This is a genomic window from Bacillus sp. FSL P2-0069 (assembly GCF_038593315.1).
Taxonomy (GTDB): Bacteria; Bacillota; Bacilli; order Bacillales; family Bacillaceae; genus Bacillus; species Bacillus safensis.
Genome location: NZ_CP151984.1, coordinates 2,128,253 through 2,185,535, shown reverse-complemented (window position 1 = coordinate 2,185,535; position 57,283 = coordinate 2,128,253). Strand labels below are relative to the sequence as shown.

The following is a 57,283-nucleotide window of genomic DNA, read 5'->3' as shown; positions in this document are numbered from 1 at the left end:
GCTAGGTATGGAAGTACATGAAGCGCCAGGCCTTTCCTCACGATCAGAGGTCGTTTTAGAAGAGGGAATGGTCGTCACAGTTGAGCCGGGGATTTACTTGCCAGATGTCGGCGGCGTGAGAATTGAGGATGATATTGTCCTGACAGCTGACGGCAATAAACGATTGACCCACTCACCGAAAGAACTTATCATATTATGATGGTGAAATGTAGGAGGATGACAAAATGATTTCAGTAAACGATTTTCGTACTGGCCTGACAATTGAAGTGGACGGCGGTATTTGGCGAGTAGTGGATTTTCAGCACGTAAAACCAGGGAAAGGCGCAGCGTTTGTTCGTTCGAAACTGCGTAACCTGCGTACAGGTGCCATTCAAGAAAAAACATTCCGCGCAGGCGAAAAAGTAGCGAAAGCACAAATCGAAACAAAAACAATGCAATACTTGTATGCAAATGGCGATCAGCATGTTTTCATGGATACAAGTTCTTATGAGCAGCTTGAACTAAGTGAAGCACAAATTAAAGATGAGCTGAAATATTTGCTTGAAAATATGTCTGTTCAAATCGTGATGTACGGTGCTGAAACTCTTGGAGTAGAACTTCCAAACACAGTAGAACTAGAAGTAGTAGAAACAGAGCCTGGTATTAAAGGTGACACAACATCAGGCGGCTCAAAACCTGCAAAAACTGAAACTGGTTTAATCGTCAACGTTCCTTTCTTTGTGAACCAAGGAGATAAACTAGTGATTAATACATCTGACGGCTCATACGTTTCAAGAGCGTAATGAACGAAAAAAGACTGTAAACCTCGTGTTTACAGTCTTTTTTTATTGGAAAAATGACTCCTCAAGGCAGGTCTTCTCTCAATTCTCTCATTCATCTCTCTTCCTTCCTGAAAAACAAGACTACTTCCAGCTGGTCAAGCATATAGTGTAAAAAAAGCTGGAGGTTCTATATGAAACAATTTCTCCCAGGTCTACACCCGTCAGTCGCTGCAATGGCAGGCATGAGGTTCTTATCTGCCGCCATTGAACTGACGGCAGCCATCCTTATTTTAATCACAAATGATGTACGGAAAGCGGTAGTCATCAATAGTATATTGGCAATCATCGGGCCGCTCATTTTTATTATCACGATGACGATTGGAATCTATCAAATTGCCGGGCAGCTATCCTATGCAAAGCTCGTGTTCATTTTCATTGGTGTCGTGTTTATTCTTGTTGGGATCTATAAGTGAAACGGCTTGGCATAATTAACGGCTCACATCATACATTTTAGAGAAGAAAAAAAGGAGGGGAATTCGTTGCGGAGTTTGTTGGATATTCTCCCGCACTCGATTGGACAAGAACTCAGGCTGCTGAAAGAGGCAGAATGGGCGCAAATAGAAGAAATCCGCATTCGCACGGATCGTCCTATTGAATTAATGCAGGGAGGAAAACCACGTTTCCTTTCTTATCGCACCACCTGGGAAGATGCGTCTCAGCTATTAGGCAGGCTGAGCAATTACAGCATGTACACACTTGAGGAAGAGCTAAAACAGGGCTATATCACGATATCTGGCGGACACCGGGTAGGACTTGCTGGGAAGGTGATCGTTGAAAACGGATTTGTCAAAGGGTTAAGAGATATCTCTTCATTTAATATCCGCATTGCCAAAGAAAAAATCGGGATTGCGCTTCCTTTTCTTCCTTATTTATATGAAGAGCACTGGCACAATACACTCATCATCGGCCCCCCGCAAACGGGGAAAACCACATTGCTCCGGGATATAGCACGTCTTGCTAGTACAGGCACAAAAACCATTCCTCCTAGAAAAACAGGCATTATTGATGAGCGTTCTGAAATTGCCGGATGTATAAGAGGGGTGCCGCAGCACCATTTTGGCCACCGGATTGATGTACTCGATGCATGTCCAAAGGCTGAAGGGTTGATGATGATGATTCGGTCTATGAGCCCAGAGGTCATGATTGTCGATGAAATCGGAAAAAGTGAGGATGTCGAGGCACTTTTAGAAGCGATTCATGCCGGAGTCAACATCATCGTCTCAGCTCATGGCTATTCACTTGAAGATGTATATAAACGACCTTCTTTTAAACCGTTATGGGAGCTTCGTGTGTTTGAACGATATGTTGAATTAAATCGAAACAATGGGCCTGGCACGATCGGGCGAATGTACGGCGGGGACGGCCAAGAGATGAAATGGAGGCGGGGAGTGGACGTATGTTAAAGCTCATTGGCGCTATTTTCATTGTCGCGGCCACGACTTGGGGAGGCTTCGAGTTTGCCAAACGATATAGCGACAGACCTAAACAAATTCGGCAGCTCCGGTTTGCTCTCCAGTCTCTTGAAGCTGAAATTATGTATGGTCAAACCCCTTTAGCACGGGCGGCAGAGCAAATTGCAGCGCAGGTAGGTCCACCTGTGAATCAGCTGTTTGAACAATTTGCAGAAAAGCTGAAAGTGGGGACCTTTTCTGCACGCCATGCATGGAACGAAAGTCTTGAAGATGTTTGGAAAAAAACCGTATTGAAAAAAGGCGAATATGAGGCGTTGAAGCACTTTGGAGAAACACTTGGCCAGCATGATGTCACTTCTCAGCAAAAGTATATCAAGCTTGCTTTAGGCCATTTGGAATCAGAGGAGAAAGAAGCTGAAATCGCCCAAGCGAAAAATGAAAAAATGGTCAGAAGCCTCGGATTTTTAAGCGGATTACTACTGATTCTTTTATTGATGTGAGAGGAAGGGAGTCGAGAGCATGGGCGTTGATGTAAACGTCATTTTTCAAATTGCCGGAGTAGGCATCGTCGTGGCCTTTCTCCATACGATTTTAGACCAAATGGGGAAGAAAGAGTACGCTCAGTGGGTGACGCTGCTTGGGTTTATCTACATTTTGTTTATGGTGGCAACCATTGTAGACGATTTGTTTAAAAAGATTAAAGCCGTATTTCTATTTCAAGGATAGGGGAGGGCTTACAAATCGAAATCATACAAATTGTTGGACTTGGTTTAATCGCTACTTTTTTAGCATTAATCGTCAAAGAACAAAAGCCAACCTTCGCCTTTATGCTTGTTGTTTTTACCGGATGTGTCATTTTTCTTTATTTAATTGATCAAATCTATGCCATTATCTCGATGATTGAAAAAATTGCAGCAAGTGCCGGCGTCAATATGAAGTATGTTGAAACCATATTGAAGATCATTGGCATTGCCTATATTGCGGAATTTGGCGCTCAGCTAACGAAGGATGCTGGACAAGGCGCCATTGCATCCAAAATAGAGCTAGGCGGCAAGATTCTCATCTTGGTGATGGCAGTCCCGATTTTAACAGTCATCATTGAGACGATCTTAGGAATGATCCCGTCCATGACGTAAATGAAAAGAGGTGATGACAATGAAACGGGTGACCGCTGTAATGGGATTGATGCTTTTCTTTTGGCTGATTGCTCCGCATGCAGGGGCAGAAGAAAAAGAACCTTTATCTAATGAACAGCCAGCAGCACAGGAAGTGGCGAATGGACAGGCTGATGCACTTGAGCTTCATTCCATCAGTGACTTTTGGGAAACCATTTTGGACGAGTATGGCGGCTTTTTGCCAGAAAGCCAAAAGGGCACAGTGAAGGAAATGATTGACGGCGATAAAGAGCTGTCTCCCCAAACATGGCTGAAAGCCTTTGTACATTATCTGTTTCACGAGGTCATTGCAAACGGAAAGCTCCTAGGTACTCTGATTTTACTCACCATCTTTTGTTCGCTTTTGCAGCTTTTACAAAATGCCTTTGAACAAAGCACCGTCAGCAAAGTCGCATATGCTCTTGTTTATATGGTGCTGATTATTATTGCACTTAACAGCTTTCATGTGGCGATTTCCTATGCCACAGAAGCCATTCAAACGATGACCAGTTTTATTCTTGCTCTTATTCCTCTTTTACTAGCGCTTATTGCTTCATCAGGCGGGCTTGTCTCAGCCGGATTCTTTCATCCCGTTATTATATTTTTAATGAACACGAGCGGTGTTTTCATTCAGTATGTCGTTCTCCCGCTCATCTTTTTATCTGCAATATTGAGCATTATCAGTACGCTGACCGAACAATACAAGGTCACCCAGCTTGCCCAGCTGTTAAGAAATGTGGCAATTGGCGGGCTTGCCGTTTTTTTAACCGTTTTTCTCGGCGTCATTTCCGTTCAGGGTGCATCTGCGGCCGTTACGGATGGAATCGCTCTTCGTACAGCCAAATTCATTACCGGAAACTTCATCCCTGTCCTAGGCAGAATGTTTACAGATGCGACCGATACCGTGATCAGCGCCTCTGTTTTACTCAAAAATACAGTCGGACTAGTTGGGGTCGCCATTTTGATTTCAATTGCCGCTTTCCCGGCGATTAAAGTGCTTTCGTTAGCCCTTATCTATAAGCTTGCTGCTGCCATCCTTCAGCCGTTAGGGGGCGGACCCATCATCAGCTGTCTTGATGTCATTTCAAAAAGTGTGCTGTATATATTTGCCGCACTTGCTGTTGTGTCGCTCATGTTCTTTTTAAGCATTACCGTCATCATCACTGCTGGTAACCTGACCATGATGATGAAGTAAGGAGGGGACACCTTTTGAGTTTTCTCACGGAATGGATCACAAGTATTATTCTTTTTATCTTATTTGCGATTGTTATTGATCTTCTGCTTCCCAATTCGAGCATGCAAAAGTATGCAAAAATGGTCGTCAGCCTGCTGCTAATCGTGGTGATGCTCAATCCGATTTTTGCTTTATTTCGAGCTGATCCTGATCAAATTTTTTCAGAATTGATGAAAGGGAAGGAAGAAGCGCAGTCAGAAGAAATAAAAAATCAGATGAATTTAGAAAAAAAAGAAATACAAGCCTCTCAGCGTGCATATATTTTAAAGCAAATGGCTGTCCAACTAGAAAAAAGCGCAAAGGAGCCACTGGAGAAGGAGAGCTATGTAATGAAACACGTAGAAGTGCTGGCTGATGAGGAGCATCTGGATCAGAATATGGAGGCGGATCAATTTCGCATCAAAGCAGTTCTTTCCCCGCTCACAGGTGATTCTGTAGAAACGGTGGCAAAGGTGGACATTGATCTCTCCAAGCAAAAGGAGGAAAGCGCTGGATCTTCTAGCAAAGAGATCACGAGGGTGAAAGAGACACTTGCTGATGTTTGGAATACGAGTCCTGAGCACATCGCGCTGAACATTGAGGGAGGTGACGCAGCAGATCATGAATAACAAGGACTGGAAACAAAAGCTGAAATCATTCTTCCAGCCGCCTGAAAAAGGTGAAGGGAAACCCAAATTAACGAAGCACCATTACTTGCTGCTTGTATTCATTATCGGCGTATCTTTCATGTTAGTCAGTCAGATCTTGTCACCGCCATCAAGCAAACAACAAGCTGCGGTTCCTGCTTCTAAAAAAACATCCTCAGAAGAGCAGGAGGTATTCAAACCGGCATCCTCAGGTAAACCAAAAAATTCAATTGAGGATGTGGAGCAAGAATACGAAAATCAGCTGAAAGAAATTTTAGAGACCATCATCGGCGTTGAGGATGTATCCATTGTAGTCAATGTAGATGCAACGTCTTTAAAAGTGTTTGAAAAAAACAAATCCAATAAAAGTACAACGACCGAGGAAACAGATAAAGAAGGCGGCGTGCGAAGTGTCACCGATCAAACAAAAGAAGAAGAAGTCGTCATCATCAAAAATGGCAATGAAGAAACACCAGTCGTTGTTCAAACGAAAAAACCAGAAATCCGAGGTGTCCTCGTTGTTGCTCAAGGAGTAGACAACGTTCAAATAAAGAAAACCATCATTGAAGCGGTTACACGAGTGCTTGATGTACCGAGCCATAGAGTGGCTGTTGCCCCTAAAAAAATCAAGGAGGATTCGGAATGATGTTAAAAAAACAAACGGTTTGGCTATTAACGATGCTAAGTTTAGTTGTCGTATTAAGTGTGTACTATATCATGTCTCCACAGGGTGAAAATGCAGTGACAGTAGAAGATACGAAATCAAAAGGCACTGAAGAGAAAAAGGTTGAAACAGAAAAAGGGACGGATAAAGGAACGGAAAAAGGTACTGATAAGAAATCCACTGACAAAGAAACAAACGGCAAACAAGAGGATATCGAAACAAGCGGTGAAGAAGGAAAGGCTGTGTCAGAGCAAACAGACGATGAGCTTTTTACAACATACAGACTAGAGCTTGAAGATAAACGAAGCAAGCAGCGCGAAGAATACAACGAAATTGTCTCCAGTGACGATGCAACAGCCCAAGAAAAAAGTGAAGCATACGATCAAATGACAGCGCTCAGTGAAGCAGAAGGAACTGAGCGTCAGCTTGAGACCTTGATCAAAACAAAAGGCTATAAAGACGCGCTCGTAAGTGCTGAAGGAGATAAAGTGAGTATCACGGTTCGTTCTGATAAAAAATCAAAATCTCAAGCGGCCGATATTATTGATATGGTCACAAAAGAAATGAGAGGTCTTGATAACGTAGCTGTCACTTTCGAGCCCACTAATCAATAAAAAAGAACTGGCGCCCTTTGCGGAAAAGGGCGTTTTTTGATGCGGCTTGACGCCCCCTCCAAGGTGCTTTCGCGAGGCGCTTTGCCACAATAGTAGTTGAATTCATCGAAATCCTCCTGTAAGATGGTTATAGTATGTACTTTTAGTACTAGCCTATAATAAAAAGATAAATCCATACATAGGGGTGCAAATCCATGTTAAAAATCGAAGAAATTCATGAACTGATTAAATTAATTGACGACTCTACTATCGATGAGTTTACGTACGAAAACGAAGGTGCAAAAATCAAACTGAAGAAAAATAAAGAAGTCGTTCAGCAAGTTGCGGCACAAGCACCAGTGGCTCCTGTCCAAGCAGCTCCAGCTCAACAAGCTCCTACAGCACAAGCTCCAGCTCAGACCGAAGCCCCTGCACAAGAGGCAGCTGCGTCTGAAAATCTGCATAAAATCACATCCCCAATGGTTGGCACATTTTATGCTTCCTCTTCACCAGAAGCAGATCCATACGTGACAACAGGTTCCAAGGTGAAGGAAAACACTGTTGTATGTATCGTGGAAGCGATGAAACTGTTTAATGAAATCGAAGCAGAAGTAAAAGGTGAAATCGTCGAAGTATTAGCTGAAAACGGTCAGCTTGTAGAATTCGGACAACCCCTCTTTCTAGTGAAAGCAGAGTAAGGAGTACGATCATGATTAAAAAGCTATTAATTGCAAACAGAGGAGAAATCGCAGTTAGAATTATCCGCGCTTGTAAAGAGCTTGGAATTGAAACTGTTGCGGTATTTTCTGAAGCGGATCGTGATGCGCTGCATGTACAAATGGCTGATGAAGCATATTGCATCGGACCGACTGCTTCTAAAGATAGTTATTTAAATGTCACAAATATTGTCAGCGTAGCAAAATTAACAGGAACAGATGCCATCCATCCAGGGTACGGCTTTTTAGCAGAAAATGCAGACTTTGCAGAGCTTTGCGAGGAATGTAATGTGATCTTTGTTGGACCAACTGCGTCAGCGATTTCCAAAATGGGAACGAAAGATGTCGCGCGAGAAACAATGAAGAATGCAGGCGTTCCGATCGTCCCTGGTTCTCAAGGAATTGTAAAAGATCTTGATGATGCTGTTTCAACAGCAGCTAGTATTGGGTATCCTGTGATTATTAAAGCAACTGCAGGCGGAGGCGGTAAAGGAATCCGCGTGGCTCGTACAGAAGAAGAGCTTATTAACGGAGTCACCATCACGCAGCAGGAAGCGGCGCAAAACTTTGGGAACCCTGGTGTCTATTTAGAAAAGTTCATTGAAGACTTTAGACATGTGGAAATTCAAGTGCTTGCAGATCAGCATGGCAATACGATTCATTTAGGAGAGCGTGATTGCTCGATCCAAAGAAGAATGCAAAAGCTTCTTGAAGAAACGCCATCACCAGCACTAAATGCAGACATCCGTGAGCAAATGGGTGAAGCAGCCGTAAAAGCAGCAGAAGCTGTTGAATATACAGGTGCTGGAACAGTCGAATTCATTTATGATTATAATGAAGAGAAGTTCTACTTCATGGAAATGAATACTCGTATTCAAGTAGAGCATCCTGTGACAGAAATGGTCACAGGTGTAGACTTGATCAAAGAACAGATCAAGGTTGCATCAGGTGAGAAGCTTTCACTTACACAAGAAGATGTCGTATATGAAGGCTGGGCGATCGAATGCCGCATCAATGCAGAGAACCCAGAGAAAAACTTCATGCCTTCAGCTGGTGAAATTAAAATGTATCTTCCGCCAGGCGGTTTAGGTGTACGAGTTGATTCTGCCGCTTATCCGGGCTATGTGATTCCGCCATATTATGACAGCATGATTGCCAAAGTGATCACATATGGTAAGACAAGAGAAGAAGCGATTGCAAAAATGAAACGGGCGCTTCAAGAATTCGTCATTGAAGGAGTCTACACAACGATTCCATTCCACCTTAGATTGCTCGAGCATGAAACATTTGTGAGCGGTAACTTTAATACGAAGTTTTTAGAAACATACCAAATCATGAAATAATCACAGCTTTCGGAGGTGAATGATCGTGTCAGAAAACAATTTGCTTGAAATGAACCTTGATGAAGATCAATTGGGAAAAGTGCAAATTGCACCAGAAGTGATTGAAGTCATTGCTGGGATCGCCGCTTCAGAAGTCGAAGGCATTGCCGAAATGCGCGGCAATTTCGCTGCTGATGTAGCAGAACGCTTTGGTAAGAAAAATCACCGTAAAGGTGTAAAAGTAGATGTCTCTGATGAAGGCATCACAATCGATGTGTATTGTGTGGTTGAATTTGGCCTATCCATTCCAAAGGTATCCACTGCTGTACAAGAAAATATCCGTCAAACCCTTTTGAACATGACTGCCTTAACAATTAATGAAATTAACATTCATGTCGTTGGCATTCAATTTGATACAAAAGCACCTGAGGCTGAAGTAGATCAAGAAATGTAAAAAGGGTTCAAGTGAAACCAAGGAGGCATTGCCTCTTTGGTTTTTTAAAGCCCATTTTTGAGTAATTTCCGAATATTGATAATCACACGTTGATTGATTCGTTTTTCGTCACAGCTCGCATGGATCTTGGTGCGACCACGGTCAAAATATGTTATGATCTCTGTATGGCTTAACGACAAGCGGATAAAGTGGTTAAAGGAGTAAATAATGAAAAGAAGAACTGCAAGAGAAAAGGCGCTACAAACATTATTTCAAATTGATGTGAGCAATATTGATCCGAAAGAGGCCATTACACATGCGCTGGATGAACAAGAATCAGATCCTTTTTTCGAGGAACTGGTTTTCGGTGTGCTTGAACAAAAGGACAAGCTTGATGACATGATCTCACAGCATCTAGTGAATTGGAAACTCGACCGTATTGCAAACGTAGACAGAGCCATTTTAAGGCTGTCTGTGTACGAGATGGTGTATCAAGAAGACATCCCAGTTAGTGTCTCAATGAATGAAGCGATTGAACTCGCCAAATTATTCGGCGATGATAAAGCACCGAAATTTGTAAATGGTGTACTTTCGAACATTAAAAACGACCTAAAGCAGCAATAGGAGGATTCGACATGACAGCAACAATCATCGATGGGAAAGAAACAGCAAAAGAAAAACGTGAACAATTAGCAAAAGAAGTAGAAGAACTAAAACAAAAAGGAGTCACACCTGGTCTTGCCGTTATTCTAATCGGTGATGATCCGGCTTCACTTTCTTACGTACGCGGGAAGAAAAAAGCAGCAGAAGCAATGGGCATGCACTTTCAGCTTGATCATTTAGATGCTTCTTTAACAGAAGAAGAATTGCTTCAGCTGATTGATCAGTACAATGCGAACGATCAATTCCACGGGATTCTTGTTCAACTTCCACTGCCAAAACATATTTCTGAAAAAGCCGTCATTGAACGTATTTCACCTGAGAAAGATGTAGATGGTTTCCATCCATTAAATATCGGGAAAATGCTGCTTGGAGAAGATACATTCCTACCTTGTACACCAGCAGGCATTGTTGAATTACTGAACAAAACGGGTGTTAGTCTTTCTGGAAAAGAAGTGGTTGTTGTAGGGCGCAGCAATATTGTCGGCAAACCAGTGGGACAATTGCTGTTAAACGAAAATGCAACGGTTACTTACTGCCATTCAAGAACGGCGAATATTTCAGAACATACGTTAAAAGCGGACATTTTAGTTGTTGCCGTCGGTCGAGCAAACTTTATAAAAGCTGACCAAATCAAAGAAGGCGCAATTGTCATCGATGTAGGAGTCAATCGTTTAGATACTGGGAAGCTTGTTGGGGATGTTGATTTTGAAGAAGCGAAAGAAAAAGCTTCTTACATCACACCAGTCCCTGGCGGAGTCGGTCCAATGACGATTACTATGCTTGCACATAATACGGTTAAATCAGCAAAACGTACATTAGCATAAGCTTTATCCATTCATCCACCCGCATGCTGCCGGTGGATGAATGTGCGTTTTTGAAGAGGAGGAATACGTCATGAGTGAAAAAGCCTTTGTGACGGTCACAGCCCTTACAAAATACATAAAAAGAAAATTTGATGTTGATCCGCATTTAGAAGATATTTGGATCAAAGGTGAGTTATCCAATGTGAAGATTCATTCAAGAGGTCATGTGTACTTCACCTTAAAAGACGAAAACGCACGCATGCAAGCCGTCATGTTCCAGCGTTCCGCAGCAAAGCTGCCTTTTTCACCAAAAAGCGGAATGAAAGTGTTTGTACGCGGCGGGATTCAAGTATATGAACCAAGCGGCAACTATCAATTATATGCAAAAGAAATGCAGCCTGATGGTGTTGGTGCTCTTCATCTCGCTTATGAAGAGCTGAAGAAAAAGCTGGCAAGTGAAGGCTTATTTGATGCGCGCTATAAAAAACCAATTCCTGAATATCCAGAGGTTGTTGGTGTCATTACATCCCCAACAGGAGCGGCTGTTCGAGATGTCATCACAACGATTAACCGGCGTTATCAGCAGGCGAAAATCATTGTGCTTCCGGCGCTTGTCCAAGGTGAAAATGCCGTCCGTTCAATCGTAGAGCGGATCAAAGAAGCAAATGAAAAACAGATCTGTGATGTCTTGATTGTCGGAAGAGGAGGCGGTTCGATCGAAGAACTTTGGGCCTTTAATGAAGAAGCTGTCGCAAGAGCAATCTTCGCATCAGACATTCCAATCATTTCTGCAGTGGGGCATGAAACGGACTTTACGATCAGTGATTTCACTGCAGACATGAGAGCACCCACACCAACAGGAGCAGCCGAGCTCGCTGTTCCAAGCACAGCCGATTTAATAGAACGAATCAAATCCATCGACATTCGGCTTACAAGGGCCGTGAAGAACCGAACATCACAAGCGAAAGACCGTCTTGTGGCGCTGCAATCCTCTTATGCCTTCCGTTTTCCAAAACGATTGCAGGAGCAAAAAGAGCAGCAATTCGATTTGGTATTTGACCGTTTTCAAAAACAGCTGACGAGACAAATTGAACAAAAACGCAGTCAACTAGACCGCCAGACATACAGGCTGAAGCCGCTTCATCCAAAAGAGCAGCTGCTTCAGGCGAAAAAACGCCACACCAATGAAACAGAACAGCTCATCCGCAGCATGAATGTGCAAATGAAAACAATTCATTCGCAGTTCCAATCTGTTCTTGGTAAACTAAATGCATTAAATCCACTTCAAGTGATGGAAAGAGGCTACAGTTTAGCCTATAAAGACAATGAACTGATTAAAAGTGTAAACCAAGTCGATACGAAAGATCAGCTGGCTATCACCATGAAGGATGGACGTCTGATTTGTGAGGTTATTGAGAAGGAGGGGCAATCATCATGACAGAATCAAATAAACAAAAAGAAGAACAAATGACATTTGAAGAAGCGATGAAAGGTCTTGAGGAGATCGTTGGGAAGCTCGAAGAAGGAGATGTACCACTTGAGCAAGCCATTCATTATTTCCAAGAAGGCATGACACTTTCAAAGCTTTGTCATGAAAAATTACAGCACGTTGAAAAGCAGATGGATTTCATTTTAAAAGAGGACGGTGAACTGGCTCCTTTCTCGGTGAAGGAGGCAGATGCTGGTGACAAGTAATTTGCAGGATTTTTTAACAACACGAAAACAGGCCATTGAAGAGTATTTATTTACATATGTTCAGGAATTGAAGATTCCAGAAGAACTAAAATCTTCGATGCTTTACTCTCTTGAAGCTGGAGGGAAAAGACTTCGCCCTGTTCTCGTTCTTGCTTTATTACATGCTTACGGAAAAAACGAAGAAGATGGCATACCGGTTGGCTGTGCTGTAGAAATGATTCATACGTATTCATTGATACATGACGACCTTCCTTGCATGGACGATGATGACCTTCGCAGAGGAAAGCCGACTAACCATAAAGTATATGGGGAAGCAACAGCGGTTCTCGCTGGTGATGCACTTTTAACGGAAAGCTTTCGTCTGATTACATCGCAGCTATCTAGCAGCGTCACTTCTGACCAAAAGCTTAGAATCGTAGATGAGCTTGTGCGGTCAGCAGGTGCACTAGGGATGGTTGGCGGTCAATTTGATGACATGGAAGCAGAGCAAAAACAAGTCCCGCTTGCTGAACTAGAATCCATTCATGCCCGGAAAACAGGAAAGCTTCTTACATTCAGCGTCACAGCAGGTGCAATGCTGGCAGGAGCATCAGATGAGGATATCGAAAAACTAAGAGAATTCAGCTATCATATTGGCATTGCTTTTCAAATCCGTGATGACATTTTAGACCTCGAAGGAAGCGAAGAAAAAATAGGAAAACGAGTCGGCTCTGATACAGCGAATGAAAAGTCGACATATCCTTCTTTATTAACGCTTTCAGGAGCAAAAGAAAAGCTGCACGAGCACATCACACGTGCAAAAGAAATTGTCTCAAATCTTGAATTAGAGCAGCAATTGCTGCATGAGTTATGTGATCTGATCGCCTCAAGAGATCATTAAAAACAGCCTAGATTTGAGGGTCTTCGAGCAATTGTGGTAAACTGTAAACAGTTTATCATGATAAGACAACTCTTATTCCCGCTTGGTTTTCATAGGAATAAGACATTATATATGTAGATAGAAATTTTGTTGAAAGCGAGTTGATCCTGATTGGATCTTTTATCAATAAAAAATCCAACGTTTCTAAAAGGAATGTCAAATGCAGAATTAGAGGAGCTTAGTGCTGACATTCGCATGTTTTTAATTGAGTCCTTGGCTAACTCTGGCGGGCATATCGGTCCAAACCTGGGTGTCGTTGAACTCACGGTTGCCCTTCATAAAGTATTTGACAGCCCGAAAGACAAATTCCTTTGGGATGTTGGACATCAGTCTTATGTTCACAAGCTGTTAACTGGAAGAGGGGCGGAGTTTGATACACTTCGTCAATATAAAGGACTTTGCGGTTTTCCTAAACGAAATGAAAGTGAGCATGATGTTTGGGAAACAGGCCACAGCTCAACGTCATTATCTGGCGCGATGGGTATGGCGGCGGCGCGGGATATTAAAGGGACAGATGAATATATCCTGCCGATTATCGGAGATGGTGCATTAACCGGAGGTATGGCGCTTGAAGCTCTGAATCATATCGGTGATGAAAAGAAAGACATGATCGTTATCTTAAACGATAATGAAATGAGTATTGCACCAAACGTCGGTGCAATTCACACCATGCTTGGCAGACTGCGCACAGCAGGCAAGTACCAATGGGTAAAGGACGAGCTCGAGTATTTATTTAAGCGGATCCCAGCTGTAGGCGGAAAGCTTGCTGCCACAGCAGAGCGTATTAAAGACAGCCTCAAGTATTTACTAGTGTCTGGCATGTTCTTTGAGGAAATGGGATTCACTTACTTAGGTCCTGTTGATGGACATTCTTATGAAGATCTTTTTGAAAACCTTGAATATGCAAAGAAAACAAAAGGTCCTGTCCTGCTGCATGTCATCACGAAAAAAGGAAAAGGCTATCAGCCGGCAGAATCCGATAAAATCGGGACTTGGCACGGCACAGGTCCATACAAAATTGATACAGGTGATTTTGTAAAACCAGCAGCTGCTGCACCGTCATGGAGTGGTCTTGTCAGTGAAACAGTCAGAAAGCTTGCGCGGAAAGATGAGCGAATTGTGGCCATCACGCCTGCGATGCCTGTTGGCTCAAAACTTGAAGGCTTTGCAAAGGAATTTCCAGAGCGAATGTTTGATGTAGGAATTGCTGAGCAGCATGCAGCAACAATGGCAGCTGGGCTTGCGACGCAGAATATGAAGCCATTTTTAGCGATCTATTCAACATTCCTGCAAAGAGCTTATGATCAAGTGCTGCATGATATTTGCCGCCAAAACCTCAATGTATTTATCGGAATTGACCGGGCGGGTCTTGTCGGTGCAGATGGAGAAACGCATCAAGGTGTGTTTGATATTGCCTTCATGCGTCATATGCCGAATATGGTGCTCATGATGCCGAAGGATGAAAATGAAGGCCAGCACATGGTCAATACAGCCATTCAGTATGATGACGGTCCTATTGCCATGCGTTTCCCACGCGGAAATGGTCTTGGCGTGAAAATGGATGAACAGCTGAAAACCATTCCGATTGGGTCCTGGGAGGTTCTTCGTCCAGGGAAGGATGCCGTCATCTTAACATTCGGAACGACGATTAAAATGGCGCTGCAAGCAGCTGAGGAACTTCAAAAAGAAGGGAAATCAATTCGTGTCGTCAACGCTCGGTTTATTAAGCCGCTTGATGAAGCGATGCTACATGACATTCTTTCTGAAGGGATTCCGATTTTAACGATTGAAGAAGCTGTGCTTCAAGGCGGGTTTGGCAGTAGCGTATTAGAATATTTACACGACAAGAAAGCATCACATATCAAAGTAGAACGTATGGGTATCCCAGATCAATTTATTGAGCATGGAAGTGTTGATGCCCTGCTTGAAGAAATTGGACTGACGAAAGCACAGGTTGCTGAGACTTTACGTGACCTGCTTCCAGCAGCACCAAGAAAAGGAATTGGATCATGACATCAAAGAAAGAACGACTTGACGTTTTATTAGTCGAACAAGGACTAATGGAAACAAGAGAGAAAGCAAAGCGTGCCATCATGGCAGGGATCGTTTACTCAAATGAAACCCGTTTGGATAAACCAGGCGAGAAAATTGCTCGTGATACGCCGCTTACAGTGAAGGGGAACCCTCTCAAATACGTAAGCCGCGGCGGGTTAAAGCTTGAAAAAGCGCTTAAAGAATTTGATCTGACAGTTGAAGGGAAATTGCTGATTGATATTGGCTCATCAACAGGCGGATTTACAGATTGTGCTCTTCAAAATGGAGCAGTCAAATCATATGCTGTAGACGTTGGCTACAATCAGCTTGCGTGGAAATTAAGGCAGGATGACAGGGTCATCGTCATGGAGCGCACCAATTTCCGCCATTCCGTTCCAGCTGATTTTACTGAAGGATTGCCAGAAGTGGCATCGATTGATGTATCTTTTATCTCACTCAAACTCATTCTGCCGGCTTTAAAGCATATTCTTGTTCCGGGTGGTGACTGTATTGCGCTCGTCAAGCCTCAATTTGAAGCAGGCAGAGAGCTTGTTGGGAAAAAAGGCATCGTACGTGAGCCGTCTGTCCACCTTGGTGTACTAGAAGAGATGAATCAATTTGCTGCAAAAGAAGGCTATGATGTAAAGGATGTATCATTTTCGCCTATCACTGGTGGAGATGGAAATATTGAATTTCTGCTTCATTTAGTGCTTCATCCTGATCAAGAAGAAAATGCGGCACTCCCTGCTTCAGAACTTGAGAAGGTCGTCAAGGAAGCCCATTCCGTATTGAAAGAAAAGAAAAACAGCCCTGAGCCGGCTGACACATGAAATCATTGAAACAAAAGGAATAATAGCTCGCTATTATTCCTTTTTACATGGTCAAAAGACAAGAATTGGCCGTATCTCACGTAATGCTTGTTTTTTGAAGTGTGCATCATATAACATAGAACGTAAAGACAAACTGAGAATGAAACGCCTAGGGGGGTCAAATATGAATAAAGGTCAAAGGCATATTAAAATAAGAGAAATCATTGCAAGCCAAGAAATTGAAACACAAGATGAATTGGTCGATATTTTGAAAGCCGATGGATATAACATCACACAAGCGACCGTTTCTAGAGATATTAAAGAATTACATTTAGTGAAAGTTCCGACGAACAATGGAACATATAAATACAGTCTTCCTGCGGATCAGCGGTTTAACCCGCTGTCAAAGCTGAAGCGGTCCCTAATGGATGCATTTATTAAAATGGATGCTGCCAGTCATTTAATTGTTCTGAAAACAATGCCGGGTAATGCTCAGGCGATTGGTGCTTTAATGGATAATTTAGATTGGGAAGAAATTATGGGAACGATTTGCGGGGATGATACGATTTTAATCATTTGCCGCACCCCAGATGATACAGAGACAGTTTCGAGCAAAATTTTAGAGCTTCTATAAAGAATCAGGTTTACTAAAAGAGGTGTCAAATGAGTGTTAGCAGAACTAACCATTAAAAACTTTGCAATCATTGAAGAGTTAACGGTTTCATTTGAAAAAGGACTCACGGTTCTAACGGGGGAAACAGGTGCCGGAAAATCCATCATGATTGACGCTGTCTCACTTCTCGTGGGAGGAAGAGGATCCTCTGAATTTGTCCGCTACGGTGAAAAAAAGGCAGAGCTGGAAGGGCTTTTTCTTGTACCAGCCGATCACCCTGTATTTGCTCTATGCGAAGAGCAGGGAATTGACGCATCAGATGAAATGATGATCCTCCGCCGTGATATTAATAACAGCGGGAAAAGCATTTGCCGGATTAATGGAAAGCTTGTCACCATCTCACTTTTACGGGAAGTAGGACGGCTTTTGCTTGATATACATGGACAGCACGATAACCAGCTGCTCATGGAAGATGAAAATCATCTGCATTTGCTCGATCAATTTGGAGCAGAAGACATTGCACCGGCTCTCTTGCAGTATCAAGAAGCATATGATCAATATATGAAGACGGCTCAAAAGCTCAGGCAGCTGTCTGAGAATGAGCAGGAAATGGTGCACCGGTTAGATTTACTGCAATTTCAGCTAGAGGAGATTGAGGCGGCACAATTAGAGCCGGGAGAAGATGAGAAGCTTCAGGAAGAACGTCATCAAATCAGCAACTACGAAAAAATCTATTCCTCACTCCAAAACGCATATAACGCCTTGCGTAATGAGCAAGGAGGGCTAGATTGGGTTGGTATGTCTTCAAGCGAGCTTGATCAGGTGTCTGAGATCAACGATGATTTGAAAAAGCTATCTGAACAAGTGTCGAACTCCTACTACTTATTAGAGGATTCAACCTTCCAAATGCGGAGCATGCTGGATCAATTAGAATTCGATCCGGCTCGTCTTGATTTTATTGAATCCAGGCTGAATGAAATGAAGCAGCTAAAACGAAAATACGGCACAACCGTTGAAGAAATTTTGGAGTATGCCGCGAAGATTGAAGAAGAAATAGATCAAATCCAAAATCGAGACAGCCATCTGCAGACGCTCAAAAATAAATTAGATGCGATGAGCCGTGACGCCCTGCTCGAAGCACTTAACGTTTCGGAGCTGCGTAAAAAATGGGCCAAAAAGCTAGCGAAGCAAATCCAAACAGAGCTCAAGGATTTGTATATGGAGAAGTCATCATTTGACACAGCTTTTTCTGTTCGATATGCGCCATTTGGCAGCACTGATTGTCCGCTATTAGACGGAAAACCTGTCCAGCTCGGGAAAAATGGAATCGACCAAGCACAATTTGTCATTTCTACAAATACAGGCGAACCGATGAAATCTTTATCGAAAGTAGCCTCAGGTGGAGAAATTTCACGTGTCATGCTCGCTGTGAAGAGTATTTTCTCAGCTAAACAAGACGTCACATCCATTATTTTCGATGAAGTTGATACAGGTGTCAGCGGCAGAGTGGCACAAGCCATTGCTGAGAAAATTTACAAAGTTGCGTCTGGATCACAAGTGCTCTGTATTACACACCTGCCTCAAGTAGCCGCAATGGCTGACACGCATCTCTTCATTTCTAAACGCTCGAAAGCGGGCAGAACACTGACGAGTGTCAAACCATTAAGTCATGAAGAAAAAGTGAGTGAAATTGGCCGGATGATTGCTGGTGTGGAAGTGACTGAGCTGACAAAACAGCATGCAAAAGAACTATTGCACCAAGCAAATGATGTCAAAACAACAGGGTAGCTGAATCATCAGCTGCCTTTTTTATATGTTGTGTAAAAGCCGGCGTATATACCCATAAAATCGTCTTTTTCTTTTATCAATTTATCCAATCATTTTCTAAAGCTGCCGGTTATAAATCCTCTCGAAGAAGGCAAAAGTAAAGATGTAGCCAAAACATGAGTGTTCTGGTGTGGGTAAGGAGCGAGGAGAGTGAAAAATGAATGCCCGAAAAGATGAGAAAAGCCATTGGTGTGATTCTCCTTGTTTCTTTAATAAGTACAGGGTTTATGAGCATAGTGAAGGAATACATCAGCATTCCAACAAATGTTGCTGTATTTGAAAAACAGAAGCACTCAATTGACACATCGATTGAAGCGTCAGCCAATGCTTCTTCACCAGCCTTTAGCCTTTCAGAGAAAAAGAATCAGCTGGATATTACAGGACAAAAGGCGGGAAAAGCCGAAATTGTTTATGATTTTAAAGGATTTCCTATTAAGAAAACAAAAGTTGACGTTCTCCCTGAATTAAAAGTCATTCCTGGAGGTCAATCCATTGGCGTCAAGCTCCACTCTGTAGGAGTTCTCGTTGTAGGTTTTCATCAAATCACAACAGCAGACGGCAAAAAATCACCAGGTGAAGCCGCAGGCATTCAATCAGGGGATATGATCATTGAAATCAATGGTCAAAAAATGGAGAAAATGAATGACCTCACCCCATTTATTCAGAAAGCAGGGAAAACGGGTGAAACGCTTCGTTTGCTCATAAAGAGAGATCATAAAACCTTTCAAACAACATTAACACCCGCAAAAGATGCAAGTGAAGGCATCTATCGAATTGGTCTTTACATTCGTGATTCTGCAGCAGGAATCGGCACGATGACCTTTTTTGAACCTTCATCTAAAAAATATGGTGCCCTTGGGCATGTGATTTCTGACATGGATACAAAAAAACCAATTGTTGTCGACAATGGTGAAATTGTTAGATCAACCGTGACATCGATTGAAAAAGGCACAGGAGGCAATCCTGGAGAAAAATTGGCGAGATTCTCTTCCGAAAGAAAAACAATAGGAGATATCTCCCGCAACAGCCCTTTTGGTATCTTTGGTACGTTAACCGAAAAGCTTGAAAATCATGTAGCAGATAAACCACTTCCAGTCGCTTTATCTAATGAAGTAAAAGAAGGCCCAGCAGAAATTTTAACCGTTGTGGATCATGATAAAGTGGAGAAGTTTAATATTAAAATTGTCAGCACAACACCGCAGAAATTCCCAGCAACTAAAGGAATGGTATTAAAGGTAACAGATGAGCGGCTCTTAAGCAAAACGGGCGGAATCGTCCAAGGAATGAGCGGAAGCCCCATCATCCAAAATGGCAAAGTCATTGGAGCTGTCACACACGTATTCGTCAATGATCCGACTAGCGGGTACGGCGTACACATTGAATGGATGCTGTCAGAAGCAGGAATCGACCTTTATCAAAAAAACAAAAAAGCAAGCTGATCATCAAACTGCCGCGAATTTTCCGGCAGTTTTTTTCTACCCTTTCTTTCTCTTCCATCATGTTATAAAATAAGGAAAAAGAGATTTTTCGACAAAATGGAAAAAAGCTTGTTGTCAAATTGCAATAATCGTCGATTCGTTAAGAAAAACGTAGAAAAAGCTAGATAATGCTCTATTATTCGGAAAATTAAAGTTTTTTAAAGGTGATAGCATGGTTTTGTCGAATTGAACACTCAGAAGAGAAATGCAAAAGACTAAAGGAATCGACATTGGGGAGGAAAGAACGTGGAGAAAATTAAAGTGTGTGTAGCTGATGACAATCGAGAGCTTGTTGGCCTTTTGACAGAGTACATTGAGGGACAGGAAGATATGGAAGTACTTGGCGTGGCGTATAATGGTCAGGAATGCCTGACATTATTTAAAGATAAAGAGCCCGACGTTCTCCTCTTAGACATTATTATGCCTCATTTAGACGGTCTTGCTGTACTAGAACGCCTCCGTGAAAACAATGAAATGACAAAACAGCCAAGTGTGATTATGCTAACGGCATTTGGACAAGAAGATGTCACGAAAAAAGCAGTTGATTTGGGCGCATCCTATTTCATTTTAAAGCCATTTGATATGGAAAACCTAGTAGGTCATATTCGTCAAGTCAGTGGAAACGGCACACAAGTTACCCATCGCTCTTCATCAATCCAAAACAGTGTTCTTCGTAACAAACCTGAACCGAAACGTAAAAACTTAGATGCGAGCATTACGACCATTATTCATGAGATTGGCGTGCCCGCTCATATTAAAGGCTATTTATACTTAAGAGAAGCAATTTCTATGGTGTACAATGACATTGAGCTTCTCGGAAGCATCACTAAAGTGTTGTACCCAGACATTGCAAAGAAATTTAACACGACTGCCAGCAGGGTAGAACGAGCGATTCGTCATGCCATTGAAGTCGCATGGAGTAGAGGAAACATTGATTCCATTTCCTCACTCTTTGGTTATACTGTCAGCATGTCAAAAGCGAAACCAACCAATTCAGAATTTATTGCCATGGTAGCTGATCGTCTGCGTTTAGAGCATAGAGCAAGCTAGTATCTTTTTCATGAAAAAACGTTTCTTCATTGAGACGTTTTTTTATTTTGAAAGATGTTGTCAAAAATTGGTTAGGTTGATAAAATCATCTTAATGTTTAAATTGGACAAACGGGCTGCTTTATTTTCAGAATAAAATGAAAAATAAAGCATGAAAAAAATAAAAAAGACATAAAGTAGTGGTAATCAGCTGCGCCAATCGATCATGAAGTCTTCAAAATAGAAGAAGAAAACGCTCATTCGTAAGAAAAAGGATGAGAGGAAAAGGTCTCATGGATTTGGTAATTAAAGCAAACGAGATCGAAAGTTCTATTTCTATTGACCTGATTGGTTGGCGTTTTAAAGTCACTGGCTTCTTAGAGATTGTGCCATTTGAACTGAATATTCCCAATGTCGAATTTAATAATTTTCACATTCTTTTACTATGCTATAATAATGAAAAGAAGAGGGTGAGGTTATGGGAAAGCTGAAAATCCACTCTGCTGAGGTAGCGAACGAAATTAGCAAGTGGACGAGGGTCATTTCTCAGAATGACTTAGAAAAATCTGCTGTCTATAAAGAGAAAATTCAGAATTTGCTAAAAAATACAGATGAAGACCGTGAAGTTCTCCTTTATTATCAGCTTGTTGACGGCAGACATGAAATGTTACTTGGAAATATTGAAAAAGCCAATCAAATTATGAAAAGTGTCGGAACGCTCGATGAGAAGGCAGATGACATTATTAATTTTTATTTTTACTTTTACAAAGGCCAATATGCTGCATATGTGAAAAAGTATGATGAAGCCATTAGCTTTTACAAAATTGCAGAACAGCGGCTAAAACGTGTGAATGAAGACCTGGAAGTAGGAACTTTTCACCATAAGGTTGCTTCGATCTATTACGAACTGAAACAAAATTTCATATCCATTAATCATATTAAAAAAGCCATCGATACATTCAAAGCGCATGAAGAGTACACAGCGCAGGCGATTGACAGCTTAATTTTACATGCAAGTAATTGTATTGATTTGTTCCAATTCGATGAAGCAGAGAAAAAGTATAAAGAAGCACTTGAGAAAAGTAAGCGCATTAACAATGAAGTGCTCATTGGGAAATGCTATCACAATTTAGCGGTTCTTTATTATGCAAAGCATGATTATGAAAAAAGTGCACATTATGCCAAAAAAGGGATGGGCATTCAAATTCACCGTGACAATAGCCATTATTACATCCAATCTTTATATGTTCTGGCAAATGCCTTGGTTCATTTAGGAGATCAAGAGGCGAGGGAATATATTAAAGAGGGTATTTTGTATAGTTGTGATATCCAAAATAATGAATATATAGTAAAATTTGAAATTTTGGATTTGATGTGCGAGAATAGTGAGGCAGCAGACGTATTCTCAGAAAAATTAGACTACATAGAAAAAAATAGATTATATGTGGAGCTTGAGGATTTGTCTGAACAAATATCGAAATACTTCAAGGAACGAAATGATTATCAAAATGCCATTCGTTTTCTTGAAAAGAAATTCGATGCACAAATACTTCAAAAGAAAGTGGAGGTTATCTTATGAAAAAGTTGTTGTTAGGTGTAACCGTTGTTACAGCAGTCGCAGTTGTTTCTTCCCTTTTTGCTCTTGACGCAGAGACGACAGAGCAAGCCATCAGAGCGATTACGTGATCGAATTTATCTGTCAACCTCTTCGTATGAATCAGAAGAGGTTTTTTTATGCGCTCAAAACTGGAAAAACGAAAAAAGACACGTCATAATGTAAGGAAGCATCATATTTAGAGGTGACCTATGACGAAAATTTTTGCACACAGAGGCTTTAAAGGCATTTATCCTGAAAACACCATGATAGCCTTCGAGCATGCACTCCATTCGGGAGCTGACGGAATTGAGCTGGATGTTCAGCTGACGAAAGACGGCAGACTTGCTGTCATACACGATGAGAAACTGAACAGAACAACGAACATGAAAGGTTTAGTGAAAGACCATACATATGAAGAATTAAAAGCGGGAGATGCGAGTCATTCTTTCTACGAAGAAACCGGTGCTGTATCCATTCCTCTTTTGGAGGAAGTATTAGAGCTAGTGACGCAACAATCATCATTGATCATCAATATTGAACTAAAAAACTCCATTTATCGATATCCGGGTATCGAAGAGAAAGTAAAAAAACAAATCGAGCATTTTCAAATAGAAGACCGTGTACTTGTTTCATCGTTTCATCACGGCAGTTTAGCTCTTTTTCACAAACTGATGCCGCATGTTGAACTTGCGGTTCTCACAATGGATGTGATTCATCAGCCGGAGATGTATATAAAAACAGTACCAGCAAGGGGCTACCATCCAAATATCAAGGGCGCCGGCGTGACCAAAGAGGTGGTGGCAGCTCTCCATGCATCTCAGCAAGTGATCAGGCCGTTTACAGTAAATAGTGAAAAGCAAATGAAAAACATGTTTTCCTTAGGTGTCGATGGCATTTTTACTGATTTTCCTGACCGAGCCGTGAAAATAAGAGAAGAAATGAAATAAAGACCTGCTCTAAATCAGCGGGTCTTTTTTCACGTTTTATCTCTGTTTAAAGCGGGCAGTCACTTTATTTCGTTTACGGTCTCTATATAAAATAAAGCCAGCCACTACATAAAGACCTCCCCCTAAAAATAACAACCCTGCAATTCCTTGCAGCCATAAATATGGAAATGGTGCAATGATGATGCCGAAAACAGTGTCACGCAGCAGCTTAATCCCAAGTGCTGCAAGCGCGCCAGGTATTAAAATAATCACTAGTGCAAGTATTCTCCCCATCAAATGTCCCCTTAAACGTCATTTACTTCCATTGTCTAATTCAAAAAATATTTTGTCAAGAAAGGAAAACGTGGTAATATAAGAGTTGTGCAATTTTTTGCAACGGAAAAATATGGTGTGCAAATTTTTTCATATAAAGGGGTAACGGGATGCAGAGAGTCTTGATTGTCGGTGCAGGACAGGGTGGATCAGCATTGCTTGAAACATTGCTGAAAACAAATATGATTCAAATCATTGCGATCGCCGACCTTGATCTTGAGGCACCGGGGATGGTAGAAGCGAAAAAGAATGGAATTGATACGACAACGGATTGGAAAGAATACATAAAAGATGACATTGATATCATCATAGAAACAACAGGCAGTTCAGCAGTGCTGAAAGAACTGATTGAAAAAAAGCCAGAGCACGCAGTCATTGTTCCAAGTTCAATGGCTTACGTTATATCAGAATTAATGTCAGAAAAACAGCAGCTGATCCAAATATTAAAGGAACAAACCTATAAGCATGACCGCATTTTTAATGCAACGAACGACGGGATGATTTTTATAAACATGGATGAAGAAGTCGTCCTGTTTAATCGATCAGCGGCCAAAATGGTTGGATGCTCGCAAAAAGATGCGATTGGCCGTCATATACGAGAAGTGATCCCAAATACAAAGCTTCCCGACATTTTAAGATCGAGAGAGCCAGAATTTAATCAAAAACAATTTCTGAATCAGCAAATACAAATTGTGACAACGCGTTTGCCAATTATTGATGACGCGGGGAGAATGCTAGGTGCTTTATCCATTTTTAAAGATATTACAGATGCCGTTGAACTTGCGGAGGAAGTGACCAATCTTAAAGAAGTACGAACGATGCTGGAGGCGATCATTCAATCGTCGGATGAAGCCATATCGGTTGTTGATGAGCAGGGAAAAGGGATCTTAATCAACCGGGCATACACGAAAATGACTGGATTAACAGATAAAGAAGTTGTGGGGAAACCAGCAGGTGCAGATATTTCTGAAGGAGAAAGCATGCATTTGAAGGTACTGGAAACAAGGAGACCAGTTCGAGGCGTCAGAATGAAAGTCGGACCGAATAAAAAAGATGTGATTGTCAACGTAGCTCCAGTCATCGTTGATGGCATTTTAAAAGGCAGTGTCGGGGTCATTCATGACGTATCAGAAATTCAATCACTCACGAATGAATTAAATAAAGCAAGGCAGCTCATCCGGACACTTGAAGCAAAGTACACTTTTGAAGACATCATTGGAGAAAGTGAGCAAATGCTTGTGGCACTTGAGCAGGCAAAGCTAGGCGCGAAAACGCCAGCCACGATTTTACTCCGGGGAGAATCAGGTACTGGAAAAGAGCTGTTTGCGCACGCCATTCACAATGAAAGTGACCGGAAATATAATCGCTTTGTACGGGTCAACTGTGCGGCCTTATCTGAGACCCTTTTAGAGTCAGAGCTTTTTGGCTATGAAGAAGGAGCGTTCTCTGGTGCAAGGCGGGGCGGGAAAAAAGGGCTGTTTGAAGAGGCAAACCAAGGCAGCATTTTTTTAGATGAAATTGGTGAAATGACGCCAAGTACACAGGCGAAACTGCTTCGTGTGATGCAGGAGAAAGAAATTGTAAGAGTAGGCGGAACAAAGGCCATACCAGTCGATGTTCGTGTGATCACGGCGACAAATGTCAATATTGAAAAAGCGATGGCGGAAGGAAAGTTCAGAGAAGATTTATATTATCGAATGAACAGATACCCGATCTCCATCCCGCCTCTAAGGCAGCGTCTTGAGGATATTGACTCGTTAAGCAAACGTCTCATCCAAAAGATCAATTTAGACTATGGACGGAACGTGAGCGGGTTAACGGAACAGGCACTCAAAAGACTGCGATCATATAAGTGGCCTGGAAACGTAAGAGAGCTTGAAAATGTACTTGGACGAGCCATGATCTTTTTGAACCCGCAAGAAGAATGGATTGATGAAGGGCATATTTCTTTCATGGAGTCTGAAGATCAGGAAGAAAAAGAGCAGCAGGAACTGGCTGTCAGTCAATTTGAGGGAGAGACGCTTTCTGATGCTGTTGAGGCATTTGAAGCGCAGCTGATTAAACAAACCCTTGAAAAGCATCAATTCAATCGCACGAAAACAGCGAAAACATTAGGGATCAGCATTCGGAACCTTTACTATAAAATGGATAAATATCAACTTGCAAAAGATAGCATGCAATAAAATGCATGTAACCTGCAAAAGATTGCACTAATGTCATGCAAATTGCCTCATTTTCACTGCATTTCAAACTGGCACGGAACTTGCATATAAAACATGAACCGAGCACAAGGAAAGGTGGGCATATATGAAGCTTGACGATCTGATTATGAAAGCCGCCCAGCTGCAGAATAAAACGGCGGCTGTGGCTCATGCAGAAGACGAAGAAGTGCTTCATGCCATCAAGATGGCAATTAAGCGAAAGGTCGCTCGCTTTCTCCTGGTTGGGAACAAACGCAACCTGAAGGAGCTAGTGAAGCAGCATGAAATCAATGAGGACTGGATAGATATTATTCATTCAGATACTCCCGAAGAATCGGCCAAAATTGCCGTGCAGGCAGTGAGCGAGAAGCATGCAGATATTTTGATGAAGGGGCATGTCCCGACAGCCGTTCTTTTAAAAGCGGTACTGAATAAAGAATATGGGCTCAGGACAGCGAGTGTCCTATCACATGTCGCGGCATTTGAAGTGCCGGGCTTTGACCGCTTTATTTATGTCACAGATTCTGCGATGAACATCGCGCCCGATTTAAATATGCTGAAAGAGATTACGATCAATTCTGTTCAAGTAGCAAAAGCTGTCGGAAACGACATGCCAAAGGTTGCAGTATTGTCTGCGGTGGAGGTCGTGAATCCGGCAATGGATTCAACTTTGACTGCGGCAAGTCTTGCACAAATGAATCGGCGGGGGCAAATTTCTGGCTGCCTGATTGATGGGCCTCTTGCTTTAGACAATGCCATTTCTCAAACGGCAGCTTCTCATAAAAATATTACGAGTGATGTAGCCGGCCATGCAGATATTTTGCTTGTGCCAACAATTGAGGCAGGAAACATTCTTTATAAATCTCTCATCTACTTTGCACATGCAAAGGTGGGAGCTGTGGTGGCAGGAGCGAAGGCGCCGATTGCTTTAACAAGCCGGTCTGATTCAGCCGAAAGTAAGCTTTATTCAATTGCGCTTGCCATCTGTACATCAAATTAAGCGGAAGTAATAGGAGGAATAACACAATGGAACTTTTTAAATATATGGAACGATACGATTATGAACAGCTTGTATTTTGTCAGGATGAGCAGTCTGGTTTAAAAGCGATTATTGCGATTCATGATACAACACTAGGGCCGGCACTAGGCGGAACGAGAATGTGGACGTATGAAAACGAAGAAGCAGCCATTGAGGATGCACTGCGCCTAGCAAGAGGAATGACTTATAAAAACGCGGCAGCAGGACTTAATCTTGGCGGCGGAAAAACGGTCATCATCGGCGATCCGAGAAAAGACAAAAATGAAGAAATGTTCCGTGCATTTGGACGTTATATTCAAGGGCTGAATGGCCGCTATATTACAGCAGAAGATGTCGGTACAACGGTAGAAGACATGGATCTCATTCATGAAGAAACCGATTTTGTCACAGGGATCTCTCCTGCATTTGGTTCTTCTGGAAATCCGTCTCCCGTCACAGCTTACGGTGTATACAAAGGGATGAAAGCCGCTGCCAAAGCTGCATTTGGGACCGATTCATTAGAAGGAAAAACAATTGCCGTTCAAGGCGTAGGAAATGTCGCTTACAACTTGTGTAAACATCTGCATGAAGAAGGCGCGCAGCTCATTGTCACAGATATCAACAAAGACTCTGTCAAACGTGCTGTTGAAGACTTTGGCGCAAAAGCAGTCGACCCTGACGATATTTACGATCAAGCATGTGATATTTATGCACCGTGCGCACTTGGTGCAACCATTAACGATGTGACCATTCCTAAGTTAAAAGCAAAGGTGATTGCAGGTGCTGCAAATAACCAGCTAAGAGAAACGCATCACGGAGACCTTATCCATGAGATGGGAATTGTATATGCTCCTGACTATGTGATCAATGCAGGCGGGGTGATTAACGTGGCTGATGAGCTTTATGGCTATAATGCAGATCGTGCGATGAAAAAAGTCGAAGGCATTTATCAAAATATTGAACGTGTAATTGAAATTTCAAACCGTGATGCCATTCCAACTTATAAAGCGGCAGACCGATTGGCTGAAGAGCGAATTGAAAGAATGCGCAAATCAAGAAGTCAATTCTTGCAAAATGGTCAACATATTTTAAGCCGTCGCTAATTTGAAGAATGAGTTGAAACGGAGGTTTTGTTTTTGCTGACAAAAGAATGGCGTATTCTCACGATTAATCCTGGCTCTACTTCAACAAAAATCGGTGTGTTTCATAATGAACGGTCTATTTTTGAAACGACACTTAGACATACAGATGAGGAATTAAAGCAGTTTCCTCATATTATTGATCAATTCTCATTCCGTAAAGAAACCATTTTGAAAACACTGCATGAACAGGGGATGAATATCTCAAAGTTTGATGCAGTTTGTGCGCGCGGCGGTCTCCTTCGTCCGATTGAAGGAGGCACATATGAAGTCAATGAGCAAATGGTGGAAGACCTAAAAGAAGGATATGCCGGCCAGCACGCATCCAATCTCGGTGGAATCATCGCGAGAGAAATTGCACTTGGCCTGAATATCCCGGCTTTTATTGTCGATCCAGTTGTAGTGGATGAACTAAAACCAATTGCTCGTATTTCAGGGCTGCCAACGATCGAAAGAAAAAGCATTTTTCATGCATTAAATCAAAAAGCAGTCGCAAGAAAAACAGCGGCTTCTTTTGGAAAAAGTTACGAAGATTTGAACATGATTATTACTCATATGGGCGGCGGTATCACCATTGGTGTTCATGAAAAAGGAAAAGTCATCGATGTCAATAACGGTCTGCATGGCGAAGGTCCTTTCAGCCCAGAGCGTGCGGGAACCTTGCCGACAGGTGATCTTGTGAATCTTTGTTTTTCGGGGGAGTATACCCAAGAAGAAATGCTCAAACGCATTATTGGTGAAGGCGGGCTTGCGGGCTATCTTGGCACGACAGACGCTGTGAAAGTGGAACGCATGATTGAAGCGGGTGATGAGCGGGCGGCGCTCATTTATGAAGCAATGTGCTATCAGATTGCCAAGGAAATTGGTGCGGCTAGCGCTGTCTTAAAAGGAGCAGTTGACGTCATTGTATTAACAGGCGGCCTTGCATACAGCAAACAAATTACGTCAAGTATTCGCGGCTATATTGACTGGATTTCAGATGTTGTCGTGTTTCCAGGTGAAAATGAGCTGCAATCGTTAGCAGAAGGTGCGCTTCGCATTTTAAAAGAAGAAGAATCACCGAAAGAATACCCAAATGATCAACAGGAAAAGAAAGGAGTGACAAGTCATGGCAACTGAATATGACCTCGTCATTCTTGGTGGAGGCACAGGCGGCTATGTAGCGGCCATCCGTGCCTCACAGCTTGGATTGAAAACAGCAGTTGTAGAAAAAGAAAAGCTCGGCGGAACATGTCTTCATAAAGGCTGCATCCCGTCTAAAGCGCTGCTCAGAAGTGCAGAAGTTTATCAAACCGTCAAACGCGCAGCTGATTTTGGTGTTGAGGCAGGAGGCGTTGCCTTGCAATTTGCCAATGTGCAGAAAAGAAAAACAGAGATCGTCGAAAAACTAGCAGGCGGCGTCAAACATTTAATGAAACAAGGAAAAATTGATGTATATGAAGGAATCGGCCGTATTCTTGGCCCATCTATCTTTTCGCCAATGCCAGGAACGGTCTCCGTAGAAATGGCAAATGGAGAGGAAAATGAAATGCTCATTCCAAAGCAGGTCATCATCGCGACAGGATCAAGACCGCGTGTGCTGCCAGGGCTTGAAGCAGATGGAACACACATCCTCACTTCAGATGATGCACTTGAACTGCCAGAGCTTCCGCAGTCAATGCTAATTGTGGGGGGCGGAGTGATCGGAATCGAGTGGGCTTCCATGCTCAATGATTTTGGTGTGAACGTCACTGTGCTTGAGTTTGCAGACCGCATTTTGCCAACAGAGGATCATGACATTTCTAAAGAAATGGAAAAGCTATTATCTAAAAAAGGCATCACTTTTGTGACTAATGCGAAGGTACTGCCAGATAGCGTAGAAAAGCAGGAAAATCTCGTGACAATTCAAGCGGAAAAGGATGGAGACATTCAGACGTTTGAAGCGGAAAAACTCCTTCTTTCAGTTGGCAGAGTACCTAATATCGAAGGCATAGGTCTTGAAAACACGGACATCCAAACCGAAAAACAAGGCATTGTCGTGAATGAACATTATCAAACGAAAGAATCGCATATTTACGCAATAGGAGATGTCATTGGCGGGCTTCAGCTGGCACATGTCGCTTCACACGAAGGGATGATTGCTGTAGAACATATGGCTGGAAAAGATCCGAAGCCGCTCGATGAAACGCTCGTATCTAAATGTGTTTACTCTCACCCAGAAACTGCTAGTGTGGGACTCACTGAACAGACGGCAAAAGAGCAGGGCTTTGAAGTCAAAATAGGGAAATTTCCATTTATGGCGATTGGAAAAGCACTTGTGTACGGGGAGTCTGATGGATTCGTCAAAATCATTGCCGATCAAAAGACAGATGATATTTTAGGAATTCATATGATTGGTCCTCATGTAACAGATATGATATCTGAAGCTGGATTAGCCAAAGTACTTGATGCAACCCCGTGGGAAGTGGGGCAGACGATACACCCGCATCCGACCTTATCAGAGGCGATTGGCGAGGCAGCCCTTGCTGTTGACGGGAAGGCGATCCATTTTTAATCAAGGAGGGAAACATGATGAGTAACATGCGTCATCAGGAATTAGGATTATCAGATGAACAAGCAATTGATATATACAGAACAATGCTTCTAGCAAGAAAAATCGATGAACGGATGTGGCTTTTAAACCGTTCCGGGAAAATTCCATTCGTTATTTCTTGTCAAGGGCAGGAAGCGCAGCAAGTCGGCGCTGCATTTGCTCTTAATAGAGAAGAAGATTACGTCTTACCTTACTATCGTGATATGGGGGTTGTCCTTGCTTTTGGGATGACAGCAAAAGATTTAATGATGTCTGGTTTCGCAAAACAAGACGATCCAAACTCAGGCGGAAGACAAATGCCGGGGCATTTTGGGCAAAGAGCAAATCGAATTGTGACTGGGTCGTCACCTGTAACAACGCAGGTTCCTCACGCGGTGGGAATTGCCCTTGCTGGACGATTAGAGCAGAAAAACTTTGTCAGCTTTGTCACGTTCGGTGAAGGCTCATCAAACCAAGGTGATTTCCACGAAGGCGCAAACTTTGCTGCTGTTCATAAACTGCCTGTTATTTTCATGTGTGAAAACAATAAGTATGCGATTTCCGTGCCATATGACAAACAAGTAGCCTGTGAACGCATTTCAGATCGTGCGGTTGGATATGGGATGCCTGGTGTCACTGTAGATGGAAATGATCCGCTTGAAGTATATGCCGCTGTCAAAGAAGCAAGAGACCGTGCGGCTAGAGGCGAAGGCCCGACATTGATTGAAACAATCTCTTACCGTTTAACTGCGCATTCAAGTGATGACGATGATTCAAGCTATCGAGAAAAAGAAGAAGTGCTCGAAGCAAGAAAGAAAGATCCGCTCATCCAATATGAAACGTATTTAATCGAAGGAAACGTCATGACTTCTGAAATGAAAGAAGAGATGACAAAAGAAATCATGCAAATCGTAAACGAAGCTACTGATGAAGCGGAAAACGCAGCTTATGCTGATGCAGAAAGCGCACTTCGTTACGTGTATGCGGAGTAAGGGGGAAGAAAAATGCCTGTTATGTCATATATAGACGCTATTACACTGGCGATGAAAGAAGAAATGGAGCGAGATCCGAAAGTGTTTGTGCTCGGAGAGGATGTCGGGAAAAAAGGCGGCGTATTTAAAGCGACAGCGGGTCTTTACGAGCAATTTGGAGAAGCGCGCGTCATGGATACACCTCTTGCAGAATCAGCCATTGCGGGTGTAGGTATTGGGGCAGCGATGTATGGAATGCGCCCAATTGCAGAAATGCAATTTGCGGATTTCATTATGCCTGCAATCAACCAAATCATTTCAGAGGCTGCAAAAATTAGATACCGTTCAAATAATGATTGGAGCTGTCCAATGGTCATCCGCGCACCTTACGGGGGTGGAGTACACGGGGCACTTTATCATTCACAATCGGTCGAAGCTATTTTTGCTAACCAGCCTGGTTTGAAGATTGTGATGCCTTCTACACCTTATGATGTCAAAGGTCTTTTAAAGGCTGCAGTGCGTGATCCAGATCCTGTATTGTTCTTTGAACATAAACGTGCATACCGCCTGATTAAAGGAGAAGTGCCTGAAGAGGATTACACTCTTCCGATTGGAAAAGCAGATGTGAAGCGTGAAGGCGATGATATCACGGTCATTACATATGGCCTTTGTGTCCATTTTGCGCTGCAAGCAGCAGACCGCCTTGCAAAAGACGGCATTTCCGCTCATATTCTCGATTTGAGAACAGTGTACCCGCTTGATCAGGAAGCGATTATAGAAGCGGCTTCTAAAACAGGGAAAGTGCTTCTGTTAACGGAAGATACAAAAGAAGGCAGCATCATGAGTGAGGTTGCGGCAATCATTTCGGAGCATTGCTTATTTGATTTAGACGCACCAATCAAACGCCTGGCAGGACCAGATATTCCGGCAATGCCTTATGCGCCGACAATGGAGAAATTCTTCATGGTCAACCCGGATAAGGTAGAAGCTGAAATGAGAGAGCTGGCGGCGTTTTAAGAAAGAGGAGGGTTTCAAAGTGGCAATTGAACAAATGAAAATGCCTCAGCTAGGTGAAAGTGTAACAGAAGGAACCATTAGCAAATGGCTCGTTTCACCTGGCGATCATGTGAATAAATACGATCCGATTGCGGAAGTCATGACAGATAAAGTGAACGCAGAAGTTCCGTCATCTTTTACAGGAACGATTACAAAGCTATCGGCTGAGGAAGGCGAAACGCTGCAAGTAGGAGAAGTGTTCTGTGAAATTGAGATAGAAGGAAGCGAGCAGCAGAGTGTGAAAGAAGAAGCAGCACCTGAGCTAAGCGAAGCGCCTGAAGCAGATCAAACAAATGAGAATCAAAGTCAAAAGAAACGTTATTCTCCAGCCGTTCTTCGTTTAGCAGATGAGCATAGCATTGATTTAGCGGCTGTTCAAGGTACAGGAGCAGGCGGCCGAATCACTAGAAAAGATTTGCTGCAGCTCATTGAAAACGGCGGCGTCAAAGAGAAGACAGCACCTGTCAATGAACGTGCTGTTCAACCGGAGCCTGCGCAGCCATCTCAAGCAAAAGCGGCACCTGCCGTCCCTTCTATGCCTGGTGATGTTGAGCTGCCAGTCACGCCGATCCGTCAGGCAATTGCAGCCAATATGCTGAGAAGCAAACATGAAATTCCGCATGCATGGACGATGATGGAAGTCGATGTGACAAATCTAGTGACAAGAAGAAATCAGCTGAAGGATCAGTTTAAAGCAAAAGAAGGCTTTAACTTGACGTTCTTTGCGTTCTTTGTCAAAGCAGTGGCTCAGGCCTTAAAGGAATTCCCTGAAATGAACAGCATGTGGGCCGGAGATAAAATTGTGCAAAAGAAAGCAATCAATGTTTCGATTGCTGTCGCTACAGATGACGCGCTTTTTGTTCCAGTCATTAAGGATGCGGATGAAAAGACCATTAAGGGCATCGCCAAAGAAATTCATGAGCTGGCGTCTAAGGTGAGACAAGGAACGCTTAAGCAAAGTGATATGGAAGGCGGTAGCTTCACTGTCAACAACACGGGATCATTTGGTTCGGTACAATCAATGGGAATCATTAATTATCCGCAAGCGGCGATTTTACAAGTAGAATCGATCGTGAAGCGTCCAATGATCGTAAACGGAATGATTGCGGTAAGAGACATGGTCAATCTTTGTCTTTCATTAGATCACAGAGTACTAGATGGGCTTGTATGCGGCAGATTCCTTCAGCGAATTAAACAAATCCTTGAAGGCATTGACGAGCAGACATCTGTTTATTAAAACAATATTTTCCCCCTCCCGGCATGAGAGGGGGATTTCCACATCAGGAGAAAGGAGCGATGATATGTCTGGACTAGATTTTTTTGCTTTTCTAACGATTGGTCTCATGTTTATCACAGCGATTGCCTTCGCTTTTCTGCGGTACATTTCTAAATCACGCAATCATCCTGAACGATTACTGCTTATCATATCGATCGTTTCAATCATTCAAATCGTGTACTGTCTGCTGATTGTCGGCGGATTTAAAGGAGCAGCCAATAGCTTTTTAGGAATATCACTTCTCGCCGGGACGCTTCTCGGATATGCACTTGAATATTTATACAGACGCTATATCAAAAAAACGCCCGCATCAAAATGATGTCGGGCATTTTTTTATTCTTCTGGAACAATAAAGGTCAAATGCTGTTTTAACACTTCTAAAGAAGAGGGGGCCGTCATATAAACCTCACCATCTGTATCAGCATCCATTTCCTCTTTTGTGTGGATATGAATACTGGACGCTTGAATGAGAGACAGATCGCCGGTGAAATCCTCCAGCTCTTCCCGGTTCATTGAGAAGATTTCTTTTAAAGCAGAGAAACTCGTATTTCTGCAAATTAAGATTTCTGCTTTTCCATCATCAATGGCTGCATGAGGCAAATCAATTCTATTTGTACCGATAAAATGTCCATTCATGACAAGAACGATGACAGCCTCCTCATCCCAGCTTTCCTCTTCTGTCTCAATACGTACGTGAAAAGGATCTGTTTGCTGCAAGGTGCGCAGCGCACTTGTGAAGTAACTGATTTTGCCGAGTACGGCTTTTTCCTTGTCGTTAATATTGTTGGACGTGTCTGCGATCAGCCCAATTCCCCAAAAGTTTAACACGTATCGATCTTCTGCTTTGATTAAGTCAACCTTTTTTTCTACGCCGTCTACAATCATTTGAGCGGCTTTTTGCATTTGTTGAGGAATACCTAGTGTTCTAGAAAAATCATTGCATGTCCCGCCTGGCAATATCGCTACAGCGGGCCTTTTTTCTAAACCTCCAATACCGTTCATGCATTCATGCACGGTACCGTCTCCGCCTAATATGATGAGCAATTCCACCGTTTCATCAATTTGACGGCAGAAATCATAAGCATCATTTGGCTGCTTTGTTGGTTTCAAAATGAGTTCATCAATATGTAGAGAAAGAAGAGGCACTGTTTGACCGAGTGTTTTTTCCATGTTTTTTTGTCCGGCATTTCCATTATAAATGAGCATCGCTTTTTTGAATTGTGCCATCACGCAGTTCTCCCTTTCATCTCTTTATCATCACTTTTCCCCAATGTGACAGCTCATAAACGATGTTCGGAAAAAGACGCGAAGGAAAAGACAACACATTTGCCCGCAGGCGTTTTCCTTGATATGATGGAGTTAAAATGGTTTTGGTACGCAAAAGGAGTGGACGAACATGAATATTGATTTTAATTTATTTATGAATGATATTGTGAAACAAGCGAGAGAAGAAATTAAGCAGGCAGGTTACACTGAGCTCACATCAGCTGAAGAAGTAGACGAAGCACTGACTAAAAAAGGAACGGCACTTGTCATGGTGAATTCAGTATGCGGTTGTGCAGGTGGTATTGCAAGACCAGCTGCCGGCTATTCTGTTCATTACGATAAGCGTCCAGATCAATTGCTGACAGTGTTTGCTGGGCAGGACAAAGAGGCAACAGCAAGAGCGCGTGAATACTTTGAAGGCTTCCCGCCATCTTCACCATCTTTCGCCTTATTAAAAGATGGAAAAATCATCAAAATGGTCGAGCGTCATGAAATTGAAGGGCACGAGCCAATGGAAGTCGTTTCAAAACTACAAGCCGCTTTTGATGAGCATTGCGAAGAAATCTAATATATGACGTTTGAATGAATAAATATAAAGCAGTCCGGTCTTTAGATCGGTCTGCTTTTTGTTTTATAAGACAATAGAATCAAAATAATTTTAGCAAAATACTATTGCATCTTAAAAAGAAAGTGTTTAAAATACATTATAGTGAATAAATATTCAAATCAATACATGATTTTAAATACTGGGAGGCATCATCATATGAAAAAGTGGTTATTATTACTTATGACAGCTGGTCTTGCAGCTGCACTCGCAGCATGCGGAACTTCTTCTAATAATTCAAACGCATCAGGAGATGACAAGACACTCGTTATGGCGACATCAGCAGATTATCCGCCATTTGAATCAAAAGACGGAGATAAAATTGTCGGTTTTGATGTAGATCTTGCAACAGCACTAGCGAAAAAGAACGGCTACAAGCTAGAAATTCAAGATATGGACTTTGCTAGCCTTGTATCAGCTCTTAAAACAAACAAAGCTGATATTGTCCTTGCAGGAATGACGCCTACAGAAAAACGTAAAAAGCAAGTTGATTTTTCTGATGTTTATTACAATGCTAAAAACTTGGTTGTATCAAAGAAATCTAGCGGTATTAAGGCAGAGAAAGATTTAAAAGACAAAACAGTCGGCGTTCAATTAGGTTCTATTCAACAGGATGAAGCGAATGGACTGCAAAAGAAATATAACCTAACAGTTGAAGACCGTAATAAAATTTCTGATATCATTCAAGAGATTAAAGCAGGCCGTTTTGATGCAGCAATTATTGAAGATAAAGTAGCTGCTGGTTACTTGAAAAAGGAAAAAGACTTCCAAGCATTTGAATTGAACAGCTCAAACGAAGGTTCAGCCATTGCATTCAAGAAAAACAGCGACTTAACAGCGAAATTTAATAAATCATTAAAAGAAATGAAAGATAATGGCGAACTTGATAAATTAATTAAAAAATGGTTTGCCGATGAAAAGTAAGTCAGGAAAAGGATCAGCGTCATTCCAGAAAATCAAGTAGAAAAGCGCTGAAAAGTTCAACTCATGTTGAACTTTTTTCCTGTTTTGTATGAAGGCAGAAAAAAGGAGAATGTCATGTTTGATTTTAAAGATGTAATACCTCAGATGCCCTTTATTCTAGAAGGACTTAAGGTCACGCTTTCTATAGTAGTGGTATCCCTTTTACTTGGATTTATCTTAGGAATTTTATTAACGCTTTGTAAAATTAGTGTGTTTAAACCGCTCATTTGGCTTGCAGATTTTTATACGTCAATTTTCCGAGGCACACCGCTTGTGCTTCAATTGCTCATTATTTATTTTGGTCTGCCTCAGCTTCTTGGGTTTCAAATCGACCAATACTGGGCTGCTGTAGCGGCATTTTCACTCAACTCGGCGGCATACGTATCTGAAATTATTCGTGCGGGTATTAATGCCATTGATAAAGGTCAAAAAGAAGCAGCCGTTGCTTTAGGCATCCCTTATGCTAAAATGATGAAGGACTTATTGCTTCCGCAGGCGTTTAAAAATATTTCACCTGCACTTGTGAATGAGACGATTACACTGACAAAAGAATCAGCGATTGTAACAGTCATCGGACTGGGTGATGTCATGAGACGAGCCTATCAAGCAGGGGCCGTCACGTATAATTATCTTGAACCGCTTATTTTTGCGGGTCTTATCTATTATGTCATCGTGCTTGTTCTCACCTTTGTCGGCAAATCGGTGGAAAGGAAGTTAAAATCAAATGATTAAAATAGAGAAACTCACAAAATCTTTTGGTAAAAACGAAGTTTTAAAGGGGATCGACACCACCATTAAAGAAGGGGAAGTTGTTGCGGTTATTGGACCATCTGGTTCAGGAAAATCGACGTTCCTCCGCTGCATGAATTTACTTGAAAAGCCGACTTCTGGTGTCATTACGATTAAGGACACCGAAATCACCAATCCAAAAACGAATGCACTAAAAGTGCGTGAGAACATCGGAATGGTGTTTCAGCATTTCCATCTCTTCCCGCATAAAACGGTGCTGGAAAATATCACGTATGCGCCAATGAATGTGAAGAATCAATCGAAGGAAGACAGCATCAAACAAGCTGAAGACCTGCTCAAAAAGGTAGGGCTTTTAGAGAAAAAAGATGATTTCCCGAACCGTCTGTCAGGCGGTCAAAAGCAGCGTGTAGCGATTGCGCGTGCGCTTGCGATGACACCAGACATTATGCTGTTTGACGAACCAACGTCTGCTCTAGATCCAGAAATGGTCAAGGAAGTATTAGAGGTCATGAAAGAGCTGGCTCAATCTGGAATGACACTTGTCATCGTCACACATGAAATGGGCTTTGCAAAAGAAGTGGCTGACCGCGTGATCTTTATGGATGATGGGAAAATTGTAGAGGATGCAAACCCTGTGCAATTTTTTGAATCACCGTCTTCACAGCGCGCAAAAGACTTTTTACAAAAAATATTATAAAGAAATAAGAGAAGGAGACTTAACATCTCCTTCTTTTTTTGATTATAATGGGGAAAGTAAAAAAAGTTCATCATTTCACAAAAGTGAATGGAAACAAGACAGAAAAGAGTGAATCACATCATGTTTAAAATCGGCTACCGAACGCTGAAAACAGCATTAGGAACAGCGATCGCTATTTATATTGCACAATTGCTTGGCTTGCAAAATTATTCAGCTGCCGGGATTATTACGATCCTGTGTATTCAGGTGACAAAGAAAAGATCCCTCTTAGCATCGGGAGCCCGCTTTGCAGCATGCAGTCTTGCTATTTTATTTTCTTATTTATTTTTCGATCTGATTGGGTATCATCCTTTCGTGATCGGTTTGATGCTGCTTGTCTTTATTCCGACAACGGTTTTGCTTCGAATTAAAGAAGGGATTGTCACAAGTTCAGTCATCATTCTCCATTTATACATGTCTGGCGGGATTACCCTGCACCTCATCTGGAACGAGCTGCTGCTGATTACCATTGGTGTTGGGGTAGCGCTGATTATGAACCTCTATATGCCAAGTGTTGATAAAAAACTTAAACGCTACAGCGAACAGATTGAAGCCAACTTTGCTAAAATCTTTGAGGAAATCGAGCAATACTTAATGACAGGGAAACAAGACTGGACAGGAAAAGAAATACCAGAGACACATCAATTGATCAAAGAAGCGAAAGCTCTTGCATATCGTGATGTTGAAAACCATGTATTAAGACATGAAAACCTGTATTACCATTATTTCAACATGAGACAAAAGCAATTTGAAATCATTGAGCGTGTGCTGCCCAAAATTACGTCGATTTCCGTCACAACGGAGCATGGACAAATCATTGCAGAATACATTAGAGACTTACGCGAACATATTCACCCAGGGAACACAGCGCATAAGTTTTTAAGACGTCTCATTGATATGAAAGAAGAGTTCGATGCACTTCCGCTCCCGCAAACAAGAGAAGAATTTGAGGCAAGAGCGGCACTTTTTCATTTCCTCGGTGAAATGGAACAATATTTAGTACTGAAAAGCTATTTTAAAGGGATGAAAGAATAGAGACGCATGAGTTCCTCCTTCATTGGTCAATCTAATGAAAAAGGAGGAGCCTATGCGTCTTTTATTTTATACCGTACTGACCATGTCCCTTTCACCTATCTGGCCGCTTGGACAAAACCCGCTTCCAGGTGACCCGTTTGTCATTATTAATAAACAAACGAATGAACTTGCCTTTATTGATCAAGGGAAAATTCAAAAAGTATATCCTGCTTCAACAGGAAAAACAACCGATTTAACGCCAGAAGGTGAATTTACGATTATGATCAAAGCGAAAGATCCCTATTATAGAAGAAAGAATATTGAAGGGGGTGCAAAGAATAACCCTCTTGGGCGAAGATGGATTGGATTTGATGCACGAGGAACAGATGGCAGAACCTACGGAATTCACGGAACGAGTGACGAAACATCGATTGGGAAATTTATCACAGCAGGCTGTGTAAGGCTTCATAATCATGATGTAGAGCTTTTATTTGATCAGCTTCCAATTGGCACCAAGGTATGGATTACAACATCAAGCGATTCCTTTGAAAAGCTTGCCAAAGACAAACAGGCCATTCGTTGATATCGCGAATCACCTGCTTGTCTGCTTTTATTCAAACCTTATAAAAAGGCTGCTGCTCCTGCTAAAAGTGAAGAAACTAACAGCAGGCTAATCATAAGCAATACCATAAATTTCATGAATTTTTGAGACATATCGCACCCCTATAACCGAAGATTTTTGCGACAAGCGCACTTGTCTTTATTTTATCTGGTTTTTTCATATGCGACAAGTGATCAGCAAAGGAAGTGAACGGATGAACCAAATCGATCATATTGCCATTGCCGTCTTTTCTATTAAAGAAACATCTCAAACGCTTCATCAGCTATTTAACTGGCATTTTTCAGACATACAAGAGATTCCTGAGCAGGAGATTAAAGCGTCCTTCGCTTCACTTGATGATCTGCACATTGAATTAATTGAGCCCATCTCAGCCGGCAGTAAACTACATACCTTTTTAACAAAAAGAGGAGAGGGCCTTCATCATATTGCGTTAAAGTCAGATGACATTCAAACGGATCTTAGCCGTATCGATCACCTTGGCGTGCAGCTTCTCCAAAAAACAGCACAGATGGGCGCCAGCGGAAAGCAGATTGCCTTTATTTCACCTAAAGAAACGTCAGGTGTGTTATTTGAATTGTGCGGGTCCTTGAAAGGAGAGAAATATTGCGATGAATGATTCGTTCAATGACTTGTCTGAATGGCGGAATAAAGCGTTAATGGGCGGCGGCGAAAAACGAGCAGCGGCTCACAGAAGCAAAGGAAAGCTGACGGTTCGAGAGCGGCTGCATGAACTTCTTGACGAGGGCAGCTTGATGGAAATTCAGTCATTTGCAACAGGAGGTCTGTCAGAGCATGTTGGTGACGGCGTCGTCATTGGAACGGGACTCATTCACGGTAAGCCTGTCTGTGTTTATGCACAAGATGCAACTGTATATGGGGGCTCATTAGGCGAAATGCATGCGAAAAAAATTGCCTCTTTAATGGATCTGGCAGCTAAAAATCAGATGCCGGTCATCGGTCTAAAAGACTCAGGTGGTGCGAGAATTCAAGAGGGTGTGGTATCATTAGAAGGATACGGACAGATTTTTAAACGGAATGTGCTGTACTCTGGTCGAATCCCGCAAATATCAGTTATTTTAGGTTCATGTGCTGGAGGTGCAGTTTATTCTCCTGCATTGACTGATTTTGTCTTCATGACAGAGCAAACAGCTCATATGTTTTTAACTGGTCCGAAAGTAATAGAAAAGGCAACAGGAGAAACGGTCTGTCCTGACCGTCTTGGCGGTGCAAGTGTTCAGCATCAGACGAGCGGGAATGTGCACTATACTGGGAAAGATGAGAAGGACGTGTTAGAAGCGGTTCGAACTCTTTTAACGTACATACAAACGAAACAGCAGGCTGTCACACGCGCTGGGACGCGAAAGCATGATACCGCCGATCCAGGCAGCATCTTGCCAAAGGATCCCTCACGAACTTATGATGTCAAACAAGTGGTGACAGCGATAACCGATCCAGACTCATTCTTTGAAACGCAGCCTTGTTTCTCAAAAAATATTGTCACAGGTTTTGCCAGATTACAAGGAGCCTCCATTGGTGTTGTTGCCAATCAGCCAAAGGTGCTGGCAGGCAGCCTTGATCTTGACGCTGCCGATAAAGCGGCCAGGTTTATTCGATTTTGCGATGCGTTTCATATTCCGATCTTAACCCTTGTGGACGTTCCTGGTTTTTTACCAGGAGAAAAAGCCGAGCATGCGGGAATTATCCGCCATGGGGCAAAGCTTTTATATGCGTACGCTGAAGCAACCGTTCCAAAAATCACTGTGATTTTAAGAAAGGCGTTTGGCGGTGCATATGTCGCGATGAATAGCAAGGGCTTAGGAGCTGACTTTGTTTATGCATGGCCAGAAGCCGAAATTGATGTCATGGGGAAAACGTTCGCAGACGAAATCGTTCATCCTGCTTCGCGCAAGTCTGAAAACAAACCAAGTGTATGGAAAGCGGCTCAGGCAGGTCTGATAGATGATATTTTCATGCCAGCTGAAACGAGAGAGCGATTGATCCGCTCATTTGATGTGCTTCGCAGTAAGGAAGAAGATAGACCGTTAAAAAAGCATGGCAACATGCCGCTATAAGAGGAGGAGCATCATCATGATCAATGAAAAACGCTTACTAGACGAATTTTTAGAATTAGTTCAGATTGATTCAGAAACAAAACACGAAGAGAAAATTGTTGAAGTATTAAAAGAAAAATTCTCGCAGCTTGGTCTAAAAGTGATTGAAGACGATTCAAAAGCGGTAACAGGCCACGGCGCAGGCAACCTTGTCTGCACATTAGAAGGAAATCAAGAGGCAGATACAATTTATTTCACTTCTCATATGGATACAGTTGTACCAGGGAATGGCGTAAAACCAGTCATTGAGGACGGCTATGTGAAAACAGATGGAACAACGATTCTTGGTGCTGACGATAAAACAGGACTTGCTGCTATGTTTGAGGCGATCCGCGTGCTGAAAGAGAAAAATTTACCGCATGGAACAATTGAATTTGTGATCACAGCAGGCGAGGAATCAGGACTTGTTGGAGCAAAAGCGTTAGATCCGAATTTGATGACAGCGAAATACGGCTATGCCCTTGATTCAGATGGCAAGGTTGGAACGATTATTGTAGCTGCACCAACACAGGCAAAAGTACGCGCAACGATTTACGGAAAAACCGCTCACGCAGGTGTCGCGCCAGAAAAAGGTGTGTCTGCGATTACCATTGCATCAAAAGCAATTGCCAGCATGCCGCTTGGCCGGATTGATGAAGAAACAACGGCGAATATCGGCCGTTTTGAAGGCGGAACACAAACGAATATTGTGTGCGATCAAGTCGATATTTTGGCGGAAGCACGCTCTTTAGAACCAGCAAAAATGGAAGCTCAAGTAGCGAAGATGAAAGAAGCCTTTGAAAAAACCGCTAAAGAAATGGGCGGAAGTGCCGATGTACAAATTGACATCATGTATCCAGGCTTCAAATTCTCACACGGCGATCAAGTCGTAGAAGTGGCGAAAAAAGCGGCAGCAAAAATTGGCCGTCCTTCAGAACTGCAGACGAGCGGCGGAGGCAGTGATGCTAACGTCATTGCAGGCAACGGCGTCCCAACTGTCAACCTAGCTGTTGGATATGAAGATATTCATACGAAAAATGAGAAAATGCCGATTGAAGAATTAGTCAAAACAGCTGAAATGGTTCTCGCCATTATCGAAGAAACGACAAATCTATCGTAAAGGCAGGAGACTCTGTGAGCACGCAAAAGATTATTATTTTTCAGGTGGGGCAAGAGGAGTTTGGCATCAGTGTAGAGCATATTCGTTCGATTGAGAAGGTCCCTTACTTACAAGAAGTATCGAACCTACCAAAAGAAATTAAAGGGCTGATGTCATTAAGAGGAGAGGTCATTCCTGTCAGTGATACAGGCGTGATGCTTCACGGAAAGCCTCTTGATGTGAACGAGCAGTCCAAGGTGCTGTTATTTGAAGTAAACGATCAAATGATTGGCTGTCTTGTCTCAGATGCAAAAGATATCATCGATATCGAGCAAAGCGAGATCAAGCCATTTCATATGAACACGAAGGCATCTGAATATTTCTTCGGCGTTGTGGAGAGAGAAAACAAAATGATTTTACAAGTGGACCCAAATAAGTTCCTTGGAAAAATTGAGGACCTCGATCAATTGCCAGACCGGTTGAAAGAAGAATTGGCATAATGAAAAACCCCTTATCTAAAGATAAGGGGTTTATTTTTATTCAGCAGCTGGTTTGGCTTGTTCGTTAGCCGCAGCTTTCGTTTTTGATTTTTGGTACATGACATTTAAAATAATCGTTTGAATCGTGAGTAATAGTCCGCTTGTCATCCAGTATAAAGGAAGAGCAGCGGGTGCATTGATTGAAAGAAACAGCATCATGATTGGGAAAATCATGCCCATTACTTTCGCTTGCTTCAGCGCAGCCTCTGTCTGAGTGCCTGATTGCTTCGCATATTTTTGTGTGACATAAAATTGCAAGAAATACATAGCCCCTGCAAAGACTGCCACCAATAAATCGGTTTGTCCCAAGTTAAACCATAAGAACGTATGAGTTGCGATCTCAGGTGTTGAGCGGATCGCTGAGTAAAAGCCAAGAACAATTGGAATTTGAATCAGCATAGGCAGACAGCCCATTGCCAGCGGGTTCACATTGTTCTCTTTATATACTTTCATCATTTCCATTTGCAGTTCTTTTTGTTTTTCAGGATCTTTTGTTTTCTTCAGTTTGCTTTGTATTTGGTCAATCTGAGGTTTCACCAGTGCCATTTTTTCCTGCATGACTCGTTGCTTCTTAAATTGGTTCGCAAAAAGCGGGAAAATCAGCAGGCGGACAATCAAGGTGACGAACATAATGGATAAACCATAATCATCATGGAAAAAGTTCGCAAGCCAAATGATCAGCTCAGAAAAAGGCTGAACAAAATAATGATGGAAAAACCCATCAGAGCTCGTATTCGTTTGCGCACTCGCTGCAAATGCAGGTGACGCAATCATCATCAAACATAAAGTCGTAAAAACAGTCAATAAACGTTTCAATTCGTTTCCTCCTCATGATTAAAAAAATTTAATTAGTGAGAGGAAGCGAATGGTCTTCATCATCATTTGATGATCTTTTCATTCGAATGACTTTACTAATCCAAGTTGTAATGCGATCGTATATGATAAACAGAAAGTCTGTTCGATTCAAGCAAGATGCGTCCAACTCTTCCAAACGATGTCCACCAAGGTGTTCGTTCATACGGCAGTCTTTTAGTAAAAACGCAATGCCGATGGCCGTCAGCGCTGGAAGAATAATCGTAAAGAATTCAACAAGGAAAAAGACTTCATTGAATGTATCAATAATCATGATTATCACATCCATTTCATTACTCACAGTGTACTATACACATGGTTAAATGTCTAACACAACCACGTGTTTTCTCTATTAAATAAAATTCCTTATTTTGTATAAAATAGTAAATGTCATCCAAACTTCATATTTCCTATCCTATAATGAGGGGGATAAAAGAAATGGAGGTTTTGAATATGACAAGTATTTACCCAAAGTTTCGAGCAGCTGCCGTGCAAGCAGCACCTGTCTACTTAAATTTGGAAGCAACCGTTGAGAAATCATGTGAACTGATCGACGAGGCAGCTTCAAATGGTGCAAAGCTTGTGGCATTCCCAGAAGCATTTTTACCTGGTTATCCTTGGTTTGCTTTTATTGGTCATCCAGAATATACGAGAAAGTTCTATCATGAATTATATAAAAATGCCGTTGAAATCCCTAGCTTAGCCATTCAAAAAATAAGTGAGGCAGCAAAAAGAAATGAAACGTACGTTTGTATATCATGCAGTGAAAAAGATGGCGGCTCTCTCTATTTAGCTCAGCTTTGGTTTAATCCAAATGGGGATTTAATAGGAAAACACCGGAAAATGAGAGCTTCTGTAGCAGAAAGACTCATTTGGGGGGATGGAAGTGGAAGTATGATGCCGGTCTTTCAAACTGACATTGGAAACCTTGGCGGATTGATGTGCTGGGAGCATCAAGTCCCGCTTGATCTTATGGCGATGAATGCTCAAAATGAGCAAGTACATGTAGCCTCTTGGCCAGGTTATTTTGACGATGAAATTTCAAGCAGATATTATGCCATCGCGACACAGACATTTGTGCTGATGACATCATCTATATATACGGAAGAAATGAAAGAAATGATTTGTTTAACGCAGGAGCAAAGAGATTACTTTGAAACATTTAAGAGCGGGCATACGTGTATTTACGGGCCGGACGGGGAACCGATCAGTGATATGGTTCCTGCTGAAACGGAAGGAATTGCTTACGCTGAAATTGATGTAGAAAGAGTCATTGATTACAAGTATTATATTGATCCGGCTGGACACTACTCCAATCAAAGTTTGAGTATGAATTTTCATCAACAGCCCAATCCGGTGGTAAAACATTTACATCATCAAAAAAATGAAGTATTCACATATGAGGACATTCAATATCAACATGGTATACTTGAAGAAAAAGTGTAAATGAACGTGGAACCTTCTCTTTTTTAGAGAAGGTTTTTTTGAGGAAAGATGAAATAAATCAATGTATAATCAAAAATAGCTGATCAAAATTTAGGTAGACAAGAAAATGGGGTTATGCCAATGTCAAATATTATTTTTCATATAGACATGAATGCTTTTTATGCCAATGTAGAAATGGCGTATGATCCTTCTTTGCGAGGGAAACCTTTAGCCATCAGCGGAAATGCAAAAGAGCGTAAAGGGATTGTTGTGACGTGCAGCTACGAGGCAAGAGCACTAGGCGTGAAGCCCCCGATGCCCTTGTGGGAGGCGAAGCGGCTATGTCCGGGACTCATTGTCCGCACACCGAACTTTGACCGGTACCGCAGCTCCTCACAAGAGATGTTTACAATACTAAGAGAATACAGTGATTTAGTCGAACCTGTATCGATTGATGAGGGCTATATTGATTTAACACATACGCCATATGCCGAGCATGCGGTAAAAACGGCTCATGATATTCAAACAAGGCTTGTAGAGGAGCTGATGCTTCCTTCAAGTATCGGCATTGCACCGAATAAATTTTTAGCGAAAATGGCATCTAATTGGAAAAAGCCAATGGGCATCACCATATTGCGTAAACGAGATGTTCCGAACATGCTCTGGCCGCTCCCTGCTGGTGATATGCACGGGGTTGGACAAAAAACGGCAGAGAAATTAAAAAAAATCGGAATTCATACCATTGAAGATTTAGCGAAAGCGAATGAGTATACGCTAAAAGAATTGCTTGGCATTAATGGACCGAGATTAAAGCAAAAGGCGAATGGTGAACATGACGGCATCGTAGACCCAGAAAGAATATACGAATTTAAATCCGTCGGCAATTCATCTACTCTTCCTCATGATTCGGATGATTCAGATGAACTTGTCACGTTAATTGATAAGCTGTCACAATCTGTGAGTGCAAGGTTAAGGAGAAAAGAAGTGATGGCGAACCGGCTGCTCATCATGATTCGGTATGCAAGCTGGAAAAATATCACGCGAAGTGTCATGCTCACAAATCCAACGGATCGAAAAGAAGACATATTTGAAGCGGCAAAGCAGTTATTCCTTAAACATTGGAATGACCAGCCAGTGAGGCTCTTAGGTGTGACGGGGACAGACCTTGTCGAACGAAAAGCAGCTGTTAAACAGCTTGATTTATTTTCATATACAGAAGATGCAAAAGAAGAGCCTCTCCAAACCATTTTAGATGGACTGAAAGAAAAATATGGAAAGTCATTGGTGCAAAGAGGGATCACTATTAAGGAAAAAGAGAGCAAAACAAGCGGGACAAGTTTTAATAAAGATTTTTTTCAGGACGAAAGAGGAAATGACTAGCCTGAAAACTTGATAAAAGAGGTGATGTTGTGGTAATTTCAAAGGGTACATCATTTCAGCAGTAATCAATATAGTGTGTTAGAAGGGACGTCAGAATTATGTCAAAACAACAAATCGGTGTGGTTGGACTAGCCGTTATGGGGAAAAACCTTGCCCTCAATATTGAAAGCCGCGGTTTCTCCGTATCCGTTTATAACAGATCTAGCAGCAAAACAGAAGAGTTTCTTCAAGAAGCAGAAGGAAAAAACGTTGTTGGCACATACAGCATCGAAGAATTTGTTCAGTCGCTTGAAACACCGCGTAAAATTCTTTTAATGGTAAAAGCTGGTGCAGCAACAGATGCAACCATTCAATCATTACTTCCTCACCTAGAGAAAGGTGACATTTTAATTGATGGTGGAAATACATATTACAAGGATACACAAAGACGTAACCAAGAGCTTGCAGAAAGTGGTATTCACTTCATTGGTACAGGTGTTTCCGGCGGTGAAGAAGGCGCGCTAAAAGGTCCTTCCATCATGCCAGGCGGTCAAAAAGAAGCGCATGAGCTAGTGAAACCAATTTTAGAAGCGATCTCTGCGAAAGTAGATGGCGAGCCTTGTACAACGTATATCGGCCCAGATGGAGCAGGACATTATGTCAAAATGGTTCATAACGGTATCGAGTACGGAGATATGCAATTGATCTCTGAATCATACTTTATCTTGAAGCATGTTGCTGGATTATCAGCAGGGGAGCTTCATGAAGTATTCTCAGAGTGGAATAAAGGCGAGCTTGACAGCTATTTAATCGAAATTACAGCTGACATTTTCACAAAAGTGGATGAGGAAACAAACCAGCCGCTTGTGGATGTGATCTTAGATAAAGCTGGTCAAAAAGGAACTGGAAAATGGACAAGCAAAAGCTCACTTGATCTAGGTGTCCCGCTTCCAATCATTACTGAGTCTGTTTTTGCGCGCTACATTTCAGCAATGAAAGATGAACGTGTGGAAGCAAGTCAATTGATCGAAGGTCCAGAGCCAGCACAATCAGCTGAGAATAAACAAGAGCTGATCGAAGCAGTTAGAAAAGCCCTATTCATGAGTAAAATCTGCTCTTACGCACAAGGCTTTGCGCAAATGAAAGCAGCGTCTGATGAATATAACTGGGATTTGAAATACGGTGAAATTGCGATGATCTTCCGCGGCGGATGTATCATTCGTGCAGCCTTCTTACAACAAATTAAAGAAGCGTATGACCGTAATCCTGAACTGAAAAACCTATTGCTTGATCCATACTTTAAGGATATTGCTCAAAACTATCAATCATCACTTCGTAAAGTCATTTCACTTGCAGTGGAACAAGGAGTGCCTGTTCCTTCATTCTCAAGTGCACTTGCTTACTTTGATAGCTATCGCACAGCTGTCCTTCCAGCGAATTTAATTCAAGCACAGCGTGACTATTTCGGTGCACATACGTATGAGCGTACAGATAAAGAAGGCGTATTCCATACTGAATGGATGAAATAAATAGAGAACGACTGAAAAACCTTACCTTTGGTAAGGTTTTTTTGTTTGTATCTTTTCGGCTAAAAATGTGAAAAAGAGGGATGCTATGTAAAAAAGACAAGAAAGTAGGGATAGAAGTGGGCATCTTATATGCACTTCTCCCAGCGATATTTTGGGGAAGTATTGTTCTCATCAGTGTCAAACTAGGCGGGAATGCGTATCAGCAAACCCTTGGCATTACGCTCGGCGCGTTTTTATTTTCGATTGCAGCCTTTTTCATCAAAATGCCAGAGCTGACACCGCTTATTTTTGCGGTTTCCGTCATTTCAGGCATCTTCTGGAGTATTGGACAAATGAATCAGCTTTCAAGTGTTGCTTTTCTCGGTGTGTCTAAAGCGGTTCCCTTATCAACGGGCATGCAGCTTGTGAGCACAACGCTATTTGGCGTCATGGTCTTCAAAGAATGGCAGACGATGACGGTCATACTCATTGGTTCTTGCGCCATTTTACTGATCATTGCAGGTGTTGTGATGACATCGCTCGGCCAAAAAAAGAATGGCGGCGGGAATGGCAGAGGCAATTTTAAAAAAGGGATCATTATTCTGCTCATCTCAACTGTTGGCTACGTCGGATATGTCGTCATTTTAAGATGGTTTGATATTGATGGCTGGTCTGCACTTGTCCCGCAATCCGTCGGTATGCTGCTTTCATCCTTAGCGATTAGTTTAAAACAGGACCCATTTAGTAAATATACGTTTAGAAATATCATTGCCGGTCTTGTTTGGTCAACAGGAAATCTTGGGCTGCTTTTGGCCATTCCATTAATCGGCGTAGCCGTAAGCTTTTCGATGTCACAAACAGGGATTGTCATCTCAACACTAGGCGGCATTTATTTATTAAAAGAGAAAGCATCTAGAACAAGCTTTGTCATTGCAGGCTGCTTGATGATTATTGCAGGCGGTGTGCTGCTAGGCTTTACAAAATAGGAGGTTACACGAATGTATCCAGATTTAGAAGGAAAAACAGTTCTGATTACAGGTGCAGGTACAGGGATTGGCCAAGCGATGGCCCGCCGATTTGGACAAGAAAAAGCCAATGTGGTGATTAATTACTTCTCTGATAAAGAAAATCCGGATGATACCATTGCAGAAATTCAAAAGCATGGCGGACAGGCTGTGAAAATCAAGGGAGACGTATCAAAGGAAGAGGATATGCAGGCGATGATTGATAAAGCCGTTGATACATTCGGCAGTCTTGATGTGATGATCAATAACGCAGGCATTGAAAATGAAGTACCCTCTACAGAAATGACGCTGGATAATTGGAACAAAGTAATGTCTACCAATTTAACAGGCATGTTTCTAGGGTGCCGTGATGCACTGAAGTATATGACAGATCATGGGATAGAAGGCTCGATCATTAATATGTCGTCGGTTCATCAGCAAATTCCTTGGCCTCATTTCGTGCATTATGCAGCCAGTAAAGGAGGCGCAAAGCTTTTGACAGAAACATTGGCGCTTGAATATGCCCCTAAAAAAATCCGTGTAAACAGCATTGCACCAGGCGCCATTGATACCCCGATTAATGCGGAGAAATTCGATGATCCAGCATTGAAAAAAGGCGTGATTGAGCTGATTCCAATCGGCTATATTGGAAAGCCGGAAGAAGTGGCAGCATGTGCTGTCTGGCTGGCATCAAAAGAAGCGAGCTATGTCACAGGCTTGACGTTATATGTAGACGGCGGCATGACTAAGTATCCTGGGTTCCAGGCAGGAAAAGGATAAGACAATGAAGACAAATCAGCGTGTAGACAAACCCTCGCATTCGGTGTCAGGTTTGCGCTCCGGTGCTCACGAATGTCAAATTCGCTCCGCTCCTGCCCAGACCGCAAAGGTTTTCTATCACGCTGAAAAGAAGACAAAGGGCTAAAATCAAGCATTTTAGCCCTTTGTCAACAATCTGAACGAGCGTAAAATACGCTCTTTTTTTATATTAAATACATACAAATGAAATTAAATGTCTAGACATTTAAAAATAAAAATATATAATATTAATTGGAAGCGCTTTTATTACAACAATGGGGTGAGAGAAATGAAACGTATTTTATTAGCATGCAGTTCGGGAATGTCTACGAGTTTACTAGTGACAAAGATGAAAGCACATGCCGATTCAATTGGGGACGAAGCAGAAATTTGGGCAGTTGGTCAAGATCAAGCAAAAAAAGAAATGGCGAATGCAGATGTTGTGTTAATCGGACCGCAAATGAGCTTTTTAAAAGGAGACCTCCAAAAAGAAGCAACAAAATACGGGATTGAGGTAGAGGTCATTGATATGAAGGCATACGGGCTTGCCGATGGACAAAAAGCATATGAACAGGCACTTACATTGATGGGGGAATCTTAAAGGATGGAAAAGAAAACACTGGAAGGGCTCACGGAGGAACAAGTGAGCTTTCAATTGATCTTACACAGCGGGAATGCACGCAGCAAATTGCTTCAGGCTCTGAAACAATATCGAGAAGGTCTAGAAGAAGAAGCTTTTAGTCATATGAAAGAAGCGGAAGAAGATTTACGGCTTGCACATGACATCCATTTTCAACTCGTGCAGAAAGAGGCAGGCGGAGAAACAACATCCTTTTCCTTATTGCTCATGCACGCTGAAGATCATTTAATGTCGACCATTACCATCAAGGAGCTTGTGGGAGAGCTTCTGCCGATATTCCAATCGCTTAAACAATAAAGGGTGTAAACAAGGGGGGAAACCAATGTTTGATAAAATAAGTGCCATTTTGGTTCCGATTGCTGGGAGATTGAACAACAACCGCTATTTAGGCGTATTACGTGATGCCTTTATGCTTGCGTTCCCGCTGACCATCTTTGGTTCCATTATGGTTGTGCTGATGAATTTGCCATTTTTAGATAAAATCATGAGTAAAACCGTACTGGAGGGCGTCCAGTCTGCACTGAATATCGCACCGAGTGCGACCATCAGCATTATGAGTGTGTTTGTTGTATTTGGGATTGGCTACTATTTATCAAAAAGCTATGATGTAGAAGCTGTCTTTGGCGGCGTGATTGCTTTAGCCTCTTTCTTGCTTCTAACTCCGTTTTTACTAGAACAAGAAGGCGGTGCAACGATTGCAGGCGTTATCCCAGTTGATCGTTTAGGTGCAAAGGGGATGTTCCTAGGAATGATCACAGGCTTTTTGTCTGCTGAAATTTATCGTTATTTTGTCCAAAAGAAATTTGTGATCAATATGCCGCAAGGGGTTCCGCCAGCTGTTTCCAAGTCTTTTGCTGCACTGATCCCGGCTACTTTGACACTTACAACCTTTTTGCTCATTAATATCATCATTACACAAGGCTTCAAAACAAATATGCATGATTTAATTTATCATGCCATTCAGGCGCCGCTTGTCGGTCTTGGAAGCGGTATTATTCCGACGTTGATCGCTGTTTTCTTTATACAAATTCTTTGGTTCTTTGGGCTTCATGGCCAAATTATTATCAACTCTGTCATGGATCCGATTTGGAATACATTGTCCATTCAAAACCTAGAGAGCTACACAAAAACAGGTGAGGTTCCTAATATCATCAGCAAGCAGTTTATTGAAATCTATACGGTTGGAATGGGTGGAACCGGTATGACGCTTGCTGTTGTGTTTACGATTTTAATTTTCCTGAAAAGTAAGCAATTAAAACAAGTAGCCAAGCTAGGCTTAGGACCAGGATTATTTAACGTCAATGAACCGATTATCTTCGGTTTACCGATTGTCATGAATCCGCTTATTCTCATTCCGTGGATTTTGGCGCCAATGGTCATTACATGTATTACTTATTTTGCGATGGCATCAGGCATTGTACCGCCGCCGACAGGCGTGAATATCCCATGGACAGTGCCGATCTTTATTAGCGGAATGATGGCAACAAATTCACTAGCGGGCGGTCTGCTTCAGTTGTTTAACCTGATGATTGTGTTTGTCATTTGGTTCCCGTTCCTGAAATTTATTGACCGTATGAATGTGAAAAATGAAAAAATAACGACAACTGAAAAAACGAAGGCAGCAAACATCAAAGGTGAAGGAGACTCAATACATGTCGATGGAAACTAACAAGCAATCATATACATTTCCAGAAGGTTTCTGGTGGGGATCTTCTGCTTCTGCGACGCAAACAGAAGGCAGCGTCCCCGGCGATGGAAAGGGACCGAACATTTGGGATCATTGGTTTGAACAAGAGCCGACTCGTTTTTTTGATGGCGTAGGGCCGAACGTGACATCTCAATTTTATCGAAAATATAAAGAAGATATCCGTCTCATGAAAGAAATTGGCCACAATTCATTTCGGCTGTCAATTTCATGGTCACGCCTTTTACCTGAAGGAACAGGTGCCGTCAATGAAGAAGCGGTGTCCTTTTATAATGATGTGATCAATGAACTGATTGCACATGATATCGAGCCATTTGTGAACCTGTACCATTTCGATATGCCAATGGCGCTGCAGGAGAAAGGCGGCTGGGTGAACAGACAGGTGGTTGACGACTATGTGAGCTATGCAACATTATGCTTCCAATTATTTGGTGACCGGGTGAAAAAATGGTTTACCCATAACGAACCGATTGTTCCTGTAGAAGGCGGATATATGTATAGCTTTCATTATCCAAACGAAGTCGATTTCCAAAAGGCTGTACAGGTCGGTTTTCATGAACTTTTATCAAATGCGAAGGCGATTGCGGCTTATAAAAAGCTGCAGCAAGGCGGTAAGATTGGCATCATCCTAAACCTGACTCCTTCGTACCCGCGAAGCCAGCATCCGCGCGATGTAGAAGCAGCAGAGATGGCCGATGCTTTCTTTAACCGTTCCTTCTTAGATCCTGCGGTGAAGGGGCATTTCCCGGAAAAGCTAGTAGAAGTCTTAAAGAAAGAAGGCTTTATGCCAAGTATGGAAGAAGGGGACCTTGAGCTCATTCGAGAGAATACGATTGATCTTCTTGGCATCAACTATTATCAGCCAAGAAGAGTGAAAGCGAAAGAGCATATGCCGCATCCTCAAGCACCATTTATGCCGAACCATTATTTTGATTCTTTTGAGATGCCGGGAAGAAAAATGAATGTGTACCGAGGCTGGGAAATCTATGAAAAGGGCATTTACGACATATTGAAAAAAGTCCAAACAGACTATGATAATATTGAATGCTTTATTTCTGAAAATGGAATGGGCGTCGAAGGAGAAGAGCGGTTTAAGGATGAAGAAGGAATGATTCATGACGATTACCGCATTGACTTTATTTCTGAGCATCTCAAATGGGTGCATCAAGCCATTCAAGAAGGAAGCAATGTGAAAGGATATCATCTATGGACCTTTATGGACAACTGGTCCTGGTCGAATGCATATAAAAATCGTTATGGATTTGTCTCAGTTGATCTTCAAAAAGACGGGAAACGAACGATTAAGAAAAGCGGATACTGGTTTCAATCCGTTTCAAAGAATAACGGTTTTTAATCAAAATACTTGCTCTTTCCTTGAAAAGAGCAAGTATTTTTCTTATGTGACGGTAAGTGGATGAAACAAAAATGGCTGGCACCTTTTAAGCTCACATCCCTTAGTGTAAAATGAGAGGAAGGCTAAAAAACGCCATATTTCCTTCTAGAATAAAGCGCTATGAAAAAACAAGTCAGTTGGTGGTGTGAGATGAAGAAGTACGAACTCATTTCAGAAGAAATCAGAAAACGAATAGGAACAGCCTATTATCCAGAAGATCAACCCATTCCAGATGAAAACTCGCTTGCCGCCGAATTTCAATGCAGCAGAATGACAATGAAACGTGCGCTTGATCTTCTCGTTGCAGAAGGTCTGCTCTTTAGAAAAAGAGGCCACGGTACATTTATTGTAAAGGCAGCGCTCAATCAAGGGGCAATCAATGTATCAGGCCATGAAAATAAAGGGTTCACAAAGGTCATGGCGGATAAAAACGTCACGACTCAAATCATTCATTTTGATGTCCATTTTCCAAGCGAAGAGGTGGCAGCCCATCTATCTATTGACTCAACCACACCTGTTTATGATATCATCCGGCTCCGTCTTGTGGATGAAGAGCCTTACGTATTAGAAAAAACGTTTATGCCTGTCAATCTCATTAAGGGCATAGATGAAGAAGTTCTACTGGGTTCTATCTATGGCTACATTTCAAATGAGCTTCATTTAAAAATAGCAGGTGCGCACAAGAAAATTAGGGCGGCTAAATCAGATCAGCTGGATCAGCAGTATTTAGGGTGTGACCCAACAGATCCTGTGCTTGAAGTCGAGCAGGTTGCTTATTTAAACGCAGGGCAGCCGTTTGAATACTCATTTAGCCATCATCGCTATGATAAATTTGACTTTTCAACGGTTGAAATCACGAAAACAGGACGTTAAAAAAAGAGCAGAACCCCCAAGGGAGACTGCTCTTTTTTCATTTGATTTTATATATTCCACCAATGGTATCCATCTTTTTCTAGAAGCTCATCAGCTTCTTTCGGTCCCATAGAACCAGCAGGATAGTTTGGTTTTAATGTTTTGCTTTCTGCCCATATCTCAGAAATCGGATCAACGAAGTTCCAAGAAAGTGCCACCTCGTCCCAGTGAGCAAAGTTTGTTGCATCGCCTAGCAAGCAGTCATGAATCAGCTTTTCATATGCTTCTGGTGTATTCATGATGTCGTTATAGTTTGTTTGGTAGTCAAGCTTAATCGGTTTCGCATACGTGCCGCCATCGAGCTTGCGAGCATTCAGGTGAAGGGTGATGCCTTCATCTGGCTGAATATGAATGACGAGTAAGTTTGGATGCATGGCATTTCCGTTTCCATAGTATAGGTTCATTGGAATGTCTTTAAATTGAACTACGATTTGAGTAGATTTCTTTTCTAACCGTTTTCCTGTCCGAATGTAAAATGGCACCCCGGCCCATCTAAAGTTATCAATCAGCAGTTTCCCTGCCACAAATGTTTCTGTGTTTGAGTTCGGGTCAACATTTTGCTCTTTCAGATAAGAAGGAACCTCGCTGCCATCAATCGTACCAGTATCATACTGTCCGCGGACAAAGAATTGATCGACCTCATCTTTAGAAAAAGGACGAAGAGCGCGCAATACTTTCCGTTTTTCGCTGCGGATTTCCTCTGTATTGAGTTTAATTGGCGGCTCCATTGCTAAAAGGGCAACCATTTGAAGCATATGGTTTTGGACCATATCTCTTAGTGCACCAGAATTTTCGTAATATCGAGCCCGGTCTTCAACCCCTAAGGATTCACTGGATGTAATTTGAATGTTTGAGATATAGCGGTTTGTCCAAAGCGGTTCAAAGATAGCATTCGCAAAGCGGATGACCTCAATGTTTTGAACCATTTGTTTACCAAGGTAGTGGTCAATACGATAAATTTGATCTTCTGTGAATGCATCACGAATTTCTTCATTTAATGTTTTGGCACTTGGCAGATCATGCCCAAATGGCTTTTCAATGACAAGTCGTGACCAGCCGGTTGTTTCTGATACGCCCTCACTCTTTAGGAACTTCGCAATCGTTCCGAAGAATTCCGGTGCCATAGCTAAATAGAACATGCGGTTATTTGGAATACTGTACGTATCTTCAAGACCTGTTAGAAGCGTGTTAAGCGATTGATAGGAAGCAGGGCTTGATACGTCAAAATCGTGATAATAGAAATGTGAAATGAATTCTTCTGTTTTCGCTTCTGCATCATCAGAAGAAACAGATTCCTTTACCACAGCTCTGAGGTCCTCATGAGACCATGGACGGCGTCCAACTCCGACAACAGCGAATTGATCACCTAGCTTTCCGCTATGATAAAGTCTATGTATAGAAGGGTAGAGCTTGCGTTTGGCAAGGTCTCCTGTTGCGCCAAAAATGACAATGACTGCTTTAGGGTTGTTAGTTTCTGTATTCACGAGAAGTACCTCACTTTATTCGTAGCATTGTTGTAAAAACCGAGAATGTATGTACATTTTCTTTATTTTAAAGCTTCATTGTTCGTAAAGCAAACATTTGATTCGACTTTTTCTGCTCTCGTTTCACTTTTTTCAAAAATTCCGCTGAATTCACATTTACCTTGTCTTCATGTATTCTATATGAATGAAGATATTGTATACCGGCTTTAGGAGGAAAAGTAATGGAACTGCTCTTTTTAGGAACAGGTGCAGGCATTCCTGCAAAAACAAGAAACGTCACTTGCACAGCGCTAAAGCTTTTAGAAGAAAGAAATGCAGTGTGGCTTTTTGATTGCGGAGAAGCAACGCAGCACCAAATCTTACATACAACGATTAAACCGAGAAAGATCGAGAAAATATTTATCACACATATGCACGGTGATCATGTATATGGCCTTCCGGGACTCCTTGGCAGCAGATCCTTTCAAGGCGGGGAGGATGAATTGACGATCTATGGACCAAAGGGCATTAAGGCCTTTGTGAACGCAGCACTTTCAGCTACTCAAACGCATTTGACATATCCGTTGCATATCATAGAAATAGATGAAGGGGTCGTGTTTGAAGACGAT

At 42.1% G+C, this 57,283-nt stretch carries 63 protein-coding genes (2 of these 63 cut by a window edge); 57 read left to right on the top strand and 6 right to left on the bottom strand.

Annotation, left to right across the window (positions count from 1 at the left end):
* The 27 genes from NSQ34_RS11090 to NSQ34_RS10960 all read left to right on the top strand — a co-directional run.
* On the top strand, positions 1–199 hold the end of the coding sequence (locus tag NSQ34_RS11090; protein WP_024428001.1) for a Xaa-Pro peptidase family protein. Its footprint begins 863 nt before the window's first position; only the last 199 of its 1,062 coding nucleotides appear in the window; the start codon falls outside the window, past its left edge; it ends in the stop codon at positions 197–199.
* A 25-nt stretch (positions 200–224) separates the two neighbouring features.
* Positions 225–782: an elongation factor P gene (efp, locus tag NSQ34_RS11085; RefSeq protein ID WP_024422954.1), complete on the top strand. Its 558-nt coding sequence runs from the start codon at positions 225–227 to the stop codon at positions 780–782.
* A 170-nt stretch (positions 783–952) separates the two neighbouring features.
* The gene (locus NSQ34_RS11080) at positions 953–1,234 is read left to right on the top strand and encodes a YqhV family protein (protein ID WP_024422953.1); all 282 of its coding nucleotides are present in this window, start codon (positions 953–955) and stop codon (positions 1,232–1,234) included.
* Between the two features lie 66 nt (positions 1,235–1,300).
* Positions 1,301–2,224 (top strand): stage III sporulation protein AA, encoded by a 924-nt coding sequence (gene spoIIIAA, locus NSQ34_RS11075; RefSeq protein WP_025092985.1) that lies wholly within the window; start codon positions 1,301–1,303, stop codon positions 2,222–2,224.
* Positions 2,218–2,733 (top strand): stage III sporulation protein SpoIIIAB, encoded by a 516-nt coding sequence (spoIIIAB, locus tag NSQ34_RS11070; RefSeq protein ID WP_024428003.1) that lies wholly within the window; start codon positions 2,218–2,220, stop codon positions 2,731–2,733. Before spoIIIAA ends, spoIIIAB begins: the two co-directional genes overlap by 7 nt.
* Positions 2,734–2,752: 19 nt before the next feature.
* A complete protein-coding gene (gene spoIIIAC, locus NSQ34_RS11065) occupies positions 2,753–2,959 on the top strand; it encodes a stage III sporulation protein AC (RefSeq protein WP_003153142.1) in 207 nt (68 codons plus the stop codon).
* Positions 2,956–3,369, top strand: coding sequence for a stage III sporulation protein AD (gene spoIIIAD, locus NSQ34_RS11060; RefSeq protein WP_087978339.1), 414 nt, complete (start codon positions 2,956–2,958; stop codon positions 3,367–3,369). Before spoIIIAC ends, spoIIIAD begins: the two co-directional genes overlap by 4 nt.
* Before the next feature lie 19 nt (positions 3,370–3,388).
* Positions 3,389–4,582, top strand: coding sequence for a stage III sporulation protein AE (spoIIIAE, locus tag NSQ34_RS11055; protein ID WP_024422950.1), 1,194 nt, complete (start codon positions 3,389–3,391; stop codon positions 4,580–4,582).
* 14 nt (positions 4,583–4,596) lie between these two features.
* Complete coding sequence (gene spoIIIAF / locus NSQ34_RS11050) at positions 4,597–5,229, top strand: stage III sporulation protein AF (RefSeq protein ID WP_135032090.1); 633 nt, start codon at positions 4,597–4,599, stop codon at positions 5,227–5,229.
* Positions 5,222–5,893: a stage III sporulation protein AG gene (gene spoIIIAG / locus NSQ34_RS11045; protein WP_024428005.1), complete on the top strand. Its 672-nt coding sequence runs from the start codon at positions 5,222–5,224 to the stop codon at positions 5,891–5,893. Before spoIIIAF ends, spoIIIAG begins: the two co-directional genes overlap by 8 nt.
* Positions 5,893–6,525 (top strand): SpoIIIAH-like family protein, encoded by a 633-nt coding sequence (locus tag NSQ34_RS11040; RefSeq protein ID WP_046312295.1) that lies wholly within the window; start codon positions 5,893–5,895, stop codon positions 6,523–6,525. The genes spoIIIAG and NSQ34_RS11040 overlap by 1 nt, the downstream gene beginning before the upstream one ends.
* Positions 6,526–6,719: 194 nt before the next feature.
* On the top strand, positions 6,720–7,202 hold the full coding sequence (gene accB / locus NSQ34_RS11035; protein WP_034280261.1) for an acetyl-CoA carboxylase biotin carboxyl carrier protein: 483 nt from the start codon (positions 6,720–6,722) through the stop codon (positions 7,200–7,202).
* 11 nt (positions 7,203–7,213) lie between these two features.
* The gene (accC, locus tag NSQ34_RS11030) at positions 7,214–8,563 is read left to right on the top strand and encodes an acetyl-CoA carboxylase biotin carboxylase subunit (protein ID WP_024422945.1); all 1,350 of its coding nucleotides are present in this window, start codon (positions 7,214–7,216) and stop codon (positions 8,561–8,563) included.
* A gap of 25 nt (positions 8,564–8,588) precedes the next feature.
* Positions 8,589–8,996 carry an Asp23/Gls24 family envelope stress response protein gene (locus tag NSQ34_RS11025; protein ID WP_034280262.1) on the top strand — a complete coding sequence of 136 codons (408 nt, stop codon included), beginning with the start codon at positions 8,589–8,591 and terminating at the stop codon, positions 8,994–8,996.
* A 207-nt stretch (positions 8,997–9,203) separates the two neighbouring features.
* On the top strand, positions 9,204–9,599 hold the full coding sequence (gene nusB / locus NSQ34_RS11020; protein WP_012010530.1) for a transcription antitermination factor NusB: 396 nt from the start codon (positions 9,204–9,206) through the stop codon (positions 9,597–9,599).
* Positions 9,600–9,610: 11 nt separating this feature from the next.
* Positions 9,611–10,462, top strand: coding sequence for a bifunctional methylenetetrahydrofolate dehydrogenase/methenyltetrahydrofolate cyclohydrolase FolD (gene folD, locus NSQ34_RS11015; RefSeq protein WP_024422943.1), 852 nt, complete (start codon positions 9,611–9,613; stop codon positions 10,460–10,462).
* Positions 10,463–10,532: 70 nt separating this feature from the next.
* Positions 10,533–11,879 (top strand): exodeoxyribonuclease VII large subunit, encoded by a 1,347-nt coding sequence (gene xseA / locus NSQ34_RS11010; protein WP_056767306.1) that lies wholly within the window; start codon positions 10,533–10,535, stop codon positions 11,877–11,879.
* Positions 11,876–12,136, top strand: coding sequence for an exodeoxyribonuclease VII small subunit (locus tag NSQ34_RS11005; protein WP_003215880.1), 261 nt, complete (start codon positions 11,876–11,878; stop codon positions 12,134–12,136). Before xseA ends, NSQ34_RS11005 begins: the two co-directional genes overlap by 4 nt.
* The gene (locus NSQ34_RS11000) at positions 12,126–13,016 is read left to right on the top strand and encodes a polyprenyl synthetase family protein (protein WP_268456476.1); all 891 of its coding nucleotides are present in this window, start codon (positions 12,126–12,128) and stop codon (positions 13,014–13,016) included. Before NSQ34_RS11005 ends, NSQ34_RS11000 begins: the two co-directional genes overlap by 11 nt.
* 150 nt (positions 13,017–13,166) lie before the next feature.
* Entirely contained in the window at positions 13,167–15,068 is a 1,902-nt protein-coding gene (gene dxs / locus NSQ34_RS10995) for a 1-deoxy-D-xylulose-5-phosphate synthase (protein ID WP_268421055.1), read from the top strand.
* Complete coding sequence (locus tag NSQ34_RS10990; protein ID WP_025092991.1) at positions 15,065–15,919, top strand: TlyA family RNA methyltransferase; 855 nt, start codon at positions 15,065–15,067, stop codon at positions 15,917–15,919. Before dxs ends, NSQ34_RS10990 begins: the two co-directional genes overlap by 4 nt.
* 163 nt (positions 15,920–16,082) lie before the next feature.
* Positions 16,083–16,532 (top strand): transcriptional regulator ArgR, encoded by a 450-nt coding sequence (gene argR / locus NSQ34_RS10985; RefSeq protein ID WP_024422938.1) that lies wholly within the window; start codon positions 16,083–16,085, stop codon positions 16,530–16,532.
* 33 nt (positions 16,533–16,565) lie between these two features.
* On the top strand, positions 16,566–18,299 hold the full coding sequence (recN, locus tag NSQ34_RS10980) for a DNA repair protein RecN (RefSeq protein WP_024428012.1): 1,734 nt from the start codon (positions 16,566–16,568) through the stop codon (positions 18,297–18,299).
* A gap of 200 nt (positions 18,300–18,499) precedes the next feature.
* Positions 18,500–19,777, top strand: a complete 1,278-nt coding sequence (gene spoIVB / locus NSQ34_RS10975) for a SpoIVB peptidase (RefSeq protein WP_034280268.1) — start codon at positions 18,500–18,502, stop codon at positions 19,775–19,777.
* Between the two features lie 285 nt (positions 19,778–20,062).
* On the top strand, positions 20,063–20,866 hold the full coding sequence (gene spo0A / locus NSQ34_RS10970; protein ID WP_024422935.1) for a sporulation transcription factor Spo0A: 804 nt from the start codon (positions 20,063–20,065) through the stop codon (positions 20,864–20,866).
* 456 nt (positions 20,867–21,322) lie between these two features.
* Positions 21,323–22,423, top strand: coding sequence for a Rap family tetratricopeptide repeat protein (locus tag NSQ34_RS10965; protein WP_176966999.1), 1,101 nt, complete (start codon positions 21,323–21,325; stop codon positions 22,421–22,423).
* A 227-nt stretch (positions 22,424–22,650) separates the two neighbouring features.
* A complete protein-coding gene (locus tag NSQ34_RS10960; protein ID WP_024422932.1) occupies positions 22,651–23,388 on the top strand; it encodes a glycerophosphodiester phosphodiesterase in 738 nt (245 codons plus the stop codon).
* Positions 23,389–23,424: 36 nt separating this feature from the next.
* On the opposite strand, the gene NSQ34_RS10955 is transcribed toward NSQ34_RS10960, so the two are convergent.
* The gene (locus NSQ34_RS10955; protein ID WP_024422931.1) at positions 23,425–23,661 is read right to left on the bottom strand and encodes a DUF2627 domain-containing protein; all 237 of its coding nucleotides are present in this window, start codon (positions 23,659–23,661) and stop codon (positions 23,425–23,427) included.
* Between the two features lie 149 nt (positions 23,662–23,810).
* On the opposite strand from NSQ34_RS10955, the gene NSQ34_RS10950 reads away from it, so the two are divergent.
* The 9 genes from NSQ34_RS10950 (at position 23,811) to NSQ34_RS10910 (ending at position 34,231) form a co-directional block, all read left to right on the top strand.
* A complete protein-coding gene (locus NSQ34_RS10950; RefSeq protein WP_176967000.1) occupies positions 23,811–25,883 on the top strand; it encodes a sigma-54-dependent Fis family transcriptional regulator in 2,073 nt (690 codons plus the stop codon).
* A 124-nt stretch (positions 25,884–26,007) separates the two neighbouring features.
* Positions 26,008–26,901, top strand: coding sequence for a phosphate butyryltransferase (gene yqiS, locus NSQ34_RS10945; RefSeq protein WP_041117935.1), 894 nt, complete (start codon positions 26,008–26,010; stop codon positions 26,899–26,901).
* A 26-nt stretch (positions 26,902–26,927) separates the two neighbouring features.
* Entirely contained in the window at positions 26,928–28,022 is a 1,095-nt protein-coding gene (gene bcd, locus NSQ34_RS10940; RefSeq protein ID WP_003215658.1) for a branched-chain amino acid dehydrogenase, read from the top strand.
* 27 nt (positions 28,023–28,049) lie between these two features.
* Complete coding sequence (buk, locus tag NSQ34_RS10935) at positions 28,050–29,177, top strand: butyrate kinase (protein WP_029708028.1); 1,128 nt, start codon at positions 28,050–28,052, stop codon at positions 29,175–29,177.
* On the top strand, positions 29,167–30,591 hold the full coding sequence (gene lpdA / locus NSQ34_RS10930) for a dihydrolipoyl dehydrogenase (protein WP_098677436.1): 1,425 nt from the start codon (positions 29,167–29,169) through the stop codon (positions 30,589–30,591). Before buk ends, lpdA begins: the two co-directional genes overlap by 11 nt.
* 17 nt (positions 30,592–30,608) lie before the next feature.
* On the top strand, positions 30,609–31,601 hold the full coding sequence (locus tag NSQ34_RS10925; protein WP_024422926.1) for a thiamine pyrophosphate-dependent dehydrogenase E1 component subunit alpha: 993 nt from the start codon (positions 30,609–30,611) through the stop codon (positions 31,599–31,601).
* A gap of 12 nt (positions 31,602–31,613) precedes the next feature.
* Positions 31,614–32,597: an alpha-ketoacid dehydrogenase subunit beta gene (locus NSQ34_RS10920; RefSeq protein WP_024422925.1), complete on the top strand. Its 984-nt coding sequence runs from the start codon at positions 31,614–31,616 to the stop codon at positions 32,595–32,597.
* 19 nt (positions 32,598–32,616) lie between these two features.
* Entirely contained in the window at positions 32,617–33,873 is a 1,257-nt protein-coding gene (locus tag NSQ34_RS10915; RefSeq protein ID WP_176967001.1) for a dihydrolipoamide acetyltransferase family protein, read from the top strand.
* A gap of 64 nt (positions 33,874–33,937) precedes the next feature.
* Positions 33,938–34,231: a YesK-like family protein gene (locus tag NSQ34_RS10910; protein ID WP_176967002.1), complete on the top strand. Its 294-nt coding sequence runs from the start codon at positions 33,938–33,940 to the stop codon at positions 34,229–34,231.
* A gap of 14 nt (positions 34,232–34,245) precedes the next feature.
* Here the strand turns inward: NSQ34_RS10910 and NSQ34_RS10905 are convergent, their stop codons facing one another.
* On the bottom strand, positions 34,246–35,139 hold the full coding sequence (locus NSQ34_RS10905) for a YegS/Rv2252/BmrU family lipid kinase (protein ID WP_125586560.1): 894 nt from the start codon (positions 35,137–35,139) through the stop codon (positions 34,246–34,248).
* Positions 35,140–35,308: 169 nt separating this feature from the next.
* On the opposite strand from NSQ34_RS10905, the gene NSQ34_RS10900 reads away from it, so the two are divergent.
* The 6 genes from NSQ34_RS10900 to NSQ34_RS10875 all read left to right on the top strand — a co-directional run bounded on the left by NSQ34_RS10900 (position 35,309) and on the right by NSQ34_RS10875 (position 39,828).
* Complete coding sequence (locus NSQ34_RS10900) at positions 35,309–35,746, top strand: BrxA/BrxB family bacilliredoxin (protein WP_024428021.1); 438 nt, start codon at positions 35,309–35,311, stop codon at positions 35,744–35,746.
* Between the two features lie 195 nt (positions 35,747–35,941).
* Positions 35,942–36,706, top strand: a complete 765-nt coding sequence (locus NSQ34_RS10895; RefSeq protein WP_176967003.1) for a transporter substrate-binding domain-containing protein — start codon at positions 35,942–35,944, stop codon at positions 36,704–36,706.
* 114 nt (positions 36,707–36,820) lie between these two features.
* A complete protein-coding gene (locus NSQ34_RS10890; protein ID WP_024422919.1) occupies positions 36,821–37,477 on the top strand; it encodes an amino acid ABC transporter permease in 657 nt (218 codons plus the stop codon).
* Positions 37,470–38,192 carry an amino acid ABC transporter ATP-binding protein gene (locus NSQ34_RS10885; protein WP_024422918.1) on the top strand — a complete coding sequence of 241 codons (723 nt, stop codon included), beginning with the start codon at positions 37,470–37,472 and terminating at the stop codon, positions 38,190–38,192. Before NSQ34_RS10890 ends, NSQ34_RS10885 begins: the two co-directional genes overlap by 8 nt.
* A 120-nt stretch (positions 38,193–38,312) precedes the next feature.
* Positions 38,313–39,266, top strand: a complete 954-nt coding sequence (locus NSQ34_RS10880) for an aromatic acid exporter family protein (protein WP_024422917.1) — start codon at positions 38,313–38,315, stop codon at positions 39,264–39,266.
* A 52-nt stretch (positions 39,267–39,318) separates the two neighbouring features.
* Positions 39,319–39,828, top strand: a complete 510-nt coding sequence (locus tag NSQ34_RS10875; RefSeq protein ID WP_025093002.1) for a L,D-transpeptidase — start codon at positions 39,319–39,321, stop codon at positions 39,826–39,828.
* A 38-nt stretch (positions 39,829–39,866) separates the two neighbouring features.
* Here the strand turns inward: NSQ34_RS10875 and prli42 are convergent, their stop codons facing one another.
* Positions 39,867–39,959 (bottom strand): stressosome-associated protein Prli42, encoded by a 93-nt coding sequence (gene prli42, locus NSQ34_RS10870; protein WP_149126490.1) that lies wholly within the window; start codon positions 39,957–39,959, stop codon positions 39,867–39,869.
* Between the two features lie 101 nt (positions 39,960–40,060).
* Here prli42 and mce point away from each other — a divergent pair, with 101 nt between their 5' ends.
* From mce to NSQ34_RS10850, 4 genes are read left to right on the top strand one after another with little or no spacing between them, the layout of a single operon-like run.
* The gene (gene mce / locus NSQ34_RS10865) at positions 40,061–40,483 is read left to right on the top strand and encodes a methylmalonyl-CoA epimerase (RefSeq protein ID WP_176967004.1); all 423 of its coding nucleotides are present in this window, start codon (positions 40,061–40,063) and stop codon (positions 40,481–40,483) included.
* Complete coding sequence (locus NSQ34_RS10860) at positions 40,476–41,939, top strand: acyl-CoA carboxylase subunit beta (RefSeq protein ID WP_176967005.1); 1,464 nt, start codon at positions 40,476–40,478, stop codon at positions 41,937–41,939. Before mce ends, NSQ34_RS10860 begins: the two co-directional genes overlap by 8 nt.
* A 16-nt stretch (positions 41,940–41,955) precedes the next feature.
* Positions 41,956–43,077 carry a tripeptidase T gene (locus tag NSQ34_RS10855; protein ID WP_176967006.1) on the top strand — a complete coding sequence of 374 codons (1,122 nt, stop codon included), beginning with the start codon at positions 41,956–41,958 and terminating at the stop codon, positions 43,075–43,077.
* Between the two features lie 14 nt (positions 43,078–43,091).
* On the top strand, positions 43,092–43,556 hold the full coding sequence (locus tag NSQ34_RS10850; protein WP_024422912.1) for a chemotaxis protein CheW: 465 nt from the start codon (positions 43,092–43,094) through the stop codon (positions 43,554–43,556).
* Between the two features lie 36 nt (positions 43,557–43,592).
* Here NSQ34_RS10850 and NSQ34_RS10845 read toward each other — a convergent pair whose 3' ends face one another.
* Both NSQ34_RS10845 and NSQ34_RS10840 read right to left on the bottom strand, forming a co-directional pair.
* A complete protein-coding gene (locus NSQ34_RS10845) occupies positions 43,593–44,372 on the bottom strand; it encodes a membrane protein insertase YidC (protein WP_046312291.1) in 780 nt (259 codons plus the stop codon).
* Positions 44,373–44,439: 67 nt separating this feature from the next.
* The gene (locus NSQ34_RS10840) at positions 44,440–44,721 is read right to left on the bottom strand and encodes a hypothetical protein (protein WP_024422910.1); all 282 of its coding nucleotides are present in this window, start codon (positions 44,719–44,721) and stop codon (positions 44,440–44,442) included.
* A gap of 179 nt (positions 44,722–44,900) precedes the next feature.
* On the opposite strand from NSQ34_RS10840, the gene NSQ34_RS10835 reads away from it, so the two are divergent.
* The 10 genes from NSQ34_RS10835 (at position 44,901) to NSQ34_RS10790 (ending at position 55,152) form a co-directional block, all read left to right on the top strand.
* The gene (locus NSQ34_RS10835; protein WP_024422909.1) at positions 44,901–45,893 is read left to right on the top strand and encodes a carbon-nitrogen hydrolase family protein; all 993 of its coding nucleotides are present in this window, start codon (positions 44,901–44,903) and stop codon (positions 45,891–45,893) included.
* A 114-nt stretch (positions 45,894–46,007) separates the two neighbouring features.
* On the top strand, positions 46,008–47,252 hold the full coding sequence (locus NSQ34_RS10830; RefSeq protein ID WP_024422908.1) for a DNA polymerase IV: 1,245 nt from the start codon (positions 46,008–46,010) through the stop codon (positions 47,250–47,252).
* Between the two features lie 98 nt (positions 47,253–47,350).
* Positions 47,351–48,760: an NADP-dependent phosphogluconate dehydrogenase gene (gene gndA / locus NSQ34_RS10825; RefSeq protein ID WP_024428028.1), complete on the top strand. Its 1,410-nt coding sequence runs from the start codon at positions 47,351–47,353 to the stop codon at positions 48,758–48,760.
* Between the two features lie 116 nt (positions 48,761–48,876).
* Positions 48,877–49,725, top strand: coding sequence for a GRP family sugar transporter (locus NSQ34_RS10820; protein WP_025093008.1), 849 nt, complete (start codon positions 48,877–48,879; stop codon positions 49,723–49,725).
* Between the two features lie 12 nt (positions 49,726–49,737).
* A complete protein-coding gene (locus NSQ34_RS10815) occupies positions 49,738–50,523 on the top strand; it encodes an SDR family oxidoreductase (protein WP_034622353.1) in 786 nt (261 codons plus the stop codon).
* Positions 50,524–50,830: 307 nt separating this feature from the next.
* On the top strand, positions 50,831–51,142 hold the full coding sequence (locus NSQ34_RS10810) for a PTS sugar transporter subunit IIB (RefSeq protein ID WP_176967007.1): 312 nt from the start codon (positions 50,831–50,833) through the stop codon (positions 51,140–51,142).
* Positions 51,143–51,145: 3 nt separating this feature from the next.
* The gene (locus NSQ34_RS10805) at positions 51,146–51,478 is read left to right on the top strand and encodes a PTS lactose/cellobiose transporter subunit IIA (RefSeq protein WP_024422904.1); all 333 of its coding nucleotides are present in this window, start codon (positions 51,146–51,148) and stop codon (positions 51,476–51,478) included.
* Positions 51,479–51,503: 25 nt separating this feature from the next.
* Positions 51,504–52,850, top strand: coding sequence for a PTS cellobiose transporter subunit IIC (celB, locus tag NSQ34_RS10800; RefSeq protein ID WP_034622356.1), 1,347 nt, complete (start codon positions 51,504–51,506; stop codon positions 52,848–52,850).
* On the top strand, positions 52,834–54,240 hold the full coding sequence (locus NSQ34_RS10795; RefSeq protein ID WP_041109727.1) for a glycoside hydrolase family 1 protein: 1,407 nt from the start codon (positions 52,834–52,836) through the stop codon (positions 54,238–54,240). Before celB ends, NSQ34_RS10795 begins: the two co-directional genes overlap by 17 nt.
* 189 nt (positions 54,241–54,429) lie before the next feature.
* The gene (locus NSQ34_RS10790) at positions 54,430–55,152 is read left to right on the top strand and encodes a GntR family transcriptional regulator (protein WP_024428032.1); all 723 of its coding nucleotides are present in this window, start codon (positions 54,430–54,432) and stop codon (positions 55,150–55,152) included.
* Between the two features lie 47 nt (positions 55,153–55,199).
* Here NSQ34_RS10790 and zwf read toward each other — a convergent pair whose 3' ends face one another.
* On the bottom strand, positions 55,200–56,675 hold the full coding sequence (gene zwf / locus NSQ34_RS10785; protein ID WP_264315964.1) for a glucose-6-phosphate dehydrogenase: 1,476 nt from the start codon (positions 56,673–56,675) through the stop codon (positions 55,200–55,202).
* 221 nt (positions 56,676–56,896) lie between these two features.
* On the opposite strand from zwf, the gene rnz reads away from it, so the two are divergent.
* A protein-coding gene (gene rnz / locus NSQ34_RS10780; protein ID WP_024422900.1) for a ribonuclease Z crosses the window boundary here: on the top strand, positions 56,897–57,283 show its 5' end (the start). It continues 543 nt past the right edge of the window; the window shows 387 of its 930 coding nt (coding positions 1–387); it begins with the start codon at positions 56,897–56,899; its stop codon lies beyond the right edge, outside the window.

What these genes read in the sequence shown, in the direction of transcription:
- efp (WP_024422954.1), top strand. Translation starts at nt 225, where the DNA reads ATGATTTCAGTAAACGATTTTCGTACTGGCCTGACAATTGAAGTGGAC.
- NSQ34_RS11080 (WP_024422953.1), top strand. Translation starts at nt 953, where the DNA reads ATGAAACAATTTCTCCCAGGTCTACACCCGTCAGTCGCTGCAATGGCA.
- spoIIIAB (WP_024428003.1), top strand. Translation starts at nt 2,218, where the DNA reads ATGTTAAAGCTCATTGGCGCTATTTTCATTGTCGCGGCCACGACTTGG.
- spoIIIAC (WP_003153142.1), top strand. Translation starts at nt 2,753, where the DNA reads ATGGGCGTTGATGTAAACGTCATTTTTCAAATTGCCGGAGTAGGCATC.
- spoIIIAE (WP_024422950.1), top strand. Translation starts at nt 3,389, where the DNA reads ATGAAACGGGTGACCGCTGTAATGGGATTGATGCTTTTCTTTTGGCTG.
- spoIIIAG (WP_024428005.1), top strand. Translation starts at nt 5,222, where the DNA reads ATGAATAACAAGGACTGGAAACAAAAGCTGAAATCATTCTTCCAGCCG.
- NSQ34_RS11040 (WP_046312295.1), top strand. Translation starts at nt 5,893, where the DNA reads ATGTTAAAAAAACAAACGGTTTGGCTATTAACGATGCTAAGTTTAGTT.
- accB (WP_034280261.1), top strand. Translation starts at nt 6,720, where the DNA reads ATGTTAAAAATCGAAGAAATTCATGAACTGATTAAATTAATTGACGAC.
- accC (WP_024422945.1), top strand. Translation starts at nt 7,214, where the DNA reads ATGATTAAAAAGCTATTAATTGCAAACAGAGGAGAAATCGCAGTTAGA.
- nusB (WP_012010530.1), top strand. Translation starts at nt 9,204, where the DNA reads ATGAAAAGAAGAACTGCAAGAGAAAAGGCGCTACAAACATTATTTCAA.
- folD (WP_024422943.1), top strand. Translation starts at nt 9,611, where the DNA reads ATGACAGCAACAATCATCGATGGGAAAGAAACAGCAAAAGAAAAACGT.
- xseA (WP_056767306.1), top strand. Translation starts at nt 10,533, where the DNA reads ATGAGTGAAAAAGCCTTTGTGACGGTCACAGCCCTTACAAAATACATA.
- NSQ34_RS11005 (WP_003215880.1), top strand. Translation starts at nt 11,876, where the DNA reads ATGACAGAATCAAATAAACAAAAAGAAGAACAAATGACATTTGAAGAA.
- NSQ34_RS10990 (WP_025092991.1), top strand. Translation starts at nt 15,065, where the DNA reads ATGACATCAAAGAAAGAACGACTTGACGTTTTATTAGTCGAACAAGGA.
- argR (WP_024422938.1), top strand. Translation starts at nt 16,083, where the DNA reads ATGAATAAAGGTCAAAGGCATATTAAAATAAGAGAAATCATTGCAAGC.
- spoIVB (WP_034280268.1), top strand. Translation starts at nt 18,500, where the DNA reads ATGCCCGAAAAGATGAGAAAAGCCATTGGTGTGATTCTCCTTGTTTCT.
- NSQ34_RS10965 (WP_176966999.1), top strand. Translation starts at nt 21,323, where the DNA reads ATGGGAAAGCTGAAAATCCACTCTGCTGAGGTAGCGAACGAAATTAGC.
- NSQ34_RS10960 (WP_024422932.1), top strand. Translation starts at nt 22,651, where the DNA reads ATGACGAAAATTTTTGCACACAGAGGCTTTAAAGGCATTTATCCTGAA.
- NSQ34_RS10955 (WP_024422931.1), bottom strand. Translation starts at nt 23,661, where the DNA reads ATGGGGAGAATACTTGCACTAGTGATTATTTTAATACCTGGCGCGCTT.
- NSQ34_RS10950 (WP_176967000.1), top strand. Translation starts at nt 23,811, where the DNA reads ATGCAGAGAGTCTTGATTGTCGGTGCAGGACAGGGTGGATCAGCATTG.
- yqiS (WP_041117935.1), top strand. Translation starts at nt 26,008, where the DNA reads ATGAAGCTTGACGATCTGATTATGAAAGCCGCCCAGCTGCAGAATAAA.
- bcd (WP_003215658.1), top strand. Translation starts at nt 26,928, where the DNA reads ATGGAACTTTTTAAATATATGGAACGATACGATTATGAACAGCTTGTA.
- lpdA (WP_098677436.1), top strand. Translation starts at nt 29,167, where the DNA reads ATGGCAACTGAATATGACCTCGTCATTCTTGGTGGAGGCACAGGCGGC.
- NSQ34_RS10925 (WP_024422926.1), top strand. Translation starts at nt 30,609, where the DNA reads ATGAGTAACATGCGTCATCAGGAATTAGGATTATCAGATGAACAAGCA.
- NSQ34_RS10920 (WP_024422925.1), top strand. Translation starts at nt 31,614, where the DNA reads ATGCCTGTTATGTCATATATAGACGCTATTACACTGGCGATGAAAGAA.
- NSQ34_RS10910 (WP_176967002.1), top strand. Translation starts at nt 33,938, where the DNA reads ATGTCTGGACTAGATTTTTTTGCTTTTCTAACGATTGGTCTCATGTTT.
- NSQ34_RS10905 (WP_125586560.1), bottom strand. Translation starts at nt 35,139, where the DNA reads ATGGCACAATTCAAAAAAGCGATGCTCATTTATAATGGAAATGCCGGA.
- NSQ34_RS10900 (WP_024428021.1), top strand. Translation starts at nt 35,309, where the DNA reads ATGAATATTGATTTTAATTTATTTATGAATGATATTGTGAAACAAGCG.
- NSQ34_RS10895 (WP_176967003.1), top strand. Translation starts at nt 35,942, where the DNA reads ATGAAAAAGTGGTTATTATTACTTATGACAGCTGGTCTTGCAGCTGCA.
- NSQ34_RS10890 (WP_024422919.1), top strand. Translation starts at nt 36,821, where the DNA reads ATGTTTGATTTTAAAGATGTAATACCTCAGATGCCCTTTATTCTAGAA.
- NSQ34_RS10885 (WP_024422918.1), top strand. Translation starts at nt 37,470, where the DNA reads ATGATTAAAATAGAGAAACTCACAAAATCTTTTGGTAAAAACGAAGTT.
- NSQ34_RS10880 (WP_024422917.1), top strand. Translation starts at nt 38,313, where the DNA reads ATGTTTAAAATCGGCTACCGAACGCTGAAAACAGCATTAGGAACAGCG.
- NSQ34_RS10875 (WP_025093002.1), top strand. Translation starts at nt 39,319, where the DNA reads ATGCGTCTTTTATTTTATACCGTACTGACCATGTCCCTTTCACCTATC.
- prli42 (WP_149126490.1), bottom strand. Translation starts at nt 39,959, where the DNA reads ATGTCTCAAAAATTCATGAAATTTATGGTATTGCTTATGATTAGCCTG.
- mce (WP_176967004.1), top strand. Translation starts at nt 40,061, where the DNA reads ATGAACCAAATCGATCATATTGCCATTGCCGTCTTTTCTATTAAAGAA.
- NSQ34_RS10860 (WP_176967005.1), top strand. Translation starts at nt 40,476, where the DNA reads ATGAATGATTCGTTCAATGACTTGTCTGAATGGCGGAATAAAGCGTTA.
- NSQ34_RS10855 (WP_176967006.1), top strand. Translation starts at nt 41,956, where the DNA reads ATGATCAATGAAAAACGCTTACTAGACGAATTTTTAGAATTAGTTCAG.
- NSQ34_RS10845 (WP_046312291.1), bottom strand. Translation starts at nt 44,372, where the DNA reads ATGATGATTGCGTCACCTGCATTTGCAGCGAGTGCGCAAACGAATACG.
- NSQ34_RS10840 (WP_024422910.1), bottom strand. Translation starts at nt 44,721, where the DNA reads ATGATTATTGATACATTCAATGAAGTCTTTTTCCTTGTTGAATTCTTT.
- NSQ34_RS10835 (WP_024422909.1), top strand. Translation starts at nt 44,901, where the DNA reads ATGACAAGTATTTACCCAAAGTTTCGAGCAGCTGCCGTGCAAGCAGCA.
- NSQ34_RS10830 (WP_024422908.1), top strand. Translation starts at nt 46,008, where the DNA reads ATGCCAATGTCAAATATTATTTTTCATATAGACATGAATGCTTTTTAT.
- gndA (WP_024428028.1), top strand. Translation starts at nt 47,351, where the DNA reads ATGTCAAAACAACAAATCGGTGTGGTTGGACTAGCCGTTATGGGGAAA.
- NSQ34_RS10815 (WP_034622353.1), top strand. Translation starts at nt 49,738, where the DNA reads ATGTATCCAGATTTAGAAGGAAAAACAGTTCTGATTACAGGTGCAGGT.
- NSQ34_RS10810 (WP_176967007.1), top strand. Translation starts at nt 50,831, where the DNA reads ATGAAACGTATTTTATTAGCATGCAGTTCGGGAATGTCTACGAGTTTA.
- NSQ34_RS10805 (WP_024422904.1), top strand. Translation starts at nt 51,146, where the DNA reads ATGGAAAAGAAAACACTGGAAGGGCTCACGGAGGAACAAGTGAGCTTT.
- celB (WP_034622356.1), top strand. Translation starts at nt 51,504, where the DNA reads ATGTTTGATAAAATAAGTGCCATTTTGGTTCCGATTGCTGGGAGATTG.
- NSQ34_RS10795 (WP_041109727.1), top strand. Translation starts at nt 52,834, where the DNA reads ATGTCGATGGAAACTAACAAGCAATCATATACATTTCCAGAAGGTTTC.
- NSQ34_RS10790 (WP_024428032.1), top strand. Translation starts at nt 54,430, where the DNA reads ATGAAGAAGTACGAACTCATTTCAGAAGAAATCAGAAAACGAATAGGA.